Source organism: Sorangium sp. So ce726 (assembly GCF_051521405.1).
In the GTDB taxonomy this organism is placed as follows: domain Bacteria; phylum Myxococcota_A; class Polyangia; order Polyangiales; family Polyangiaceae; genus Sorangium.
This window is the reverse complement of the sequence record NZ_CP150349.1, coordinates 11,713,630-11,771,300: the sequence shown is the minus strand read 5'-3', so window position 1 is coordinate 11,771,300 and position 57,671 is coordinate 11,713,630. Positions and strand designations below refer to the sequence as shown.

Sequence of the window (57,671 nt, the reverse complement as noted above, 5' to 3'; positions counted from 1 at the left end):
CGGCACGCGCGGCGCCGCCGCGCATCGCGCCCACGACACGGAGGGACCCGATGCCGCGCGACAACAAGCTCTATAGCGGCTTCGTCAACCACGATTACATCCTCACCTTCTCGATCGCCGACGAGGCGAACCGGGCGCGTCTCGTCGCGCTCTGCGCCGGACCGTGGCAGGGCGACGAGGTCACGCCCGACACGTGGGAAGTGTCCAACACGCTGAGCCCCGATCAGATGGAGCGCGCCATCCTCGATCTGATGGGCGACGCGGATCGCGCTGCTTACTACTACCTCTCGGACAGCAAGCGGATGTTCCGCGTCCTGCTCGGCTGAGCTCGGGCGTGAGCCATGTGAGCCGCTTCGCTCCGGCGCGCCGCAGGGAGAGGGAGGGGCGTCCCCGCGGGCCGAAGGGGCCACGAGCGCCATCATTTCGCGGTATGGTCCGGTCATGAGCGAGCTGGAAGCCACGCCGCCCGGCGCCTCCGCGAGGTCTGCCGCCGACGCCCCTCCACCTCACGCGCCCACGTCGCGACCAGGGGAGGGGGACGACGAGGGCTTGCTCAGCGTGCTCCGGGACGACGGAACCCTGGATCCCGCGACCGACCCCGGCCTGAGCGACGCGCTGCTGCTGCGCGCGTACCGCGAGATCAAGCGCCTCAGGCTGCTCGACGCGCGCATGCTCCTGCTCCAGCGGCAGGGGCGGGTCGGCTTCTACGGCGCGTGCACCGGCCAGGAGGCGACGCCCATCGCCACGGCGCTCGCGGTCGAGCCCACGGACTGGATCTTCCCCGCGCTGCGCGAGAGCGTGATGATGCTGGTGCGCGGCTTCCCGCTCCGCACCTATGTGGCCCAGGTGTTCGGCAACTCGGGCGACCTCCTCCAGGGGCGCCAGATGCCGTCGCACATGAGCGGGCGGCAGGTGAACCAGGTGTCCTGGTCGAGCTGCATCGGCCCGCAGCTCCCGCAGGCGGTCGGCGCGGCGTGGGCCGCGAAGCTGCGGCGCGACAGCACCGTGGTGGTGGGGTTCATGGGCGACGGCGCGACGAGCGAGCCTGATTTCCACAGCGCGATGAACTTCGCGGCGGTCTTCAAGGCGCCGTGCGTCATGATCTGCCAGAACAACCACTGGGCCATCAGCGTGCCGACGGACCGGCAGACGGCCTCGAGGACGATCGCCATCAAGGGGCGCGCCTACGGCGTCCCGTCGGTGCGGGTCGACGGCAACGACGTCATCGCCGTCTACCGCGCCGTCTCCGAGGCGGTCGCGCGGGCTCGTGGCGGCGGCGGCCCCAGCTTCATCGAGGCGCTCACCTACCGCGTCGGCGCGCACTCCTCGAGCGACGACCCGAGCCGCTACCGGTCGCAGGAGGAGGTCGATCGCTGGACGGAGCGCGACCCGCTGCTGCGCCTCGGGCGCCACCTCGCCGGCCGCGGGCTCCTCGACGACGCCGCGGAGTCCTCCCTCGAGGCGGAGCTCAACGCCGAGATCGCCGCCGCCGTCGCCGAGGTCGAGGCGATGGGCCCGCCTGGCCGAGAGACGCTGTTCGACGACGTCTACGCGGAGCTGCCCTGGCACCTGCGCGACCAGCGCGCAGAGCTCCTGCGCTCCCCGAAAGCGCCGCCGCACGGCGGGCGCTGACCTCGGGGAGGGATTTCCCCTCGCTGCGAGGTCGTGTAAGCCCCGGGCACCCAGGGACGGCTCGCGGTTGCGGGCGCGGCCTCAGGGCTGTCGGCGAGGGGCTTGCCTGACGAACCCCGGCGCCCCTAGTTCCAGTCTTCGAAGCGCACAAAAGGACAAGGATGAAGACCTACGACGCAATCGTGATCGGAGCCGGCCCCGGCGGTTACCCCTGCGCCATCCGGCTCTCTCAGCTCAAGCAGAAGGTGCTCTGCATCGAGAAGGAGAACGTCGGCGGCGTCTGCCTCAACTGGGGGTGTATCCCCTCCAAGGCGTTGATCTCCGCCGCCCACCTCTACGAGAAGTCGCAGGCTGGCGCCGCGATGGGCATCAAGGTCAGCGGCGTCGAGCTCGACGCCAACAAGATGCAGGACTGGAAGGAAGGCATCGTCAAGAAGCTCACCGGCGGCGTCGGGTCGCTGCTCAAGGGCAACGGCGCCGACGTGGTGAACGGCACCGCCACGGTCGTTGGGCCGAAGCGCGTGGACGTGACGCGGGCGGACGGCTCGGTGGAGCAGTTCGAGGCGACCAAGGCGATCGTGATCGCGACCGGCTCGACGACCATCGAGATCCCGACGTTCAAGTTCGACGGCGACACGATCATCGGCGCGAAGGAGGCGGTCAGCCTGCGCCGCGTCCCGAAGCGGCTGATGGTGATCGGCGGCGGCGTCATCGGCCTCGAGCTCGGCATGGTCTACCAGGCGTTCGGCGCCGAGCTCATCGTCGTCGAGGCGCTGCCGGAGCTGCTCACGGGCGTCGACCCCGACTGCACCAAGATCGTCGAGCGCAAGATCCTGAAGCGCGGCGGCACGATCCACAAGAACGCCAAGGCGCTCGGGTACGAGAAGCAGAAGGACGGCTCGGTCGGGGTGAAGATCCAGTCCGACGGCAAGGAGCAGACGATCGTCGTCGACACCGTGCTCGTCGCTGTCGGCATGCGGCCGAGCAGCAAGGGGCTCGGCCTCGAGAAGGTCGGCGTGACGGTCGATCAGCGCGGGTTTGTCCCCACGGACAAGTTCTGCCGCACCAACGTGCCGTCGATCTACGCCATCGGCGACGTCAGCGGTCCGCCCCTGCTCGCGCACAAGGCGACGAAGGAGGGCGAGATCGCCGCCGAGGTCATCGCGGGGCACAAGGCCGAGAAGGACTGGGTCGCGATCCCGGGCGCGATCTTCACCGATCCGGAGATCGCCACGGTGGGGCTCACCGAGGCGGAGGCGAAGGCGAAGGGCCTCGAGGTCAGCATCGGCAAGTTCCCGTTCTCGGTGCTCGGCAAGGCCATGGCCATGAACGAGACCGAGGGCTTCGTGAAGATCGTCGCCGACAAGAAGACGAAGCAGGTGCTCGGCGTCCACATCGTCGGGCCGGAGGCCAGCACCATGATCAGCGAGGCGTCGCTCTCGCTCGAGATGGCGGCTTTCCTCGAGGATCTCTCGCTCACCATCCACCCCCACCCGACCCTCGGCGAGTCGCTGATGGAAGCCGCCGCCCACGCCATGGGTGCCGCCATCCACATCGCCAACCGTTGAGCTCGTCGCTCCAGAGCAGCGCTGGCCTGTGCCCCCACGGGGGCGCGGCCGAAGGCTGCGCGCGCTGGCCTTCCGTGTGAGCAGCTAGCGGTGTGAGCCGCTGGTGCGCGTAAGAAAAAACGCAAAGGCGCAAAGGCGCAAAGGCGCAAAAAGACGAAGGAGAGAGGGATCGCTCGTCCTTCCCTCTCTCCTTGCGCCTTTGCGCCTTTGCGCCTTTGCGTTTTCAACCCACTTCCGGGCGACCCGTCGCAGCCGTCGGAGGAGCGCTTGGATCGACGCTAGGCTACCGTCGCGTCAGTCGCGCATGAAATGGCACGTATAGCCGGCTGGGTACTTCTCCAGGTACTTCTGGTGGTACTCCTCGGCGCGCGTGAACGGCCCGGCCTCCACGATCTCGGTGACGAGCGGCGTGCGCCACTTGCCGCTCTTGTCGACGCGCGCCTTCACCTCCTCGGCGATGCGGCGCTGGTCGGGCGTCGTGACGAAGATCGCTGAGCGGTACTGCGTCCCGACGTCGTTGCCCTGGCGGTTCTGCGTCGTCGGATCGTGCATGCGGAAGAACCACTTCTCGAGCAGCTCCGCATAGGACAGCTTCGCGGGATCGAAGACGATGCGCACCGACTCGGCGTGGCCCGTCGAGCCGGTCTTCACGTCTTCATAGGTCGGCGCCTTCGTCCGGCCGCCGGCATAACCGACCTCCGTCTCGAGGACACCGGGGATCTGCCGGAGGATCTCTTCCATTCCCCAGAAGCAGCCGCCCGCCAGGACGGCCGTCTCCAGCGTCGTCTGGCACCCAGGCGCCGCCCCCGGCGCCGGCACGGCGCAGGCGTTCGCGCTCGCTTGCTCCCGAGGCGCGCCGCCGCGGCCCTCGAACAGCGCCCGATAGGCGCCATAACCCTCCGCCTCGAGGCGAGCCAGCGGGATGAACCGGAGAGACGCGGAGTTGATGCAGTAGCGCAGCCCGTCGGGCCCAGGCCCGTCCTCGAAGACGTGCCCGAGGTGCGAGTTGCCAGCCTTGGAGCGCACCTCCGTTCGGACCATCCCGTGGCTCCTGTCCGAGCGCTCCACGACGCGCTCCGGCTCGACGGGGCCCGTGAAGCTCGGCCAGCCGGTGCCCGAGTCGAACTTGTCGAGCGACGAGAAGAGCGGCTCGCCGCTCGCGACATCCACATAGAGGCCCGCCTCGTGGTTGTCCCAGAAGGCGTTGCGGAACGGCGGCTCGGTCGCGTCGCGCTGGGTCACCTCGTATGCGAGCGGCGTGAGCTGCTTTCGCAGCTCCTCATCCGACGGTTTGCGATAGCTTCTGTCCGACATCGTCACAGCCTCCTTGGACCCCGGAATCACCTTGCTCGCCCTCCCTGCATCGCCAGCGCGAAAGCACGCGAACACGGCGGCGCACGCAATGAGGACGAGCGCGAAGAGAAGACCAGCAGCGCGGAGCCGATTCATCATCCACCTGGCCTGTCGAGGGTAGCGCACCTAACCCTCCTACGCCCCGCGGCGCCGCTGGTTTCGCTCGGCGAGCGCGGCCCGCGCGGCGCCGGCCCCGACGCTACGGGCCGCCGCCCTCGAGCGAGGCGTCGCTCTCGCCGGCGCCCCGCTCGAAGCACTCGGCAGGGATCTCGCGCGCGCGGCGGACGAGGCGGGTCGCCCCGATGAACGCCGACGTGACCGGATCGTAGTAGCCGCTCGCCCCGTGCAGGCCCGGGACCGCGCGCTGGTAGTGGCGCGCGACCCGCTCCATGAGCGCCTCGCGGACGTACTTGCCCACCATCGACGCCATCGCGACGCACAGATCCGAGGCGTCGCTATCGCGGACAAACGCGATCTCGCCGAGGCCGGGGAAGCGGTAGGCGCTGCGGGCGCGGCCCTCCTCGAGCACGGCGTGCATCCTCCCTGCGAGCGGGCCGAACACGGAGCCGTACTTGCCGAAGCCACCGACCTTGCCGCACACCGCGAAGACCTCCGCGCCGGCGAGGCCGCGGAGCTCCAGGACGAGGCGCTCCATCGCGTGGAGATCGAGCACGAACCTGTTCTTCCCGGCGCGCGCCCCGTCGTTCATCCGCTTCGCGCAGAGCAGCACCGAGCGCACGGCGACGACCTCGACCCCCTTCTCCGAGAGCTTGTCGAGGTCCTTGCCGATCGCGCTGAGCAGCGCGTCGGGCGCGGTGAACGCCTCGCCCTCCGCCGACCAGCACTGCTCCTCGACGTGGCCCGGGCAGAGCGCGCGGAGCGCGGGGCGATCGTCGAGCGCGACGGCGTGGAGCAGCTCGTCCACCGACGACGCGCCGCTGGCCGTCCCCATGCGGCCGCAGCCGCGCGCGACCAGCGCGCGCGCCCAGGCCTCGCCGAGCGAGACATCCCCGTGCGCCACGAGCTGCTTCGAGTCGCCGAGCCGCTGGGCGAGGGCGCCGCGAGGGGCGCGGCCGGCGACCTGCCAGCCCGCCTCCGTGACGCGCGTGAGGACCGCCGTCACCACCATCGGGCCGAGCCGCGGGCCCAGCCCGTTCTCATCGACGCCGATGCGGTAGCGGACGGAGGGCTCGGCGGACGTCATGCCGGCCCCTCTGCCACACCATGGCGCCCGCGTCACCGCGCGGATCTCCGCCAGGCCGCCCGCCGTCCCGCTCGGGACCATTTGCCGGTTCGGCCGCAAAATTCTCAAACTTTCTCGAGCTCAAGCGCGATCCGCGGCAGCGCGCGCACCTTTTCCCCGGCTCCTGCCGGGGGCACCGCTATAGTCGACGCCTCATGCGCATCCTCCCCGTGCCCTGCCTCAGCGACAACTACGCGTACCTCGTGGCCGCGGACGGGCGGCGCGAGGCGATCGTCATCGATCCCTCGGAGGCCCAGCCGATCATCGCGGCGCTCGAGCGCGAGAAGCTCAGTCTGGTCGCCATCGTCAACACGCACCACCACCACGATCACGTCGGCGGCAACGAGGCGCTCCGCGAGCGTTACGGCGACCTCCCCGTCTATGCGCACTCGAGCGACGTCGGGCGCGTTCCCGCGCAGACGGAGCGGGTCGAGGAGGGCACGCCGGTCCAGGTCGCTGGCCTCACGCTCCAGCCGTTGCATGTCCCCGGCCACACGCTCGGCGCCGTCTCGTATTGTGTCGAGGACGTTGTGTTTACCGGAGACACGCTCTTCATCGCCGGATGTGGCCGCATGTTCGAGGGGACGCCGGAGGTGATGCACGCCTCGCTCTCCAAGCTCGCGGCGCTCCCGGCGCGCACGCGTGTCTTCTGCGGTCATGAGTACACCGTGAACAACCTCCGTTTCGCCGAGACGGTCGAGCCCGAGAACGAGGCTGTCCGCAAGAAGCTCGCGGCTGCCCGCGCGGCTCGGGAGCGCGGCGAGCCCACGGTCGGGAGCACGATGGCCGACGAGCTCGCGACGAACCCGTTCCTGCGCTGTGGCGAGCCGCGTTTGCAGGCGCGCTTCCCGGGGGCCACGCCGTCCGACGTGTTCGCCGCTGTGCGTCGCGCGAAGGACGATTACCGCTGACTTTCGACGTCGCGCGCGGCCGTATTCCGCTCGCGCCCGCCGTCCGATTTCTATACGACTAGGCCCATGGACTCCCGCGCTCCCATCTTCGGGTTCAACGACGCGCGCGACGAGATCGTGCGCACTGTGGTCGACCGGGTCGTCGGCTCCACGAGGGATCCGCTGCTCGCCATGAACGAGGCGGCGTATCAGGAGGCGAAGCGGCTCGAAGGGTCCCGGAAGCCGCACGACGTCCGCGAGCTCGCCGAATGGCAGCGGCTCGCCCGCTCGCTCGGCCGCATGCACGACGCCGAGCGCCGCCGCCGTCTGCGGGAGCTCTCGGAGGAGTACGCGTGGGACATCGCGGGGAACTTTGACCGGCGCGTCTACCAGCTGTCATCGCGGCTCCTGCCGCCGGTCGTGAGCGCGCTGCTCGCGCCGCGGAAGCTCATGACCGTGGTCCGCGACCCGCTCAAGCTCGTCAGCCTCGAGCTCCTGGCCGACCGGGTGCTCGTGGAGGGCCCGCTCGCGAAGCTCCGCTCGCTCGTGCAGCGCGGCACGGCCGTCTACGTCCCGACCCACCTGTCGAACATGGACTCGATCGTGTTCGGCTACGCCCTCGAGCGCGCCGGCCTGCCGCCGGCCACGTACGGCGCCGGCAAGAACCTCTTCACGAACCCGGTCCTCTCGTTCTTCATGCACAACCTCGGCGCCTACCGCGTCGACCGGCGCATCCGGCACAACCTCTACAAGGACGTGCTGAAGACGTACTCGGGCGTGCTCCTGGAGCGCGGCTACCACTCGCTGTTCTTCCCGGGAGGCACGCGTTCCCGCTCGGGCGGCGTGGAGCGGAGGCTCAAGCTGGGCCTGGTCGGCAGCGCGTTCGAGGCCTACACGCGGACGCTGCAGAGCGGCCGCGAGCGCCGCGTCTTCTTCGTCCCGGCCACGATCAACTACCTCATCACGCTCGAGGCCGAGACGCTGATCGCCGATTTCCTCTCCGAGGCCGGCAAGGGCCGCTTCATCATCGAGGACGACGAGTCGAGCCGCATCGGCCGGATCGCCTCGTTCCTGCGCAAGCTCCTCGCGATGAACGCCGCGGTGGTCATCCGCTTCTCCGAGCCGCTCGATCCGTTCGGCAACCGGGTCGACGAGCAGGGCCGCTCGTTCGACGCCCGCGGTCGTGAGGTCGATCCGGCGAGCTACGTGAAGGATCAGGGCGGCAAGGCGGTCATCGACGCGGCGCGCGACGCCCAGTACGCGCGCGAGCTCGGCGAGGAGATCTGCCGGGCGTACGCGCGCGACACGGTCGTGATGGCGACGCACGTCGTCGCGGCGGCGAGCTTCGCCCGGCTCCGCAGCCAGTCGCCCGCCGCGGATCTCTTCACGGTGCTCCGGCAGCGCGACGTGCTCACGGTGCCGCGCGACGACCTCGCGGCCGACGTGGTGGCCCTCTGCGATCGGCTGCGCGCGCTCGAGCAGCGGGGGTGCATCGTGCTGGGGGAGGACGTCCGGCTCGGCTCGGGCGGGGACATCGTCGAGCGCGCGATGCGCGCCTTCGCGGGCTACCACTCGTCGCCGGTGCTCGACTCGCGGCCCGACGGCATCGCGCTCTGCGACACCAACCTGCTCTTCTACTACCAGAACCGCCTCGCCGCCCACGGGGTGGCGTGGGACGTCATCGCGCCGCCCGGCGTCCCTTCCGGCCTGCAGGTCCAGCCGCCGCTCCCGCCGCTCGAGCCCGCCTCGCCGCCGCCGCCCTTGGAGGAGCCGCAGGGCTCGATCTCGTCGACCTCGTCGTCCTCATCATCCCGCGCGGGCGAGGCGGACGCGCACGTGGGCTCGATGAACGGCGCCGGGGGTGGCCAGTGAGCGCCCCGGGGAGCGCGCGTCCGACGCCCTCGGTGGGGGTCATCGGCGGTGGTTTCTGGGGCGTGGCGCTGGCGCTCGCCGCGAGCCGCACCGGGGCGGAGGTCCTCCTGTACTCCCGCCGCGAGCAGCCGCAGATCAAAGGCGGCCCGCGGATCGTGCGGGACCACGCGGAGGTCGCCCGGGCGCGGCTGCTCGTGATCGCGGTGCCGTCGAACGCGGCCCGGACGGCGCTGCGCGCGCTCGGCGATCACATGGACGGCTCGCACCTCGTGATCCACGGCGTGCGCGGCCTCGAGGGCGAGGCGCTGAAGACCGTCTCGGACCTGGTGCGTGAGGAGACCCCGGCGCGCCGGGTGGGCGCGCTGGGCGGCCCGGTGCAGGAAGACGAGCTCCGGGAGGGCCGCCCCTCGGCGATGGTGTGCGGCTCGCGCTTCCCGGAGGTCCACGCCGCGGTGACCGCGGCGTTCCAGTCGGAGGCGCTCCGCGTCTACACGACGCCGGATCTTCAGGGCCTGGAGTGGGCGTCGGCGCTTGTCGGCTGCCTCGCCATCGGCGTCGGCTTCGCCGAGCAGGCGGGCGCCGGGCCGGGGTTGCTCGCCGCGCTCATCTCGAGGGCGGTCGACAGCGCGGCCCGCGTCGCCGCCGCGGCGGGCGCGGAGGAGCGGACGATGCTGGGGCTCGGCGGCTACGGCGACCTGCTCGCCTCGATCCGGCTGGAGAGCCGCCCCGAGGTGGTGCTCGGCAAGGCGCTCGCGCGCGGGCGGACGCTCGACGAGGCGGTCGCGGAGGCCAGGCTGCGGGTGGAGGCGATCCCGCTGATCCCGCGCGTCGTGGCGTTCGCGAAGGCGCGGAAGGTGGATGCGGGGGTGTTCGAGGCGCTCGAGACAATCCTGAAGGGCGGCGCGCCGAGGGCGGTGCTCGATCGGATGTTCGCGGCGTGAGGCCAGGCGACGGCAGCGCGCTCACTCGTTCGCGAGCGCGAGGACGGCCTGGGCCACGCCGGTGACGACCTTTGCAGCGCGTGCGTAGTCGAGCGTATCCGGCGTGTCCTTGTCGGTGTGGTAACGCCGGTTGCGCAGAAACGCCGTGTCCGTGATCATGACCGCTGGATAGCCCGCATCCCAGTAGCTCCGGTGGTCGGACCAGTCCACGCCCTGAACGAGGGCCGGAGCGCTCAGGGAATAGGCAGGCAGATCGGTCGCTCCGCGCATCGCCCCCTTGATGGTGCGAACGAGCGAGAGCCCCTCCAGGTTGCCGACCACGGCCACGAAGTTCCCCTTCGTGGGATAGAGCATGGCGAGCGGCGCCAGCGGGAAGGCCTGACTGTCCTCCTCGTCGGTGAAATACCCGATCATCTCCAGGCTGATCATCGCCCGGACCTTCTCGCCTGCTGCTTGCATGGCATTCGCATGATGGGCGCTGCCCATGTGCGCAGACCGGAAATAGGGCGGCTCCTCCAGCGTGAACGCCACGAGCTCGACGTCGCCCCGGAGGGGCGCCCGGCCGAGCATCCGCCCCAGCTCGAGCAGCCCTGCCACGCCGCTCGCGTTGTCGTCGGCGCCGGGCAAGTCGTCCGCCGCGTCGTAGTGGGCGCCGACCACGACGCGCGTCGCCGAGTCCGGGCCGAACCGCGCGAGCACGTTGCGATACGTCCGTCCCTCGACATCGTAGAGCTGCTCGGTCACGCGTCCTCCGGCGGCGCTGAGCTCGTCGCGCAGGTACGCCGCGGCGCGGTCCAGCTGCGCGATCTGCCGGTGGCCCCGCGGGTGGAACTCCTCCACGAGCATCCGGACGTCACGTTCCACGCGAGCGGGGTCCGCGGAGAGCGCCGGAGCTGGCGGCGGGAGCGCCGCCACGAGGGGTTGGCTGACGCAGGCTCCGATGGCCGCGAGGCCGGACAGGAGCAGCGCCGCGGCGGCCGCGGCCCATCGACCGTAGCGGGGGCGAAGCCTTGTGATCGCGCGAGCGTCTTCCAGGGTCGTCGCTGCGCTCGTGGTCATCGAGAGGGCAGGACATCTGGCGGAGGTGCTCTGTTCCTGGCGCGGGCAGGAATCGACGGGCGACCCTCCGAGACGGCTGTCCGCGATGAGCACGCCGCAGCCGTCCCTGGGCGCGGCGTCGCTGGGATCGCGCCGCGGGCGAGCTCGCCGGGGCCTGCGGGCGCCCGAGCCTGCAGGCCCCGGGGACCTCGGCGCCGAGCCGCGCGTCGCGGCCGGCCGCGCTGTCAGCCGCCGCCGTCTCGCTGGCTCGCGTTGATCGCCTCCGGAGCGGCGGGCAGGTCGGCGCTGTCGCAGCAGCGGAATCCCGTGGAGTAGTCGTGATAGGTCGGCTCGTGGGCGATGGTGGTGAAGTAGCAGCCGGGGCCGAGCTCGCTGGTCGTGCTGAAGAAGCCGCCCATGAACACACCGTTTCCCTCGTGCCACGGCTGATCGCGGCGCTCGACGCCTTCGGTGCTCATCCGCATCACGAGCTCGTCATCGACCATGTCGCCGACCCACTCGTGCAGGTTCCCGATCATGTCGTGGACGCCGAGCTCGCTGGCGCAGCCGGCGTGCTCGCCGCTCCTCGCCAGGAAGCCTGGTTTCTGGTCGAGGTCGGGGCTGTTGAAGTGTCGCTCGTAGCTCCACCCGCCCGGCGGGTGCTCGCCGAAGACCTCCCGCAGGAGGTGGAGTTTGCCTGTGTTGCACCGCCCGCGCTCGCCGCGTGGGCCGTAGGGGTAACGGTGCGTGCCGTTGCCGCGGCAGGCGCGCTGCCATTCCCGCCGCGTGCAGAGGCGCTTGCCGGCGGCGACGCAGGCCGCCTTGGCCTCGACGCGGCTGATGTACGCCTGCGGAAAGACCCCGGCCGCGCTGCGAGCGACGTACCGGACGCCCGGCTCGGGGCGCTTGAAGTGCGGGTGGACGGCGAGCTCCCCGCCGGCGTCGATGACCAGGTGCGCCTCGTAGCGATCGATGCAGAAGCCGCTGACGAGGGCCATGTCAGCGGGGCAGGGGCCGGGGGCAGGCGGAAGCCCGGGCGGCTGTGGGGGGAGGGCGGGAGGACCGGCGCTGGCCGAGCCGAGCGGATGTGGCTTGGCGAGGGCGGCGCCCGCGCTGTCCGCAATGGGGACAGGAGCGGCGGCGGACAGGGGCGCGGCGCTGGCGATGTCCGGGAGGGCAGCGCCAGCGCCCGCGCTTCCGCCGGGCGCACGCGTGGCGTGCGCGGAAGCCGCGGCGGGAGCCCCTACCTGGGCCGTGTCCGTTGCGCGGACTGCGCCGGCCTCGCCGGTAGCGTCCGACTTGCTCGCTCGGCTGCCGCTGCCATCACCGCCGTTTGGCGCAGCGCACGCCGTGAGCCATATCACAGCACCGAGCCAGCCTGGCGCCGTGTGGCCCGACACACGGCGTCGGGAGGGTGTGGGGGTGTTCGATAGGGGAGCCCGGAGGGGATCGCGGGGCGGCGCGGTCGGCACGAGGGGGAGTGTACACGCGGCCGGCGTGCTGGCTGGAGGCTATCCGCCGTCTGCCCTTCGACCTGACGCGAGATCCAGGAGGTGAAGGAAAGCGCTCACACGGGGGGAGCCGTCGTCTAGCCTCGATGCGGACTGCTCAGTTGCACGGTGCCGCGACCGTGTCGCAGCTCTCATCGCAGCTCGTGCACGCGCAGCTATATACGGCGTCAAACTGACGCTCGGCGCCGGGGAACTGCGTGTCGCACGCGTCGAAGCAGGTGGGTTGCGGGTCGTTCTGGAAGCACCCCTGAGCGCACTGAAGCCAGCTCTGGCATGTCTCGCTGAGCGCGCAGAGGGTCAGACAGCTGTTCTCGATGGCGCAGGACCGGCACGCTGCAGCGTCAGCGTTTCCGCCCCCAGCGCCGGCGTCGCAGTCGCTGAAGCAGACCAGCAGGTCGGTGTTCGTGATGTTCAGATCTTCGCATGCTGTGTCGAGGATGCACTGTGAAGCGCACTCGTAGCCCGGCTCAGCGCAGTTAATGGAGAGGGATTCGCAGCTGAGATCGCTGCATTCCTCGACCTTCGCGCACGCCTCCTCGCACTCGGTCAGTCCCGCGCCTCCGCCCGAACCGCTCGATGCCGCCGTCGTCGACGCGGCTGTGGTCGAGCTCGTGGTCGGGCCGGTGGTCGTCGTCGTTGTGCTCGACGTCGTTGTGCTCGTCGTCCCCCCGCCGCTCCCGCCGCCCCCGCCGGGGTTCTCCGTCGTTTCCCCGGAGCACGCCGCGAACGCCGCGATACTGAACACAATAACCAAAGAAGAAGTCTTGCTGCGCATCGCCATTCTCCTTGGGCACGCCGCGGCCATTCTCCACGTCATTGCCCCAACGCGGCGCGATCGTTCGCCTGTTTCTCACCCCCGGCAACATTTTTCGCTCGCGAGCGCCCGCGCTCGCCTGCGCCGCCGCCTCCCCTCAGCCCGGCCCCGGCGACAGGGCCCCGAGCTCCGCGCCGCTGCGCTCCACGCCGAGCAGATCCCGCGCGGGCACCTCGCGCGCGTCGCCCTGCCCGATCAGCATCTTCGACGACCGCTTTGGCCTGAAATCCGGGCGGTTCGGGTTGAGCTTCCACCAGCCCCGGTCGAGGATCACCCACGGCTCCTCGCTCGCGCGCACCACCTCCGTCGCGAACCGCGCGCGCGTGATGCCCGTGATCGCCCTCGTCTCCGGGAGCGCGGCCGCGAGGCGCTTCAGCTCCTCCGGCATGCCGCCGTAGCTCACCTGGGTCACCACGTTGTGGCCGGCGTCGAACCGGTAGATGCTCGTGCTCAGCACCTCGATCGACGGCGAGGCGTCGCTCACGAGGATGTTGTTCCGCACGCGGCAACCCCAGCTCCCATTGCCGCACTGGAGCGCGGGTCGGCCCCTCGCGCTCAGCACCACGGTGTTGTTGCGGATCAGGTTGTTGCGGCAGCCCCAGAGCGGCAGCGCGTCAGGTCCGGTCACCTGCTCCGGAGCGCGCGGGCCGGGCTCCACATAGGCCCGATCGAACGGGTTCGCGTTGTCCCACTGCGCGATCCCGCTGGCGAGGTTGCCATAGATGAGGTTGTTCTGGATGACGGAGTCCGACACACCTGCGAGGTTGATCGCCCCGCCGCCGCTGCGCCCGTTGCCGTTGATGACGTTCTGCTCGATGATGAAGTTCACGCCGCGGCCGTCCGGAAACCCGTGCTCGCCGAACCGCTCCGTCGCGCGCTTCATCAGCTCCGCGGCCCAGGCGCGGGTCGGCTCCCGCCGCGGATGATCCCGGAACGACGGGTGCTCCAGCACCGCGTCGAGCGAGGCCTCGGGATCGAGGTTCGCCTGGAACCCGCTCGCGTTGTTGCCGAAGAACACGTTGCGACGAACCACGTAATTGTCCGATCCGTCGGAGAGGTAGGCGCCGTGCTCGCCCGCCGAGAAGGCGAACAGGTTGTCCTGCAGGAGGACCGTGTGGCTGTCGGTGGAGTGAACCCCCCACATCCGATGGTGATGGGCGAAGTTGCTGACGATGGCGATGTGGTGCGCGAGCCGGCTGGTCTCGCCGAAGGCGCCGTCGATCATGATCCCCGCCTTCGGCTCAGCCGCGCTCTGCCTGCCAGGCGCGCTGCTGCCAGCGAGACGGAAGCCCTCGATCACGACGTGGTGCGCTGCCTTCAGGTAAATCATCCAGTTCGGGTCGGCGGCGCACCCCCGGCTGATCACGACCTCGCCCGGGCTCCCCATCGCCTTGAAATGGATGTACCGCTCCTGGCCGGCGCTCGGCTTGTCGCCAATCGAGAAGCCCGCATACGTCCCGGGCAACACGGCGATCAGATCGCCGCCGCGCGCCGCGTCCGCCGCATCCTGGAGCGTCGCGAACGCGCGCGTGACAGGGAGGTCGCGCGGTTCGGCCGCAGCGCCCCGCGCGTTCAGATCGAGCGCGGCCACGCGGATCGTGGCGGGGGCTGCCGCGCCGACGACGAGGACGCGCTCGTACCGCGCCTGCACGTTCAGCGTCTGGCGCACCCACTCGTCGGAGTCCCGCGTGGTCACGAACGGCTCGACCGCCGCGGGCGCCTGCGGCTCTGGTGCCTCGGGGGTCTTCGCTGGCGCGGGCGGCTTCTTCGCCTGCGCCGGCGGGGGCGCCACCTCCTCGGTCGGCGGTCCCGCGACCTGGATCGTGCCGCTGCACGCGAGCGCGGCGACCGCGACGAGCCCGCCGCCGATGCGCGCGCAGCCACGGGCCAGCTGGATGACGCTTGTCGATCCTCTCATCTCGACGCTCCGGGGAAGGCCGCCCCTCCTAGGCGCGCCGCGCGTGCGGCGCTCGGCTCTGGCTACCCCGGCTTACCCCAAAGCGCGCGCTTCAGCCAGACGAGCGCGCGCCTCGGCCAGGGCCCGCGCGCGCCCCGCCCGCGCCGCGCGCGGCGCGCCGAGCGAGGTGCGACATCGCCTTCCAGCGGCGGCCGTCATGCAGCCGACACGTGCCCGTTTGCTTCCGTCGCTGCCCTTCCTTTGGTACGAAGAGCTCATGAAAGCGCTGCCCTCGCTCGTGAGCGTCGCTCTAGCCGGCGCCACCCTCCTCACGCTCGCGCCCGAAGCGCAGGCGAACATCAAGAATCCGAACGATCACCCCCGCTACTTCGCCGAGCTCGAGCCGCACGGAGACCTCGTCTTCTTGCATCGCGACTACGGCCTGCGGCGGTACGGGGCCAGGTACTACGACGGACTCGGCGACCCCGAGTTCGGCCTCGGCTTCAGGGCGAGCATCGAGCTCGCCGATCCCGCGTTCATCCCCAAGCTCAACAACACTGTCGCCATCTCGTTCGGGCTGGATTTCACCAACTGCAGGTACTGCCGCGACGACTTCACCATCTGGAGTCCGGTCACCATGCAGTGGAACTTCTTCTTCAACGATCAGTGGAGCGCGTTCGCCGATCTCGGCGCTGTCCTCCGGACCGACGGATTTTACCGCGACGTGTGGTTCGACTTCGCCACCATGGTCGGCGGCCGCTACCACTTCAATGACAACATGTCGCTGACGATGCGGATCGGGTATCCCTTCTTCAGCGTCGGCGTCTCGTTCTTCGTCGGCTGAGCCGCTCCCCGCTGGCTCTGGCCCTCTGGCGGGCTGAGCCGCTCCAGGCGCTGCCCTGCTGTCGCGCTCTCCTGGTGCATCCAGGGCCGGCGGGAGCGCACGGCCTCCGCCGCGGGCGGCATCTCGCCGGGGCGGGCGTACGGCGCGGACATCGGGCGCGTGCGGACAGGGCCCGCCCTGGTTAGACTAGCCGGAGATGGTCGGCTGGTATTTCGTAGGCATCCTCGGTCTCGCCCTGCTGATGGTGGTCCACGAGGGAGGGCACTTCCTGGCCGCGCGCGCTTACGGCATGCGCGTCTTGAAGTTCTCGATCGGCTTCGGCCCCACCTTCTTCAAGGTTGTCCCGAAGGACGGGTACTACTGGTTCACGACCGCCGCGGACAAGGTCCGCGTGCGGCTCTTTCGCCACGACCCGGTGAAGCACGGCCCCACCGTGTTCCAGGTCGCCATGATCCCCTTCCTGGCGTACGTGCAGATCGCGGGAATGAACCCCCTCGAGGAGGTCGATCCCGAGGACAAGGGCAGCTACGCGAACGCCAGCCTGATGGGCCGGATCGCCGCGATCTTCGCCGGTCCGCTCGCCAACTACCTGTTCGCGTCGGTGCTCTTCTTCGCGAGCCTGATGACGGGCGGAAAGCCCTACCGCTTGACCGACATCGGCGTGGTCGCCGGGATGCCGGCCGCGGCGGCCAACCTCAAGGACGGCGACCGCATCGTCGAGATCGATGGAACCCCGGTCCAGGACTGGGAAAAGATGGCCGAGATCATCTCCCGAAGCCCAGGCCGGCCGCTCGACATCGTCGTGGAGCGCGCCGGCGAGCGCGTCCAGGCCAAGGTCACGCCGGCGAACGAGAACGGCGCGGGCAAGATCGGCGTGATGGCCATCGGGCCGGTCCAGTCGGCGCCGGTGACCGCGAAGGAGGCGGTGGTCCTCGCCGTGACGAAGCCGCCGAAGGTCGTGCAGAGCCTGGTCGTCGGTCTGGGCCAGTACATCACGGGCAAGGTCGACGGCGAGCTCGGCGGTCCGAAGCGGATGATCGAGGAGACCGCGCACGCGGCCAAGCGCGGGTGGGCCGAGGGGCTCGAGTTCCTCGGTCTGCTCTCGGCCTACCTCGGCGCGTTCAACCTGATCCCGTTCCCGGCCCTGGACGGCGGCCGGCTGATGTTCCTGTTCTACGAGGCGGCCACGCGGCGCCGGCCGAACGCCCGCATCGAGGCGCATATCCATCTGGTCGGCGTGTTCATGCTGATCGGGCTGATGCTCTACGTCACGGCGAACGACTTCGGCCTCGGGTCGAAGTAGCGTCGAGCCAGCGCTCCACGTGACATCGAGGCCGCCCGCGCGGGTCCCGGCGTCGCTCAGGCGCCTCGCCCGCGCGGCGGCGTGGCTCTGCCTGCTCTCGGCAGCGGGCGCGGCGGAGGCCGCGTCGCCCGGTCCAGGCGCGTGGTCCGACGAGGAAGACGAGGCCGTCTTCGACGTCCCCGCGCCTCCGACGCTCCCCGGGCTCACGCTGCGCGATCCGACCTTCACCTTCGAGTACACGGCGGCCGTGATCGAGCCTGACGCGGCGAGCCGGGCGGGCGGCAAGCTCGCCTTCGCCTGGTACTCGCACGGCGAGATGGAGGTGCCGCTCGTCCCGCGCAAGTGGTTCGTCGGCGCGGTGCATGACAGCGCCGCGGCAAGCGTGCCGGGGGTCGAGCGGTCGATCCTGCTCGGGAGCCCCGAGCTGTACGGGCGCGGCGTCTGGTCGAGCGTGCGCGGGCTCGCCTCCGGCGGAGGCTTCGGCCTCGTGCTCCCGGTCCCGCGCGACGTCTCGCGCGACCAGGCCGAGGTGCTCCGGACGGCGCGCGTGGTGCGGCCGTGGGACGAGACGCGCTTCCGGGAGCTCACGCTCACGTTCCGCCCCTGGTTCGACATGCGGCACATCACCGGGCCGTTCATCTTCCAGCTCAGGCAGGGCCTCGACTGGTCGCTGGTCGTGCGCGGCCTGCGGTCCGGGGAGCGCCGCACCGACATCACGGCGCACACGGCGTTCTACTTCGGCTACCGGCTCGCGAGGCCGGTCGGGGTGGGGCTGGAGCTGTGGGAGGTCTACCAGCTGACCCAGGACCTCCCGGACGACCGGCGCGCGACGTTCGCGGTCTCGCCGAGCGTCCGCTTCATCCTGTCGAACGTGCAGCCGGCGCTGAGCGTGCTCTTGCCGGTCACGACCCCGCTGCGCGGCGACGTCGCCTCGTACTACGCCGCGCGGTTCAGCGTCGGGTTCACCTTCCCGACAGGCGCTCCACGGGCGCCCCCGTGAGCGCGGCGGGCGCGCTCGCCGGGCGCGCTTCTGGCCGAAGGCGCGGAAGGCGCGGGATCGGCTTCGAGTATGCGTGCATCCAGCGCGGGCGCTCGGTACCCTGGCCGCGTGGTCAACGCAGGATGGCTCCGGCGCGGTCTGGTTCTCGCGGCGCTACTCGGCCCAGCCGGCTGCTCGACCCAGCTCGTGAGCCTGAACGAGGGGCCCCGCGAGTACGTCGCGACGGACTACGAGAACGTGCTGCGCAGCTGGACGCGCACGGAGCACCTGTTCGCGCTCTCCGAGCTCGACAACTTCCTCACCGCCACCGCGACCTTCGAGTCGTGGGACTTCCGCTGGGCGTACGTGGTCCGCTACGCGCAGGACTACCGGCTCACGATCGAGCAGCGGCAGAAGCTGCTCGAGAAGACGCTCGAGGAGACGCGCCAGCGCCATCAGTTCTTCGTCGCGATCTTCGGGGGCGAGCGCAAGTACAACGACCTCTCGACGCCGAACAGCGCGTGGATCGTGCGGCTCATCGACGACACCGGGAACGAGACGGCGCCCGAGGAGATCGTGGCGATCGCCAAGCCGAACGCGCTCGAGCGGACCTACTTCCCGTACAACACGGTGTGGCGCCAGGCGTTCCGCATCCGTTTCCCGCGCGCGACCGCGGAGGGGAAGCCGACGATCTCGCCGAGCGCGAGGTGGTTCGGGCTCCGCTTCGCCGGGGCGCAGGGCAACAGCGAGCTCGTCTGGCAGGTCAACGAGGAAGCGGAGCCCATCGATCCCGCCGAGCTGGAGCAGGGGGCCGCGCCGCCGCTGCGGCCGAAGCGCGGCCAGCTCTAGCTCCGCGCGCCGGGATCCCGCCAGGGCTCGCTGACGCGCGGAGCCAGCCGAGCCCCGCGCGGCTTCAGCTCCGCGCGCCGCCTCAGCCGCGCTGAGCGTTCATCGAGACCGACTGCGCCAGGATGGAGAGCAGCTCGGGCGTGCTCTCGAACAGCTCGCGCAGCGTGGGGTGGTCGGCGATGAGCACGAGCGCGCCGCCCCCGGCGGCGCGAGCGATCGACGGCGCCGGCTGGCCTCCGAGCAGCTCCGAGGCGAACAGGAGCTCACCGGGCCTCGCGGTGCCTGCGATCGCCTGCGATCGCTCGGCGACGAGCTCCAGCGCGCCGGCGCCGATGATCACGAGCCCGGGGATGGGGTTGCCGGCGTGGATGAGGTGCTCGCCGGGCGCCAGGCCGCGCAGCCGGAGCCGGCCGAGGACGCGGCGCAGCAGCGTATCTTCGAGCTCGCCCAGCGGCCCCATCGTGGCGCCTGCGAGCGACTGGATCCGGTCTGCGACGGTGCGCAGCTCGTCGAGCACCCACGGGCAGCTGCGGAGCGCGTGATCGATGGTCGCCTGATCCCAGATCGCCACCCGCGCGCCGTCCGCGCCGGCGACGACGCGCAGCGGGATGCCTTCCTCGAGCGTCCCTCGGGACGGCACGAGCGTCCGCGTCGCGGCGCGCTCGGCGGGGATATCGACGATGTTCGCGCACACGGCGGCGTCCCCGCGCAGGACCAGCGCCGCCCCGCCGACGGCGAGCTCCTCGTCGGACGAGAGGTCTTCCACGCGCGCTGCGAGCGCGAGCTCGTCGTGCATCTCCTCGGGCAGGTCCGCGAACGCCTCGATCTGCTCCAGGTCGTGGCCGGTGAGGGCCGCGGCTTTGGCGGCGGCTGGCGCGGCGCTGGCCGCGCCGGGCCGCGGCAGATCTCGCGCGATCTCCGGGGCGAGGTCGAGGGCCGCGATCGCCTCCGTCTCCGGTGGCGTGTTGGGCAGCGCGTCGAGCGCCATCGCGGCGAGGTCGGCGCTCTCGCCTGCAGCCGGCCGTCGCCGCTCGACCGCGGGCACATCGACGCGCGGCGCGGCGGCGAGATCGGGGAGGGCGTCGATCGAGGCCGGCGCGCGGGCGTCGGCGCCGGACGTAGGCCGCGGCGCAGCGGCGGGCGCCTGGGCCGGGGGCTCCTCGTCGAGCGCGAGGTCCGCGTCGTCGAGCACCTCTTCCACGGGTTCCGGCGCGGGCTCGCCCGAGGCTTCATCGAGCGCGCGCGGGCGCGGCGCCTGGACCTCGGCGCCGTGGGACGCGGGCTCGCTGCGGGACGGGGTGGCCTTCGTCTGCAGGTCGTCATCCTGCTCCGCTGCCTGTGGCGCAGGCGGAAGGCTGGCGAGCCGGGATGACATCGGCGCTTCGAGGTCGCTGTCGGAGAGCTCGATGACGACCGTCCCCTCGATCGTCGACTCCGAGGGCGACGCGTCTGCGCTCGCAGGGCGCTCGATCTTCGCGCTGTCGCTCGCGGAATCTGCGGTGCCCTTCGCGGGAATCCTGTCGGCCGAGGCCCCGAGGTGTCCTGGGGGCTCGTTTCCTGTGGGCGTCGCCGGGCGGATGCGCGCCGCCGCAGGCGTCGGGGGCGCGGGAGGACGCGCGGAGATCGGCTTCCGCTTGAGCGTCAGATCGAGCGGCGCTGCCGAGGTGATGACCTCGTCTTCCTCTTCGTCGCCCGGCTGTGGCGTCGAGGGATGCCTGCGGGCCACGAGGTACGTGTCGCCGCTCGACGTGATGATCTCCTGGGGAGGCCGCGGCGGCGCGGCTGGCTCCGCGTCCTCGGACCAGGGGTCGAGGATCGGTTCGCGCGGCCTGCGTTTGGAGCTGTTCGCCCCCTGTGCGGGCGCGGCCGTGCGGGCCGGGGTGGGCGTCGGGGCTTGAGCCTCGACCAGGATCTCGCCGATGTCGTCGTTGGGCGCGTGCTCGTCGGCGGGGGCTGGAGGGCTCGGGGCCTGGTGCGACGCCGATGTCGGGAGCGAAGCCGCTGCGGCCAGAGGTGCGGCGGATACCGGTGACGATGCCGCGGCGGGCTGCGCGGGCGGCGGGACGGACGCCGGCGACGGCGCGGCGGGCGGCGGGCCGGCGGGTAATGGCGTGGCGGACGCCGAGACGGACAGCGGCGGCGCGGCGAGCGGCGGCGCGGCAGGTGCTGGCGGCGGCGCGGCGGCCCCCGAGGGCGCATCCGGAGGCGCAGCAGGCGGCGCGACCGGCATCGACGAGGCCAGCGGCGGCGCCGCGGGCGGCGGAGGCGCGAGGGGCGCCGGATGCGGCGTGGTGGTGGCCGAGAGTGACGGTGGACGCGTGGCTGGTGCCGGAGGTGCGGCCGGCGGCGGAAGCGCGCTGGGCGGCGGAAGCGCGCCGGGCGGCGGAAGCGCGCTGGGCGGCGGTGTCGCGGAGGCCAGCGTGGGCGGCGGCGGCGTCGGGGGAGGCAGAGCCTGCGGGTGTGACGGCGTGCTGGTCGGCGGCTGCAACGGCGCGAAAGACGGCGGCGACACCGGCGGGGGGAGCACCTGCGGGTGTGCAAGCACGCCAGCTGACGGCGCAGCGGGTGTCGGCACGGCAGACGGAGGCTGCGGGCGCGGAGGTTGAAAAGGCGGCGGATGCGGTACTGGCGCAGGCTGCGGGCGCGGGGGCGCAAAAGGCGGCGGGTGCGACGCGGGTGGAGACCCGAACGTGGGCGGAGGCGGCGCTGGTGGAGGCCCGAACGACGGCGGATGCGGCGCTGGCGGAGGTCCGAACGACGGCGGGTGCGACGCGGGTGGAGGCCCGAACGACGGCGGGGGCGGCGCTGGCGGAAGCCCGAACGACGGCGGAGGCGGCGCTGGCGGAGGTCTGAACGACGGCGGGCGCGACGCGGGCGCGGCGCCTCCTGGCGCCGGGGGTTGCGGCTCCGCGATGAGGCTCGGCAGCGGTGGAGCAGGTAGAGGTACCGCCGGAAGCGCCGACGAAGGTCGCGGTGCCGCGGGCGGCGGCTCGCTCATGGAGCGTGTCCCGGCGGGGCGCGGGGGCTGCAGGGGGCTCATCGCGGGGTCGGACCGGCCGCGCTCCGGCGATGGAGGCAGGGCAGACTGCAGCTCCTGCGGCGTGGGCACGGAGGCGGGGCGAGGGGGGATCGATGACGGCCGCCGTGATGCTCCCCGCGGTACGGCCGGCGGTGGTATCGGGGCGGGCGGTCGCGCGCTCGGTGTCTTCGCCTGCGCTGTCACCTGAAGCGGGTCCGTGGTGAGCTGCTGCCGGAACGACGGAACCCCCGGCGCGGGAGGCAGCGGCGGAATGGCGTTCGCCATGGGGGCAGGCAGCGGAGCCGCTGGCGGCGGCTGACTCCGGTACATCGCGCCGGCCTGGACGTTGGGCGCAGCCGTCGGCGGTGCGGAGGGCGCGGCCGACGGCGTCGGCGGTTGCGCGTGCGGTGGGTCGAGCCGCTGCGGGGTTGCGGCGGGGGGCGGCTGCGAGCGCGACACGCCAGGCGGAGCCGCCGGCGCGAAGGGCGGCGGCTGCGAGCGCGACACCGGCGGAGGCGTCGGCGCGAAGGGCGGCGGCTGCGAGCGCGACACCGGCGGAGGCGTCGGCGCGACGGGCGGCGGGGGCGGCTGAACGGGCGGAGGCGCCGGCGCGAAGGGTGGCGGCGGCTGAACGGGCGGCGCAGCCTGCGGGAAGGCACCGCCGGGAGGCTGCTGCGTCGGCCGTTGCGCCATCGGCGTGGGGGGCGATGTGCTGCCTTGCGCATGGCCGGGCGGCGCGGGGGAGAACGGCGCGATCGGTCGTGCTCCGGCGCCCTGCCCGCCCTCTGCACCCGGGCGGAGCGGCGGCGACGGCCGGGACGAGCCCGTCAGTCGCTCTGCCTCGGCCGCCAGCTCCGGCTGCGACAGCGGTTCGAACATGTCGATCTCGATCGAGGGCATCGAGGCGCGCAGCTCCTGGGTGAGCGACATGCGGCGGCGCCAGGTCTGCTCGTCCGACGGCGGCGCTTCGTCAGAGGAAGGGGGCGGCTCGTCGCTTTCGCTGTCGATGGTCTCCAGGAGATCGGGATCGCTCGGCTGCCCGACCTCCGAGGCCATGACCTCCTCGAGCGCCGTCACGCACAGCCCGAGCTCCGAGGCGCGGAACGGCTGCCCGGCCGCCCCGGCGGCGTCGGCCGCGCGTCGCAGCCACACGATAGCGTCGCGCCGCTCGCCGCGCGCCCACAGCGCGCTTGCCGTGGAGATCCCCCACACGACATCTTCATCGTCATTCGGGTGCGGTTCGGGGAGGGCGACCACGCGGTTCGCCATGAGCAACACCACCTATCACAGGCCCCACTGCGGCCGTTTACCCCATGGTACCGAGCGAGCCGACGTCCCGGATCGGGCGTCGCGCGAGCCCCGCGGCGCGGAAAGCCGCGCCACCCAGGAGCTTAGCCGCGCTCGCTACGGCACGTACAAATTACGGTACGGATGTCGCTTTTAGCGCTCGCCTCGCCATCGTTGCCCGTCAGGTGCCCGTCAGAACCCGGTGCTGGCACACATTCGCGACGCGAACGCGGGTCCGGCGCGACGCTCCGGCGTGAATCCGACGCAATCCGACGTATAAGGAGCGAACGCCGCGTGCGCTGCGTGCGTTCACAGAGCGCTCGGCCACGGGGCTCGGCCGATCCTGGTTGAGAACGGGGCACGCGCGGGGGCGTCGTCGGCCCGTGCAATGACGCCGGGTCAGGTGGAGCGCCGTCCACCGATGCGCCGCGGCCGGCAGCCCAGGACCGCCGCGCGACGGCACATCTCCTCGACGCCATCCTGCGATGCGGCCTCTCCGGGCATGCGTCTCGCGAGCCAGCCGATGAGCGTCAGCCCCGCTGCGCGGGCGTCTGCGGGCATCGTCCCGTCGTTCAGGAGGCTCGCGATCTGGGCGATCAGACGCGTGCGCGTTTCCTCGGGCGCCATCCTGGGTGCTCCATGAAGCATTCGAACGGGAAAGTCAAAAGAACCGCCATGCTGGCGCGCAGCCCCGTCGGCGGCCACCTCGACGCTGTGTGCTCCTCGACATCCCGTCTGTCCCGCTTGCCCGGGTCGGCGGCGTGCCAACACCCGCCGTGCAGTGGCGTCAAGATAAATTACATGGGGTCAAATCGGCGCGATCAGCACCTCGCGATCCTTGGCGCCGTTTGCGGGCCCGACGAGCCCGCGCTTCTCCATTGCCTCGACCAGCTTGGCCGCGCGGTTGTAGCCGACGCCGAGCTTGCGCTGCAGCCATGAGGTCGAGCAGCGCCGGGTGTCGGCCACGATGCGGACCGCGGCGTCGTACATCGGATCGGTCTCCGCGTCGGACGTGTCGGGCTCCTCGCCCTCGTCGTCTCGGGGCCGGAGGATCGCCTCGTCGTAGACGGGCTCGCCCTGGAGCCGGAGGAAGTCGGTGATCTTCTGGACCTCTTCCTCCGAGCAGAACGGGCACTGGACGCGGCGCGTATCGTTCGAGCCGTTCATCTTGATCAGCATGTCGCCGCGGCCGAGCAGGTGCTCCGCGCCCTGCTCGTCGAGGATCGTCCGGCTATCCACCTTCTGCGCGACACGGAAGGCGATGCGCGTGGGGAAGTTCGCCTTGATCATGCCGGTGATCACGTCGACGCTCGGCCGCTGCGTCGCGAGGATCACGTGCATGCCGGCGGCGCGCGCCTTCTGCGCGAGCCGGGCCACGCTCGCCTCCACGTCCTTGCCTTGCTGCATCATGAGGTCGGCGAACTCGTCGACCACGATCACGATGAACGGGATCTTCTCCGGCAGCGCCGCGTCCGATCCATCCTTCGCCGCGTCGATCTCCACCTCGAGCCCGTCGGCGCCGATGGCGCTCACCTTGGCCGGGGGCTTCGGCGGGCGCGCCTCGCCGCGCTGCACGCGCTCGACCCAGGCGTTGTAGGTCGTGATGTTCTTCGTCCCCGCGTTCGCGAAGAGCTGGTACCGGCGCTCCATCTCGTCGACGGCCCACTTGAGCGCGTTCGCCGCCTGCTTCATGTCCGTCACGACCGGCAGGAGCAGGTGCGGGATGCGGTCGAAGGGCGCGAGCTCGACGACCTTGGGATCGATCATCAGGAGCCTGAGCTCCTCCGGCGTCTTGCGGAAGAGCAGGCTCACCAGCATCACGTTGAGGCCCACGCTCTTGCCTGCGCCGGTCGCGCCCGCGACGATGACGTGCGGCATCGACGCGAGGTCGGCGAAGTACGGCGTCCCGATGATGTCGCGGCCGAGCACGCACGGCAGCGGCGCCTTCATCTCGACGAAGCGGCGATCCTCGACAAGCTCGCGCAGGTTGACGGGCAGGCGGTGCTCGTTCGGGATCTCGAAGCCGATCCGGTTCTTGCCGGGGATGGGGGCGACGATACGGACCTTCCGCGAGAGGCCGAGCGCGAGGTCGTCCGCGAGGCCTGCGACCTTCGACACCTTGGTGCCGGCGGCGGGAGAGACCTCGAACGTCGTGACGGTCGGCCCCGGGTGGATCTCCTCGACCTTCCCGCTGACGCCGTAGTCGGCGAGCGTCTTCTCGAGGAGCTGCGCGGTCGCCTTCAGCTGATCCGCGTCGAGCTGGAGGCGCCCGCCCGCGGCTGCTTCGAGCATGTCCGTCATCGGCAGGCGGAAGCCCGCCCCGGTCGCCGGGACGACCTTCACCACGGCCGGCTTCTCGCTGACGAGCGCGCGGCTCGTATCGACGATCGTCGGGTCGCGCGGCGCGACCCCGCGGGCCTGCTCCGGGCCGATGGCGGGCGGGGGCTCGCGGTGGGCCACCGCAGCGTCCGGCGCGCGCGCTGGCAGCTCGCGATGAGCCGCCGCGGTGTTCGGCTCGCGCGCTGGCAGCTCGCGATGAGCCACCGCGGCGTTCGGCTCGCGCGCGGGCAGCTCGCGATGAGCCACCGCGGCGTTCGGCTCGCGCGCGGGCAGCTCGCGATGAGCCACCGCGGCGTTCGGCTCGCGCGCGGGCAGCTCGCGGTGAGCCACCGCGGCGTGCGGCTCGCGCGCGTGCGGCTCGCGTCGTTGGCGCACGGGCAGGATGGGCGACGGTGTCGGCACGTCGACCTCGTCCGGTTCTTCGAGAGCGGTCACCATCTCGTCGTCGTCCGGATCGAGCGCCGCGAGCTCCTCCGGCTCGTCCTCGTCGAGGTTGCCCCGCTCCTCGTCGAGGTCGCCCTGCTCCTCGTCGAGGTCGCCCTGCTCCTCGTCGCTGTGCGCCTCGCCGTCGAACGGCGGCTCTTCGCTGTCCTCCTGGGCGGCGGCGCCACGCGGCGCCGCGGGAGATGCGGCGCGACGCCGTGTTGCTCGGCGCTGCGTTCCCTCGCGCGGCTCGGCAATGCGCTGCACCCGGCCGCGCGGCTCGGCGATGTGCGACACCGCCTCGCGCGGCTCGTCGTCCCGCTGCGCTGCCTCGCGCGGCTCGGCGCCGTGGGTCACCACCTCGTGCGTCTCACCGCCGTGGATCACCAGCTCGTGCGGCTCGGCGCTGTGGATCACCACCTCGTGCGCCTCCCCCCCGTGGATCTCCACCTCGCGTGGCTCGGCGTCGTGCGGCTCTGCCCCGCGCGGCTCTGCGCCCTGCTGCGCCGCTTCACGCGGCTCCTTGGCCTGCGCCTTCCGCCCGCGCCGCGGCTTCGCCGGGGCGGCCGGCTCCTGGGGGGACGCGTCGAACGGCGCGCTCTTCCAGAGATCGAGCGCCGGCGCCTCGACGGGCGCCGGTTCGACGGGCGTTGCCCTGGCGGCGGGATCGGAGGGCCGCTCGTCGGTGTCGTCGGCCAGCGCGGCGATGATCGCGTCGGGGCTCGAGTTGCGCGCGATGATCGGGGGCGCGCTCTGCGTCTTGGCCTCGGTCTGCCGCTCCAGGTCGCGCGCCGCGGCCCACGCCCCGAAGAGCGCGCGCGCCCAGCCGGCGACGCGCATGGTGATGGCGATCGCGAGCTGCTCGGCCCGGTGCGCGAGCTCGATGAACGAGAACGTCGCGCGGCCCATCAGGATGAGCGCGACGATGGTGAGCCCGATGATGTAGGACCCGATGTTCGAGAAGAGCGCGCGCAGCACCTCCCCGAACAGCTCGCCCACGGCCCCGCCGAGCGGCATCGCGCCGAACGCGACAGCGCGCGGGAACGCGACGTGCGCGAGCGCCGCGAGCACGATGACCACCACGATGTCGCCGCTCAGCCGGAACAGGCTGGCGATCGAGCGCTTCGCCCCCAGGAGCGGCATCGCGAGCAGCGCGAGCTCGAGCGGGACGAACCACGCGATGACGCCGATCGCCTCGATCGACGTCCCCGCGAGCGCAGCGCCCACGGGCCCCACCCAGTCGTCGCCGGTGACCTCCGGCCGCATCGGATCCCCGCGAAAGGAGGCGAGCGCCAGCGCGCTGTACAGGGCGGAGACCAGCAGAACCAGCGCCGCCGCATCCCGGGCGTAGCCATGGCCCGGGGGCGCAGCAGGACCCGCGATCCCTGCTGGGCTGGTCCGCGCGGCGCCGCGCGCCCCGGACCGCAAGGGCTCGCCAAGGCCGGCGGTGGGCTGGGCACGGCGAGGAGCGAACAAGGGGACGTGCATACCTACCTGTACCTACTTTGCTCACATATGCGCACTTCGCTCCGGGGGCAAGAAGTATGGGAGGGCTGCAAGAAGTGGAAGAGATCGGAAGAGGAAGGACGGACAAGGAAGAGGCGGGGCGGTGTGAACGCTGCCACGCGCCGTGCGCGCCTGAGCTCGCTGGGAGGGCGAAACGCACCCACTTCTGGGCAGCGCAGGCGAGGGGAGGGAGCCGGGAGGGGGGAGGGATCGCAGGCCGCCGGCGCTCTGGAGTTCTGGCCAGATTTCGCGCAGACTTTGGAAAGGCTCCTCCCTATTCCGGCCTTGAAATTCTTTCAAACAGAGCGCTGCGGGCGGTACCATCCCGACCCTCCTGGGACGTGCATGGAAACTGTCGAACGAGCAGGGCGGCGCGTCGGCGCTGCGGGCCTTCTTTTGCTGTGCCTCGCGACCGCGGGCGCAGGGCTCGCGACGAGCGGGTGCCGCGTCAACGAGAACGACATCCACCGGTGGGAGACCACGGCGCACGGCCCGGACAAGCTCAGGGCGGTGCTGTTTCACGATAAGTACGACAGCTCGCTCCGCATCGAGGCGGCCACCTCGCTGATCCGCATGAAGCCCCGGCAGGGCCGGCGCGTGGGCATCGGCATCGTGGTCGAGACCCTCGCGACCATGGCGCCGGAGGCCCGGCAATCGATCGTTGCGGCGCTCGTGCCGTCGATCATCGCCGAGCTGAGGAAGCCGCCGCCCGTCGCGCAGCCAGGGCAGCCGCTCCCGCAGGACACGTCGTTCCCCTACAAGGACACCGCGTACGCGATGCTCACGTCGGATCGGACCGTGATCATAGCGGACGAGGGGCTGAAGGAGGGGCTCAAGGCCGCCCTCATCGACTGGGCGATGGCGGACTTCGAGCACCGGCTCGAGGACCGCTCGCAGGCCTACGGGATGGAGCAGCTCCTGCGCTTCATCGGCCCCGCCGCGGTGGCCGGCCTGCCGAAGCTGATGACCCGCGAGGCGAAGCGGCTCGACCAGCTGGCGTCGCTCGTGGCCGAGTACGGCGACGCGCCGACGAAGGAGGCCGCCTCGGCGAACCTGGTCGCCATCGCCAGGTTCGTCACCTCCGGCGAGTGGACCACCGTCAAGAAGCCCGAGCTCCAGGCGGCGAACGCCGCGTCGAAGCTCGCGCCGACCGAGAAGCAGTTCGAGGCGCAGCTCGCGCAGTACCAGGAGGAGGAGCTGTTCCGGGTCTTCGGGTCGATGAAGAAGCTCGGCGGCCGGCCGTCGGTGGACTTCCTCCTCGGGTTCGCGGCGAACAAGGAGCAGCCGGAGAAGCGCCGCCAGGCCGCCCTCGCCGCGCTCGAAGGCCGGCTCGATCGCAACAACCCGAGCGACATCCAGCGCATCCTCGAGATCGCGACCGCGGACGCGCCCGACGCGGTGCTCGACCAGGCCTTCCGCCGCGTCGGCGAGATGCCGCGTGAGCTCGTCGTCGAGAAGCTCTACGGCCTCTTCAAGACCGACAAGTGGAAGATCCGCCGCGCCGCCGCCGCGACCATCCTGAAGATGTCGACGGTGAAGCACATCGACGAGTTCATGGGCAGGCTCCCCGACACCAAGGACAGCAAGGGGTTCGCCATGCCGGAGGCGCTCACGTACGGCGCGGCGCTCGGCGACCTGAAGGAGGGCTTGCCCGTCGAGGCGCTGAAGAAGCACTTCGCCGCGGGCTCGGCGGCGGTGCGGACGAGCGCGATCGCCTACTACTTCACGTTCGGCACGGCGGCCGATCTCCCGGCGGTCAAGCCGCTCGAGGGCGACACCACGCGCGTGCCGGTCTGCGAGGCCGACCCGGACTGCAAGTGGGCGTGCGAGGTGCAGAAAGAGGGATCGACCGAGCGCGAGCTCAGGGACGTGAAGACCGTCGGCGAGTTCGTTCAGTACTGCATCGAGCCGGCCATGCAGGACAGGAAGCCGGAGCTCGAGAAGGGCGAGAAGAAGTGACGCGCTTCTTCGTCCGCCGCGCGCGTCACGCGCGGCCCAGAGCCGTCAGTTGCTTGCAGGGAAGAGGCCGGGAGGAGGCTTCCCAGCGCAATTCATCCTCCATTATCGTTGGGTAGAGATGAGCGCGGATCCGAACAAGAAAAGCGCACGGACGTTCCAGTGTCGCGATGTCCTTTGGGAGACGTTCGAGCAGATGGCGCGCGAGCTCGAGTGCTCCATCGACTACCTCATCAATGAGTCGATGAAGCAGTACGCTCGGCAGCGAAGCTACAGCCCGCGCACGCCGTTCCCGCCGCCCGCCAGGGGCGACGCGGTGCCCCCCTCCGGGCACATGGCGGTCCCGCACGCTCATCAGGCCAGCGCGCCACCTCCCCTCGCGACGCCCCATCCGCCTGGGCTGGCGACGTCCGGCTCGGCGCCGCCCCTGGGAGGCTTGCAGCAGCAGCCGGCAGCCGGGATGCCCTACGGCGCCTCGGCGCCTGCGTATGGCGCGCCGTCGCCGCCGTACGGCGTGACGCCCGTCGGGCCGGGGCCGACGCCGGTCCCGGCGATCACGCCGCCTCCTCCGCCTCCGGGGCAGGTCCGTCCGGGCGCGCCGCCGCCGCCGCCGCCGCCCCCCGGCAGCAGCAACGCGGGCGGCAAGCGGCCTAGCCTGCCTGTGCCTCCGCCCGTTCCGGGTCGCGTCGGCGGCCCGCCGCCTCCGCCGACCAGCGTGACGCGCCTCGGCGCGCCGCCGCCGCTCCCGTCGCAGGCCACGAACCCCGGCGGGCGCCAGAGCCTCCCGGGCGCCTCGGCGAGCCGCTCGGGGCCTCCGCCTCCGCCGATGAGCAACGCCGCCGGTTACGCCTCGCCGATGGGACCGCCGGTGGCGCCGCCCCTCGCGCCCCCGCTGTCGCCGCCGCCGTATGTCGCTCCGCCGCAGGCATCCAGCAGCGTGCCGGGGCCGCCGCCGATGGCCATGGGGATGCCGAATCAGGTCCCCGTTGGCCCGACGCTCGCCGCGTTCTACGCGGGGCAGCGGTTCGTTGTGAACAAGGATCGGTTCATCATCGGGCGCGGCAAACAATCGAGCGATCTGACGATCAAGGATCCGAACGTGTCGCGCCAGCACGCCATGGTCGAGTTCCTGAACGGCCAGTACTACATGGTCGACATGGGCTCGACGAACGGCGTCGAGTACAACGGCCAGCGCATCGCCCGGAAGGCCATCGTCGAGGGCGATCTCTTCCGGATCTGCGATCACGAAGTGCGCTTCTCCTACCGCTGAACCCGCCGACCGCAGGCGCGCAGGCGGGAGTTTGGCTGGAGCGCAGGCGAAGGCTTAGGATCCCGCCGCAGGATGACGAAGCGTGGAGGCGCCGAGGCCGGCTCGCAGGAACGGCGCCGCGTCGCGCTGCGACGAGCGCGTCGCGGCGGCGCCGTGGTGGTCGGCCTCGGCGTGGCGATCTGGGGCGGGGCGGTCCTCGCTTCGCAGCTGCCGCCGTGGGTCTCCGCGGACGACACCCCGCTGCCGGCGTGGGTCAGGAGCGCGCGCGTGCTCAAGCGCGACCAGCCGCTGTTCGACGCCCCCGGCGACGGCGCGCGCCGGCGCGGCTCTGTCGATCGCAACGTGCAGCTGCCCATCTTTGCGGCCAGGCGCGCCGGCGGATGCCTCGGGCGCTGGCTCGAGGTGGGCGCCGCGGCCTGGGTCTGCGACGACGCCGTCGAGCTCTCCGCCGCGGGTCCGATCAGCCCGCTGGTGCGGACGTGGCGAGAGATGCCGGATGGGCTCCCTTACCGCTACTACTTCGTCGGCCCCGACGGGACCTTCGGCTATCGGCGGGCCGAGGCGGCCGACATCGACGCGCCGGACGCGCAGCTCGAGCCCGGCTTCGCGGTGGCGATCGTCGAGGAGCGGACCGAGGGAGGCGCCCGGTACGGCCGCACGAACAGCGGCTTCTGGTTGCCGATGCGAGATCTCGGTCCAGTGCGCGCGTTCGCGTTCCACGGGGTGGACGTCGCGCCGGGCGCTGCGCAGATCGCGACCGCGTGGGTCGTGTCGGAGCGGGCTCCGCTCTACACGCGGACGGGGGCGGGCTTCACGCGGACCGAGGAGAGCAAGGTGCGGTTCGAGGTGGTCCCCTACCTGGAGGAGGCGCAGGGCGCCTCGGGGAAGCTCGCGCGCATCGCGGAGGGCGACGTCGCGGCGTGGATCTCGATCCGCGATCTCCGGCGCCCGTCGGTGGCGCCGCCGCCCGAGGTCGACGTCGAGGCGGGTGAGCGCTGGATCGACGTCGAGCGCGCGACGCAGACGCTCGTGGCCTACGAAGGGCCCCGCCCCGTGTTCGCGACGCTCGTCTCGACCGGCAAGGGCGCGCCTGGGTCGCAGCGCGCCACGCCCGCCGGCACCTTCCGGATCTGGGCGAAGTTGCTCACCTCGGACATGGACAACCTCGAGGACGAGGCCGCCGAGCGGTACTACCGGATGGAGGACGTCCCCTACGTGCAGTACTTCTCGAAGGGGGTCGGGCTGCACGGCGCGTTCTGGCATCGCTCGTTCGGCCAGGTGCGGAGCCACGGCTGCGTGAACCTGGCTCCGCTCGATGCGCAGCGGCTCTTCTGGTGGACGTCGCCCCGGCTCCCCGCCGGCTGGACGGCCGTCCTCCCGACGGCGCACGAGCCGGGCACCGTCGTGCGTGTGAGGTAGCGGCAGGTCGAGATCTGCGGCCGGCGTGAACCAGTGGCGTGTCGGATCCGGCGCTGCTGCGAGGCGAGGCGGCAGGCGGATCGGTTCGGCGCTCGAGGTCGTGCAGGCGTGGAAGCGAGGGGATGGAGCGATGCTCGGGCGCGAGAGCGCGCGCGGGCGAGGCTCCATCGAGGAGCGCTCGACCGGGGTAGCAGGGAGAGGGAGGCGGGAAGGAGCAGCGGAGCCGGGCCCGGCGGGCGCGGCGAGCGCTGGCTCAGGGGGCGATCTTGCCCTGGAGGAAGAACGCGATGACCCAGGAGAGGAGCACGAGCGACTCGATGAGCGCCAGGCCGAGGATCATCGGGGTCTGGATCCGGGCAGCGGCGCCCGGGTTCCGGGAGATGCCCTCCAGGGCGGCGGCTGCCGCGCGCCCCTGGCCCATGGTGCCGCCGAGGGCAGCGATGCCGATCGCGAATCCGGCAGCGACGGCGAGCCACGAGTTCGCGTCGTACTTGTTCGACGCCGCGCCATCCTGCGCCAGCGCCATAGCGGGAACCAGTACCAGCGCAGTGCCGACAACGGCGGACAGCGACAGCTTGCTCTTCAGCGACATCCGAATCTGCTCCTTTCAAGCCACACAGCCCGCGGGGCTGCATGCGAAACATCTGCGTGGGTCAGGGGCCGCGGGGCGGTCCCCCATCGAGATCCGGGGATCGCTCCAGGGACCTCTGCTACTGCTCGGTAGGGGCCGCGCTTCCGCGATCCACCACCGTTGTGGGGCAACCCATCGACAGCGGGGCCCCTCTAATCCGATTTTCGAGGGCTGGCTAGCCTTCTCTTCACCTCCAGCGCCATTCTCCGCGGCGCCGGTGGGCAGCTGACCAGGCGGTCAGGCGAAGCGGTCAGTGATGGTCTGCCTTCTCGGTCGCGAGCCCGATGTAGATGCAGCTCAGCAGGCAAAACACCAGCGTCTGCACGACGATGACGATGATCGCCAGGAACATCAGCGGCACCGGGACGAACAGCGCGACGAGCCCCAGGAAGATGCTCGCCACGAGGTGATCGACGCCGATGTTGAGCATGAGCCGGATCGAGAGCGTGACCGGGCGGACGCAGGTGGAGATGACCTCGATGGGGAAGATGAGCGGCGCCAGGTACCACTTCGGCCCGGCGAGGTGAGCGATGTAGCCCAAGCCGTTCTCTTTCAGCCCGTAGTAATTGAACAGGACGAACACCACGACCGCGCACCCGATCGTGATGTTCAGGTTCGAGGTCGGCGGGTTCACTCCCGGGATGAGCGCCGACGCGTTCGAGAAGAAGATGAACGCGGCCGAGCCCCCGATGAGCGGGAAGTACCGCTTCGCGTTCGCGGGCCCCATGACGTCCCGGGCCATCCCGTAGAAGTAGCCGAAGAACGCCTCGAAGAACGTGCGCAGCGTGAGCTTGTCCTCCGGGATCACGGACTCGTTCAGGCGCCGGTACTGGCCGCGAACCTCGCTGGCGAGGAGCACGAACAGCACCATGATCAGAAGGCTCATGAAGATCGGCTCGGTCCCGCGGTAGTCCACGGTGTGGTGACCGATGAACGTCTTGCCGATGTTGCGAGCGTTCTCCCGGAGTCCGGGGAGCTGCGCCAGGAGGTACGTGAGGAACCCTGTGTGCTCAGGCATGGCTTTCGTCGTCGATGCGCTGCGCCGGCAGCCGCGCGGCTGTGCCGGCACGGCCGCGAGCGCTGGCGAGCCTTGTGGGAGTTCACCCTCGGTCGAGGGGCCTCGCCTCTACCACAACTCGTTTACGGGGGGCACCCTGCAGCGCGCCAAGCCTCCTCACGCCGCGCGGGTCGCTCCCGGAGGCGCCGGTTCCGGCGGGAGCTCAGCCGCGAGCGCCCGGCGGGCTTCCGTCCGCCGGGGGCTTCGGTCCGAACAGCGTCCCCAGGGTGATGCCGACGACGAGCGAGGCGTAGCCGACCATCAGGGCGACGCCCGAGACCATCTCGCTCTTCAGGAGGAGCCACACGCCGCCCATCAGGCCGGTGAGCTTGATCATCGCGATCAGCGTCCACGACACCGTGTGGCCCCGGCGCGAGAGGAACGCGTCGACGATGCGCGCGAAGACGTACAGGTTCACCGTCGCGATGGCGCCTCCGATGCACACGCCGAGCGCCGCGCGCGCGCCGTACGCGAGCAGCGCGGCCACGGACAGGACCGCGGCCGTGCCGGCGACCCAGCGGAGCACAGACCGCATCGTGGCGTCCCCGACGCCGGGCCGCTCCTCCGCGTCGGGCTCCTCGTGCGGCGGGTCGCTATCGGGCGCCCCTGGCCTTCGCTCAGCGCTCATCGTTCCCCTTCGCGTCCTGCAGCCCGTCGGGATCGCGGACGTCGTCGCTCGAGTCTGTCCGGCGGACGTCGTCCGGCGCGCGCTCGTCTTGCTGCGCCTTCCGGTCGTCGAACCTCGGCGCAGGGTTCCCCTGCTCGCGCTCCTCGCGCTCGGCCACAGCCTGCATTTCCTTCCACGCCCGGAAGACCGCCTTGCCGGCAGCGCCGAGCCCGAAGAAGAACCAGAGCACCGAGAGGTACGGATCGGTCCCGAGCTTCCCGTCGAGCCAGCGGCCGATGAACAGGCCGACCAGGATGCACAGCACCACCTCGAGACCGACAGTCCCGTAGCTTCCGACGGCCTTCCAGTCCTGCTTCATCAGGGGATCCGATCACCGGGCAGTACTTGGGTGCCTTCGGTCGCGATTACAAGCGGTCCCGGACGGGGTCAACCGCCGTCCGGCGTCGCCGCTTGATCGGCACCCACCGCGCTCCGCCTATCGTCCTACCGTCGCGCGAGCAGCGCCTCGAGCGAGGAACGCATCTCCCGTGCGGCCTTGCCGCGGTGGCTCACGAGGTTCTTCTCGGCCTCGTCGAGCTCGGCCATCGTCCGTCCGTAGTCCTCCACGACGAACAGCGGATCATATCCGAAGCCGCCAGCGCCCCTGGGCTGCCTGCCTATCCACCCCTCGCAGCGCCCTTCGGTCACGATGGGCTGCGCCTCGGACCGCGGATCGAGCAGCACCATCACGCAGCGGAAGCGCGCTTGGCGCCGGTCGTCTGCGACGTCAGCGAGCGCCGCGAGCAGCGCCTCATTGTTCTCCGCGTCGGTCGCGCCCTCCCTCGCGAAGCGGGCGGACCGGACGCCCGGCCGTCCGCCGAGCGCGTCCACCTCGAGCCCCGAGTCCTCGGCGAGCGTCACCATCGCCGATCGGAGCGCCCCGGCGCGCACCTTGAGGAGCGCGTTGTCCAGGAACGTCGCGCCGTCCTCGACCACCGGCGGCGCGCCCGGAAGCACGTCCGCCAGCGAGAGCACCTCGATCGGGAGGTCGGCGAGCAGCGAGCGCAGCTCCACGAGCTTTCCTCGGTTCGAGGTCGCGGCGAGCAGGCGCAGCGGCTCTCGGCTCACGCGACCCTCCAGCGATCCGTCTGGAAGAGCGCGGAGAGGTCGACGCCCGCGCTCGACAGCGCCCGGTGCTGCGCGCTCGCGAGCGACGCCACGCCCGCGAGCGCAAGGTCGGTCATGCGATCGAGCTCCGCCCGGGGGATCGCCTCGTCCTCGGCCGTCGCCTGGACCTCGACGATCGAGCCGACCGCCGTCGCCACGACGTTCATGTCGACGCGCGCCGAGCTGTCCTCGGTGTAGACGAGGTCGAGCGCGAGCCCGCCCGGCAGATGGCCCACGCTGATCGCCGCCACCTGATCGCGGAGCACCGGCGCCTCGAGCGATCCGGCCGCGCGCATCCGGTCGAGCGCCAGCGCGAGCGCCACAAAGCCGGCGGTGATCGACGCGGTCCGCGTGCCCCCGTCCGCCTCGAGGACATCGCAGTCGATCGCGATCGTCTGCTCGCCGAGCTGCTTGAGATCGATCGCCGCCCGGAGCGCGCGGCCGATGAGCCGCTGGATCTCCTGCGTGCGCCCGCTCGGGGCCTTGCCGCGCCCGTCGCGCGGCTCCCTGCGGGCTGGGCTCGATCGCGGGTGCATCTGGTACTCGGCCGTGAGCCAGCCCGCGCCTTTCCCCATCATCCAGGCGGGCACCGTGGGCTCGACCGAGGCCGTGCAGAGCACGACCGTTCTCCCGGCGCGGTAGAGGACGGAGCCCTCTGCGTTGCGGTGGAACCCGAGGATCATCTCCACGGGGCGGTGGACATCGAGGGCGCGGCCGTCAGGGCGATTCACGGGGCCGCCTTAGCACACTTCGCGCGTCGCGCGGGCTCGCCTCGCGGCGGCGCGTGGCGGGCTCGAGTCGCTACATCCCGAACCAGGGACCCGGGTCGATCACCTCGGCGCCGCGCCTCAGCTCGAAGTAGAGCTTCGCGCCGTTCGGTCCGCTCGCGACCGTGCCCACCCGCGCCCCGCCCGCGAGCTGATCGCCGGCGCGCACATCCGCGGCGCCGAGGTTCGCGTACACCGAGTAGAGCCGCTCGCCGTGATCGACGATCACGGTGAGCCCGTAATCCGCGTAGGTGTCGGCGAAGGCCACCCGCCCCGCGGCCACGCTGCGGACCGGCGCGCCGTCCAGCGCGGTGAGCTCGACGCCGGGGCCGCCGGCGCCGCGGCGCGACACCTTGCGCACCTCCGCGCGGCCGGCGATCGGGAAGGGGAGCCGCCCCATGAGCGAGCGGAAGCCGGCGCGGCGATCGAGCTCGGCGGGTCCGGTGTCCGCGCCGTAGATCGCGAGGTAGTCGGGGCGCACGCTCGTCTCGAACGCGCGCGAGAACGCGGCGCGGCGCTCTTCCTCCTGGGCCAGCGCGACCCGGGCGCGGTTCATCGCCTCGCGGTGCACCTCGAGGGGCGCGCGCTCCGCTCCGAGGTGCGTGAGCCGGTCCGCGAGCTCGGCGCTGCGTCGGGTCAGCTCCGCCTCGCGGGCGAGGTCGCGCTCGAGGGCGAGCCGGGTGCGCTCCACGCGGGCGGCGTGGTCCACCAGCGCGTCGAACCCGCCGCCCACCGGGAGGAAGCCGGCGCGGACGTGGCGGTAGTACGCGCGCCCGCGCGCGATCATCCGGCGGCGGGTGAGCTCCAGCGCGGGGCCGATCGCGTCGAGCTCCGCGCGCAGCGCCTTCTCCTCGGCGTCGAGCTTCGCGAGCAGGCGATCGAGGTCGTTCTCGGCCAGCGCGGAGCCCTGGCGCGCCGCTGGAGCCGCGGCCCTGGCCGCCGGGGCGTCGACCGCCGGCACCTCGGCGCCGCTCGTCGCGGCCCCGGTGAGGAGCGCCAGCGCCAGCGGCGCGAGCCGGATGCGGCGCCTCACACGGCCACCATCTTGCGCAGCGTGAGCAGCGCGGTCGTGGCGCCGAGCGCGGCCCCGAGGGTGACCATCCCGAACGCGACCTCCCAGGGCAGGAACGACGGCGAGACGCCGAGCAGGTTGGCGAGTTCGTGATCGAAGCGGCCGCGCACCATCATGAACAGGGCGCCCAGCACGAGCAGCGCGCCGGCCGCGCCGGCGGCGCCCTGCGTGGCGCCCTCGACGATGAACGGCCGGCGCACGAAGCCGTCGGTCGCGCCGACCAGCTTCAGCACCTCGACCTCGATCTTCCGGCGATGCAAGAGCAGGCGCATCGTCGAGCCGATGACGCTCACGACGGCGCAGAGGACGATCGCGGCGAGGCACGCGCTCGCGGCGACGCCGCCGCTGAGGAGGGACGACAGGCGCTCCGTCCAGCGCTGGTACGTCTCCACCGTGTCCACGGCCGGCAGGGCGCGCAGCTTCACCGTCATCGAGGCGAGCGCCTCGTCGGAGACCTCCTCGGTGAAGCCGACCTCGAGGGACGCGGGGAACGCGCTCGGCGGAAGCGCGGCGAGGGCCTTGTCGCCGTCGTCGTGCACCACCTCGCGGCGCGCCTCGGCGCTCGTCACGAGCCGCACCTTCTTCACGCCGTCGGTGCCCTCGAGCGCGCGGGTGAGCTCTGCGGTCTGCGCCTCGGTCGCGCTGTCGCGCAGGTAGACCGTGGCGCGGCCGGCGCGCGACCAGCGATCGCGCACCGCCATGAGGTTCGTGACCACGAGGAGGGCCGACGCGAGGCAGACGAACGCAACCGCGAGCGAGAAGATCGACAGCGCCTGCAGCCGCCAATCGCTCCTCCCTGCCCGCCAGGTGCGAAGCCATCTCCGCCGATCGTCACGCTCGCTGGTCTGCATCCGGTTCCCTCTATCCGTCTCGTGAGGCGGAGCCCTCGGCGCTACGCTGCGCCGCGCACGCCGCTGTCCATCTCGTCCTCGTCGTCGCCGTCCGCGAACTCGCCGCCAGACCCGAGGCCCTGCGGTACGTCGGTCGCCTTCCCGTCGTCGAGCACGACCACGCGCCGGGGGCGCACGTCGAGCAGCGTCCGATCGTGCGTCGCGAACAGGACGGTCGTGCCGGTCTCGTGGATGTCCTCGAATAGCCCGAGCAGATCGATCGCGAGCTGCGGGTCGAGGTTGCCCGTCGGCTCGTCCGCGAGGATCAGCGTCGGCTCTCCGACGATCGCCCGCGCGATCGAGACGCGCTGCTGCTCGCCGCCGCTCAGCACCTGCGCTCGGTCGCCGCCGCGCCCCGCCAGACCGACGCGCTCGAGCGCCTCGCCGACCCGGGTCCGGAGCAGGCGCGACGGGAGGCCGAGCACCTCCAGCGTGATGGCCACGTTGTCGAACACGGTCCAGCTCGGGACCAGCTTGAAATCCTGGAAAACAAAGCCGATGTTGCGCCGGAGCGCGGGGATCGACGTGTCGGTCAGGCGCGCGATGTCCCGGCCGAGGAACAGGATCCGGCCATCGTCGACGCGCTCGGTGCGGTGCACGAGGCGGAGGAGCGTGCTCTTGCCCGAGCCGCTCGGGCCCGTGATGAACACGAACTCGCCGCGCTCGATCGAGAGCGACATCCCGCGCAGCACCGGCTGATCGGCGCGGTACGACTTGTAGACGTCCTCGAAGACGAGGATCGGCCGGCGCGCGGCGGACGCGTCGTAGCGGTGGCCGGGCCGGAGCGCCGGACGAAATGAGCCTTGCAGAGGGGGCGCCGCCATCGGAGCCTTCACCTATCAGCCTGCTCGCACACGGAAAACTTTTCGGCCGACGCTCGGGTGAGCGCCCTCTGCGGGTCGCCTTTTTTGGCCTCCCGCTGGCGGCGTTGCTGCTTCACGGCGACGGTCACGAGATCGCCCTCGCCGCGATCAGCCGCGCCGACGCCGTGGGGCTCCGCCGGGCCCGCCGGGTCTTCGGCTCGCGCCTCCTGCTGCGTCCCGACGTCGAGCGCCCGGAGCTCGCGTCGCGCGTCGAGGCGCTCGCGCCCGATCTCCTGGTGAGCTGGTTCTGGACCACGCGCCTGCCGATGTCGCTCGTGAGGGCGGCGCGGCTCGGGGGGATCGGCGTGCACCCCTCGCTGCTCCCCCGTCATCGGGGGCCGGACCCCACCTACTGGGCGATCGCCTCGGGGGACGCCGAGAGCGGCGTCACGGCGCATCGGATCGAGGCGGAGTACGACACCGGCGACATCCTTGAACGGGAGAAGCTCCCCATCGATCCGGGGTGGACCGCGTGGCAGCTCGCCCGGGCGCTCGACCGGCCGAGCCTTCGGGTCCTGCGGCGCACGGTCGCCCGGTTCGCGCGCGGCGAGGAGGTGGCGGGCGTCGCCCAGGATCCGGCGCTCGCGACGCAGGCGCCTGCGCCTGACGACGAGGCGTGCGCCATCTGCTGGTCCTGGCCGACGGAGCGCGTCCTCCGACACGTCCGCGCCCTCGCGCCGGCTCCGGGCGCGTGGACCGAGATCGAGGGCGCGTGCGTCATCGTCCTGCGGGCCGCGCCGGCGGCGAGCTTTCCCGAAGCGCTTGCGCCCGGCGAGGCGGTGGTCGAGGGCGGGGTGGTCCTGGTGCGGACCGGCGACACGGCCGTCGCGCTGCTGGACGGGGAGATCGACGGAGAGCCGGCGTCGGTGGGTGAGCTCGCGGCCCTCGTGGAGTCGGGGGCGTCGCGCGGGTGACCGCCGGCAGGGGGCGATTGGCGGCCGGCTGCGTCGCCGGCGGGGTCGCCTGGCCGGCTCGCGGCCATCGAATCCTGAACCTATGCGCGCGCGACCGCGTAGGATGCGCCCTTCGGAGGATTCATGTCGGAACCCGCGCAGCTTGCGAAAAGCGCCCGCGAACTGCTCGCCGCGGCGCTCAATGCGCTCCAGTCGAACGGGGGGGTGTCGCCTGAGATCGAGGCGCTCGCCGAGCCGATAGCGCTGGCGATGGGCATCATGCATCGCATCGAGCGCTCCGGGGGCCAGGCCCTCGACGGCAGCGATATCGCTCTCGGCCACGTGCGCGACGTCCTGAACCGCCTGCAGAGGATCACCGTGGCCGATCCGGTGGTGGACGTGCTGATGGAGCACGTCGCCTCCTCGCTGAGCAAGGTCAACGCGCTGAGCAGGGCGCAGGCCGCCGGCGCCTCCGCGCAGGCGCGTGCGCCCGTAGCGGCGGCCGCACCTGCGCCGGTTGCGCCTGCACCGGTAGCGGTGGCCGCGCCAGCACCCGTCGTGGCGGTGGCCGCGCCAGCGCCCGTTGCGCCAGCGCCCGTCGTGGCGGTGGCCGCGCCAGCGCCCGTTGCGCCAGCGCCTGTAGCGGTGGCCGCGCCAGCGCCGGTTGCGCCTGTGCCCGTGCCAGCGCCGTTCGTGCCTGCACCTGCAGCGGTGGCCGCGCCAGCGCCGTTCGTGCCTGCACCTGCAGCGGTGGCCGCGCCAGCGCCGTTCGCGCCTGCACATGCAGCGGTGGCCTCGCCCGCCCCGGCCGCGCCCGCGCCCGTCCAGCACACGCTACCCTCGCCGCAGCAGGCGCGGCGTGCGCCGGCGCCCGCTTACCCCGCCGCATCGCACCCGGCCGCAGACCCGCGCGGCGCTGCGCAACCCCAGGCCATGCTCCAGCCCGTCGACCACCGCACGCCCGCCGCGGTCGTCGATGTCGAGCTCGGCGCTCTGACGCCGTCGAATTTTTACAAGGGACTGGCAGGCAACGACGTCATCGAGCACGGGGGCATCTTCGTCGCGACCTACAAGATCCCGCCGACGGGCTCCGTCGTGACCTTGCGTGTCCGCCTGCCGGGCAACTACGAGTTCACAGCGCAGGCCGCGGTCCGGTGGACGCGCGAGGCAGGCGGCTCGAGGGACTCGGCCGAACCAGGCTTCGGCGCCCGGATCACGCAGATCTCGGCGGAGGGCCGGCAGCTCGTGTCCCGGTTCACGCGCAACAGGGAACCGCTCTTCTACGACGACCTCTGAGGTCGCCACGCCGCCTCGATCTTGGTGAACTCTCCTCCCGCGCGCGCCGGCTCGCGAGCGAGCCGGCCGCTCCACCGCGCAGCGTTCGTCCTCTCTGCCGTCGCCCTCGCGGCGCTGCTGCTCCTCGCGCCGCGGCCGGCCTGGGCGACGGGCGACCCCGATCTCGCCTTCTGGACGTTCGAGACCGCCCACTTCCGCGTGCACCATTCGCAGGGCCTCGCGCCCATCGCGGCGCGCATCGCCTCGCTCGCCGAGACGATCTACGGGCGCGTCGAGGATGCGCTCGGCTACGCCCCGCAGGGCCGCACGGAGATCCTGATCACCGACGACTCCGAGATAGCAAACGGGTCGGCCGGCACGCTCCCCTACAACTCGATCCACCTCCTCGCATCCGGTCCGGACGACCTGTCGACGCTCGGCGACTACGACGACTGGTACCTCGATCTCCTCACGCACGAGTTCACGCACATCGCGCACATCGATAACACCTCGGGGATCCCGGCTATCCTGAACGCGATCGTGGGCAAGACGTTCTCGCCGAACCAGGTGCAGCCGCGGTGGATCATCGAGGGGCTCGCCGTGGTGAGCGAGAGCCACCACTCGAGTGGTGGCCGGATGCGCTCGAGCATGTTCGACATGTACCTGCGCGCCGACGTGCTCGAGGACAACATCGCGGGGCTCGATCAGATCTCGAGCGCCGCGTTCCGCTGGCCGCAGGGCAACCTCTGGTATCTCTACGGATCGAGGTTCCTGGGCTGGATCATCGACGTCTACGGGCCCAACACGATGCGCGCCGTCTCCGCCGACTACGGGGCGTCGCTCATCCCGTGGGGGATCAACCGCGCCATCCGCCGCGTGACCGGCAGGACCTACGTCGAGCTGTACGAGGGCTGGAAGGACCACCTCCGCCGGCTTTACCGAGAGCAGATGGCGGCCGTCGAGGCGCGCGGGCTCCGCGAGGGCGCGCGGCTCACCTACCACGGGCGCAACGTGCTCTACCCGCGGTTCGTTCCGCCCGCCGCGCGCCGGACCGCTGCAGACGAGATCGTCTACTTCCGCGACGACGGCAGGGAGCGTCCCGGTATCTACCGCGTCTCCCTCGCCGCGCCCGCGCCCGGGAGCGAGCGCCACGAAGCGCTGGTCGCGCGCACCAACGCGCCCTCGCGACCGGCGTTCACGCCGGCAGGTGACCTGGTCTTCACGGCGCTCCTGCCGTGGCGCAACCACTACTACCGAAACGATCTCGTCCTGCTCCCGCGCGGCGAGGCGGCGCCCGACGGCGACGAGCCCTCGCGGCGCCGGTTGACGCAGGGCCTCCGATCCTCGGCCCCGGACGTGAGCCCCACCGGAGAACTCGTCGCCTTCTCCCTCAACAGCAAGGGCACCCGCTACCTGGAGATCGCGCGCCTCTCCACCGATGGCGCCCTGTCCGAGCGGCGCGATCTCGTCCCGAGCGCCCGCTTCGAGCAGGCCTACTCCCCGTCGTTCTCGCCCGACGGCAAGCGCCTCGCATACAGCGTCTGGACCGCCGGCGGCTATCGCGACATCCGCGTGGTGGACGTGGCCACCGGCAGCTTCCGTCAGGTGACCCGCGATCGCGCGACCGACATGAACCCCGTCTGGTCGCCCGACGGCGAGACGCTCTATTTCACCTCCGATCGCACCGGCATCCACAACGTCTACGCCTACGAGGTCTCGTCCGGCGCGTTGCGCCAGGTCACGAACGTGAGACTCGGGGCCTTGCACCCGGCGATCAGCCCCGATGGCAAGACGCTTGTCTATGTTGGATATACCTCTCGGGGCCACGACCTCTTCGCCATGCCGCTCGATCCGGCGCGCTTCCTCCCGGCGCCGCCGCCCCCGGGCGATCGCCCCGATCCCGCCACCGAGCCTTCGGCGGCGCGGCTCGAGCGCGTTCCTTACAACCCGCTTCCCACGCTCGCGCCGCGCGCGATCACGCTCGACTACGCGCCCGGCAGTTATGGTTCGAACGCGCTCACGGTGAGCGTGACCGGCACCGACATCGTCGGTCGCCACACGATCTTCGGCGAGCTCACCGTGCAGCCGGACGCGCCGGCCCCGAACGTCCTGCTCGGGTACAACTACGGCCGGCTGCCTATCGACCTCGGCGTCCGCGCGTACCACAACATCTCGCCGCGCGGCGGCTACCGCCTCAACGGCCGAAACGTCGTCTACGACGAGCGAACGATCGGGATCTCCGCGGGCATCAGCTATCCGATCCGCGGCGAGTTCTCGCGGCATACCCTGAGCGCGTCGTTCGGCAGCGCCGCGTTCAAGGGGCAGCTCCCCATCGGCGACAAGCTCGACCCGTATGCGCCCCGCACCATCCTCCCGCCGCGGGGCACGCTGAACCTCGCGCACCTCGGCTACGGATTCTCGAACGCCGAGGGCTCGCTCGACGCCGCCGGCGCGCCGCGCGGGGTGTCACTGAACGCTGGCCTCGATTACGCCGGCCCGGAGACGGGCAGCAGCTATACGACCTACGCGTTCTCGACGGGCCTCACCGCCTACGTCGCCATGCCCTGGTCAGGCGATCACACCCTCGCGTTTCGCGTCGCCGGGGCGGTGTCTGGCGGCAACTTCCCCCGGGGCGCCAGCTATGGCGTGGGCGGGTACGATCTCGAGAACCTCACCCTCGTCGACACATTGCTCACCGGGGTCACGAATAGCTCGTTCACGCTCCGTGGCTACGCGCCGGGCGCGATGTTCGGCCGCTCCTATTTCTCGCAGACGTTCGAGTACCGCGTGCCCGTCCTGCAACCTGACCGCGGCCTCGTGACGCTGCCGATCTACCTGCGCCGCATCGACGCGAGCCTCTTCCTCGACCACGGCGGCGCATTCAACCGCTTCGAGATGGACGACCTCGCCCTCTTCACGCGGAAGAGCCTGCTCTACTCGCCCCAGCTGAACGCCTCGGTCGGCGGTGAGCTGTGGCTGAGCTTGAGCATCGGGTACGTCCTCTCCTCGCAGCTGCGCTTCGGGTACGCTTATGGCCTGAGCGATCTCGCGATCCCTGGCGGTCAGTTCTACTTCGTCGCGACGAACTCGTTCTGAGCGCCGCGCACCTGCTGGAAATTTTGCCCGCGCCGACCCCTTCGCCCAGGGTGCTCGGCATGCGCCGCGTCCTCCTCGCCCTGAGCCTCTTGCCCCTCGCCAGCTGCGGCATCGCCCCGAGCACGTCCCAGCGCCTCACCGAAGCGGCGCTCGAGATGAACACGGCTGCCCGCTTCGGCCGCATGGATGTCGCGCTCGAGCGCGTCGGCTCGGACGCTCGCCAGGATTTCATGAATCGTCACGCCGCGTGGGGCACCCGCCTCCGGGTCGTCGACGTGGAGTTCGGCGGCTTCGAGATGACCCAGCGCGAGGAAGCCGAGGTCTACCTCGACGTCCTCTGGCTGCGGAACGACGAGGCCACGGTCCGCAGCACCCGGGTGGCGCAGCGCTGGCGCGACGAACGGGGCCATTGGGAGCTTATCGGCGAGGAGCGAAGAGAGGGCGACACTGGGCTCCTCGGCGAGCCTCCGCCCAAGGAGCCCCAGCCCACGCAGAACGGGGCTGGCGATTCGGCGAGCGCGACCGAGTTGGGTCGGCAGCCCGGCCTGAGCCTCCACACGCGTGTGATTCGCGACGAGTGAGCGCCGCCGCTGACGAGGTGTGCGGCCGCGCGCCGGGGGGCGCAGCGGGCCGAGCACAACGCCGGCATGCGCGGCCTCGGTGAGCGCCGGGATCGCAGCAGCGTGGCGATGCGACGGTGGCGCGTGGCGCGCGGTCGATCGACCGCGCCTCGCACCGTCAAGCAGCCGGCGAAGGGCTCGCAGGAGCGGCGCTCTTGGGAGCGCGGGGCTTCTTGGCCTTGCCAGCGACCTCCGCCGGGGCCTTCGCCAGCTTGCTGCGCTTGGCGCGCTCCTTCTTGGCAGCCTGCGCCTTGCGGCGCCTCATCTTCATCGACTGGCGGCGATCGCGCTTGCCCATCTGCTTCAATCTCCTCACGGTCGGGGGCGCGGCATCATGACGACAGCTCGCCAGGCGAGCCCCATCCTGCACCGGTGGATGGCCTACCGCGGGGCCCCTCAAAGGGAGCGGGACTGTGCCCAAGAGCGAATGGAAGCGCAAGGGGCAATGCGCGCGGAGATGCAGTTCTCGTGCTAGACGAGTGTGCAGTGCATCGCGCTGCCGTCAGGCGTTGACCGCCGCCTTCTCGCCTCCGGCCGCGTGGTCGCATCAGGCGCGCGCTCGTTCCGAACGAGCCGCAGGCTCCGCGCCGCTTGAGCCGCACCCGGCAGGGCTCAGCCGCCGACGGCGCCGTCCAGCGCGACCTCGCGGCCGCGCACCTCGAGGCGGTACCGGGAGTTCACGGTCTCTATGTAGAAGACTTCGCGCCCAGCGAGGCGCAACACGCGCTTGACCGGCGTCGTGACATATTCATGCATTCCGTCGGAGAACTCGATGACGATGACCGAGCCTTTCCGTGGTGCACGGACGAGCCGGCCAACGACTGCGCGTGATCCCCGGCCGAGCTTGCGGAGCACAACCTGCACAACAGAGATGCTAGCACGCAGATCTCGGCCGAGCACAAGCTGCACAAGCAGCAGCTCTCGCAACTAGGTCCCACCCTGGCCCAGGGTGTCCGGCTGCATCGGAGCGGCCCGGACCTTCGCGCCGCGGACGGCGAGCCGGCGGGAGGGGCCGTCCCCGGGCGGAAAGTTTCCATGAATCGACCGCCGCCGCGGCGTGTACGAGGATCCTGCACATCTGTCGGCCACCAGGCAGGCACATCGGTTCGTTGCGCACCGCCATCGCCGGATCCTTGTGAGGGCGGAAATCACGATGAACGATTTCCGTCTTACGCAGGCCTTGTGCAGGCTGCGCGGTGGGCTGCCTGACGGGTCGACAATGCGCGTGGTCTCGTCGGCCGAGTGGACCTCGCCCGAGGGGCACGGCGCCGCGTTCAGGTGCATCTGCGCAGCGCGGCGCACTGCGATCGGCCTGGCGCGCTGCGGCTCGGCGGCTCGTCAGCTCCGCGTCAGCGGCGGAGGGCTGTCGCGCCGGTCCGGTTGTTCGGATCGCTCACGCCGGGCGCGCCCTTGTCGGCGAAGTAGGTGCGGAGCATGTCGCATGCGACGTTCGTCGCCTTCACCCGCCATTTCGCGCCGTTAGCGACCATCACGGAGATGGCGACCTCGGGCTTTCGGCTCGGCGCGAACCCGACGAACCAGGTGTAGAAGGGCCCCTCGGGCGTCGGCTTCGTGAGCGTCCCCGTCTTGCCCGCGACGCGGATATCGGGGAGGTAGGGGCGGCCGTTGCGATCATGGAACGAACGGTAGCTCGTGCCGTTATCCACCGTCGTCTCCATCATCGCGGTCACCGCGTTGGCCGTGCTCTCGTCCATCACCCGCTTGAGCACCTGGCGCTCGCTCGGGCCCTGGTAGATGTCGCCGATCTCGTCCTTGACGCTCGACACGACGTGGAGCCGGATCATCTCGCCGCCATTGGCGATAGTGGTGGCCAAGTTCGCCCCCTGGAACGGCGACAGCGTCGTGTTCCAGAAGCCCGCCGCGGTCCGCGCGAAGCCGAGGTCGTCTTCCGGGAGCGAGATCGTGCTCGTCGCGACCTTCACGTCGAACGGCGTGTCCTGACCCCAGCCGAGCTTCTCGGCCACGGCGCCGAGCTTCTCGCGGTCGAGGTTCTTCGCGGCGAGCCGCGCGAACACCGTGTTGATGCTCCGGCCCATCGCCTGCGCGAGCGTCGCGCAGTACTTGTCGCGGCGCTTGTTGTCGACCATGTCCGCCGGCCGGATCGAGTGCTCGCCGCCCGAATAACACTGCTTGGTGTTCGGGCTCAGGCCTGCCTCGACGAGGGCGGTGCCGGTCACGACCTTGAAGACGCTCGCCGACGGCGCGGTGGCCTCTGCAGCGACGTCGTGCATCGCCCCCTCGTTCACGTAGCTCGCCCAGACCAGCACCTTCCCGGTACGGATATCGGTCATGACGACCGCGCCCTCCGGGACCTGGCCTGCCCGCAGGAAGCCGAGCGCCGCCCGCTGGTACATCGGGTCGAGGGTCAGCTCCGCGACGCGGTCGCCGTGCGCTGGCGCCGTGGGCGGGGTCTTCCGGTCGTCGATGCGCGTCAGATCGAGGTCCGTGAGCGGCGGCGGCGTCACGGTCCGCGTGATCGTCGGGCCCCCGGCGGTCGTCTTCTTGGCGAGCAGCCCCCCGAGCTGGACGTCGTGCTCGCGCAGCATGGGGAGGGTCACGGCCACGAGCCCCACGGCTGCACCGACGGCGATCCACTGACGCATGTCGCGCATGGCCCGACGGGTACCCCGCCGCGCTGTCCTGGGCCAAAATTGAGGCGCGCGACCTTGCCGGCGGGGCTCCCGCGCTGCCGGCGCGCCGCGCGGAGCGCCCGCGGCGCGGATGGTTGGAGGGCAAAAGGATGAGGGGCGCGGCCGGGACGCCGGCCGCGCTGGGGCGAGGGGCGCGTCAGAACGACATGCTGATCCTGGCGCCGAGCTCGTGCAGCGCGTGCGCGTCCGGATTGGCGGGCGTCACCGTATTGCCGGGCACCCGGAGGAGGTTCTCGCTGGAGCCGCTGCCGGGCGTCAGGTAGGCGCTGTAATTCACGCCGAGCCGCACGTTTTTCGTGTACCAGTAGTTCGCGGCGAGGCCGATCTGCATGACGTTGAGGTCGGTGCCCGGCCCCCCCTCGGCGCCCGGCGTCTTCTCGTCGTACGCACCCCCGCGGGACGCGCCGTCGTACGTCGCGTTGATCCCCGCGAGGAGCGCCGCCACCTCGAGCCCCGACTTCGGCTTCTCGATCTCCTTCGACAGGTCGACCTTCGTGGGGCGCGGGCTGAACCCTGGATCGCCGCTGACGAAGGCGTCGCCGACCGGCCACGCCGAGAGCTGTACGTACCAGCCGAGCCCCTTCACCTGCCCGAGCCGTTCGGTGTTGGTGAGCTGAAAGCCCTCCACGGCCTCGCGCGTCTCGTTCGCGACGTAGTACGCCTCGGCCCGGAGCTCGACCATCTTGATGGGCAGCCGGAGCTCGCCGCCGATCGCGGCCTGCGTGGCCGACGGGATGACGTGGATCGGGCGCTTCAGCGAGTCCGTGTAGCCGGCGCCCCAGAGCGTGTAGCCCTGCGCCGTCCTGATGGGCGCATAGTCGTAGCCCACGTACTCCTGGTCGCGGTCGCCGTAGCGCGCGCTGACGCCGATCTGCGCCTTCGCGAGCAACCCCTTCTTGTCGCTGGCGAACGGGCGCGCGACCACGCGGCCGATGAAATCGAACTGGCTGTCGACGCCCGGCCGGTTCTGCCCGTCGCCGCCGACCATGCTGACGCCGTAGACGACCATCCTGTCAGCGACGTCGCCCCAGATCGTCAGGCCGATGTCCTTGCCCTCGGGGTAGGCGAAGCTCCGGGTCGCGATGTTGCGCTCCATGAACGTCGTGCTGTTGTCGCTCGTCTGGTTATCCATCGAGAAGAACGCCTGGTGCTGCCCGAACAGGAAGTTGAGCGCGGGCATGACCGAGTAGTTGATCCAGGCGTCGGCGAGCACGGCGTTCGCGGTGGTGCTCTCGACGGGCGCGAAGCGCGCGGTCTCGGCGGTCGGCGCCTGCCCGGCCGGGCCGGCGGCGTTCTCGGTCCGGCCGTTGGCGTTCCCGAGCCCCTGGCCGCCGAAGTCGACGTCGACATCAAAGGAAAACCTCTTCAGGAACTCGCCGGCCACCTCGAGCCGCGCGCGGCGGATGAAGAAGCGCGGCTTGAGCGCGCTCCCACCGCCCGTTGCCGACACGTCCGACACGCCGGCGCCGAAGCTGCTGGCGAAGTCGAAGTTCAGCCTTCCCTTCGGGTAGAGCCGGAAGTTGTCGTTCGCGTCCCGGAGGAAGAAGCCGCCGTGCCAGCCGGCGAGCGGCTGCTGCGCTTCTTTCACGACGGCGGCCTCGGCGGTCGGCGCGAACACCTGCGCAGGCGGAGGCGGCGGCGGCGCGGCGGCCGGTTCCGCTCCAGGGGGCGGCGGCAGCGGCTCTGCGGGCGCCGCGTCGGGCGGCGGTGCGGGCGTCGGGGCGGCAGCGGCAGCGGGCGGAACCGCGCCGGCAGGAGCCGCCGGGGCAGCGGCCGGAGGCGGCGCCGGGGCAGGTTGCGCTGGGCCCTGGGGTCCAGGCTGTGCTAGCGCCGAAAGGCCCGACAGCGTAACAGTCATGCCCAACAGCGCCGATGTAGCTAACCTCATGCAGTTCTCCCTGTGTGCGGCTCGCCCGCTTGCCGGATCTCGCATGCACTACAACGCGAAATTATGACCAGGACGTTACGATTCTGTGTAGGCCATACGGCGAGCGACCGCGACATTCCAGCGAGATGTGCGCCGCGTCAAGGTCCTGTTCGTCAAGGTCCTGTTCATGGAGTGGCAGCACGTGCCGGCGACGGAGCGCCGGGGCAGAGGCGGGGAAGGATCACGGGATGACGACCAGCGTGCGGATCACGGCGGATGTCGAGGTGCTCGACAACAGCACCTTGGTGGCCCTCGCCGGGCCGGGGAACGAGCATCTCAAGCTCATCGCGCGCACTCTTGGCATCGAGTCGGGCGTCCGAGGCAACACGATCCGGCTCGCGGGGGACGCCGACAAGGTCGCGCTCGCCGAGCGGTGCCTGGCAGAGGCCGCGCAGATGTTGAGGAGCGGCGCGGTCCTCGATCCCCAGGACTACGTGCGCGGAGTGCAGGCGCTCCGGGACGACCCGGGGATGACCTTGCGGGACCTGTTCGAGGACGTCGTCCTCATCTCGGCGCGCCGCCGGCCTATCTCGGCGAAGGGGCTGGCGCAGAAGCGCTACATCCAGGCGATCCGATCGCACGACATGACGTTCGGCATCGGGCCGGCGGGGACGGGCAAGACCTACCTCGCGATGGCCATGGCGGTGCACGCGCTGCTCGAGCGCCGCGTGAAGCGGATCATCCTGACCCGTCCTGCCGTCGAGGCAGGAGAGCGGCTCGGCTTCCTCCCCGGCGATCTCGCCGAGAAGGTGAATCCTTACCTGCGACCGCTCTACGACGCGCTCCATGACATGATGGATGCGGACAAGGCGCAAGGCCTCGTGACGCGCGGTCAGATCGAGGTCGCCCCGCTGGCCTTCATGCGCGGCCGCACGCTCAACGATTGCTTCGTCATCCTCGATGAGGCGCAGAACGCGACGAGCGACCAGATGCGCATGTTCCTCACCCGCCTCGGCTACGCCTCCCGCGCCGTGGTGACGGGCGACGTCACGCAGGTCGATCTCCCGCACGGCGCGCGCAGCGGCCTCGCGGAGGCGCGCGAGCTGCTCGCGGGGATCGAGGGGATTGCGATCTGCTCGTTCACCGAGGTCGATGTCGTGCGCCACCCGCTCGTGCAGCGGATCATCGTGGCGTACGAGCAACGGGACGCCGAGGTGGCCCGCCAGCGCGAGGAGCGGCGGGCGGAGGCGGGTCGCGGCGGCGCGCGCGGCGGCGCAGCGGGAGAGGCCGGGGCTGCACCGCAGGAGCCGCAGGGTCGCGCGCCAGCAGGCGAACCGGGAGGAGCCGGCGCAGCGAGCTGACGCGCGACGCAGGCGAGCGAGACGCCGGAGTCGACGTCTCGCTCGCCTGCGCTGATCATTTCTTCTTCAGCTCGATGGGGGACTCGCGCACCAGGAGGGCATCGGGCCCGGTCACCCGGATCCTGCCGTGGATGACGTTCTCCTTCAGCTCGCCGACCAGGACGCCGGTCATCGCGTTCGGCGCGCGCGGATCGTCGGGGAAGACCGATGCGCGGACCATGCCGTCCTCGACCTTTCCCACGAGCGTCGCGTCGCCGAGCGCTCCCTTCGCGGTGCCCTTCAGCTCACCGCCCGGCTCGACGGTCAGCGTCACCGTCCCAGGGCCGGTGACCTGCTTCCCGTCGTCCTTCTGGCGCGCGGCGTCCTTGACCTTCGGTGGCATCACGACGCTGCCTTTCTTGGCGTCGTAGCGCCCTTCCCATGTCCCTTGCCATGCGGGCGTGCCCTTCGGCTCGCCCGCGTCTCCCGGCGCGCCTGCGCTCGGGGGCTCTGCGGCGGCCGAGCTGGCCGCGGGCGGCGCGAGCACCGCGCTCGGCTGAGGCGGCGGGGGCGCGGGCCGCTCCGGCTCGCTCGGGCGAGGCGGGCCCTCCTCGCATGCCGCGAGGACGACGGCGAAGGACAGGAAGAGCGCGGTGGCAACGCCGCGCGCCCGGCGAGCTCGTGTTCCGGTGGCGTTCACGTGGACGCTTTTATTACGACCCGGGCTGGCCGTCGCGTCGATTTGACGTGCCCGCGCCGCGCCCCCGATCAGCGCGCGGCGCTTCGGATCAGGAGGCCCTGCGGAAGGCGAGGGTCCAGTGCCGGTCGCTCGTCACCTGCGCGCATTCGGGGGGAATCCGGAGCGAGCGCAGCATCTCACGCACCTCGTCGAGCGAGAGCGCCGCGCGCAGCGACGCATCGAAGAGAGCTCGCTGGTACGCGGTGTCGTTCGCTGTGTACGTGTCGACGAGGGCGGCGATCGACGCCTCGTCTTCGGGACGGACCAGGTCCCGCACGAACAGGAGCCCGCCAGGCTGGAGGACGCGGAGCATCTCGCGCAGCACCTGCAGCGGCTCCGGGATGTGGTGGACGATGCTGTTCGAGAGCACGGCTGAAAACGTCTCCTCCGGTTCGGGCAGCGCCTTGGCGTCCACGAGCGCGAGCGCGATGGCCTCGGTGAGCCCGGCCTGCTCGACGCGGCGGCGCCCGAGTTCGAGCATCGCCGCGGAGAGATCGATCGCCTTGATCCGCGCCGCGGGCACGCGCCTGCAAAGCTCGATGGGCAACAGGCAGGTCCCTGTGCCGACGTCGAGGGCGTATGCGAGACCGGGGTTGTGGGAGAGGAGCGCGTCGCAGAACGCCGTGTTCACGGCGGCGTGGTCCATGCTGTCGTAGGCCCGCGCGTCCTCGTCGGTATCCATGACCTCTGGCTCGAGCACGCGCACCAGCGACATGCGCGCATCCTTCTCCGCGGCCGACGCGTGCGTCAACCGATTGTCGGCGGCTGGTCAATCTCGGCCGCCGGTCGGACGCAGGTCGAGCGGGGGCGGGGTGGATCCTGAGCGTCGTAGATATGGACAGGAAGGCGTATGAAGAAGTCGAGGCGGAGCGGGCCGGCTCACCGCCGTCGTCCTCCTCTCATTGGAGCAGGCGCCAATGTCGTAGAAGACGTGCCCTCGGGGCGGACGCGCGGACTCGCGCTCGAGAGCGCGGGGGCGAAGGCTGAGCTCTCTCGGAAGGGCTCGATCGGAGAGGCCGAAGGCGACGATGAGCGCGCCTCCGCGCTCTGCCATGTAACGAGGTGTCTTGCTGCGGGATGAGCCTGTGCCGCGCGTACACACCGGTCCGCCGGACACGACGGCCTTCAGGCGCCTACCCAGCGGGAGCCGCGGGCGGCGGCCGCGCCCGTGATGTTGAGAGCGGCACTGCGCGGCCCGAGCGCGCCTCCGGCGGCGGGACCGGCGCAGAGTCGTCATTTCGAAGAGCTCGGCGGGTTGGCGCTCGATCCGGCGGCCAGAGTGAGGCCGCGCAATCCCCGGCGTGATGAGCGGATGTCGTGTAGAGAGCTCGACCCGGACTCCCGCCCCGCGGGCGCTCATAACGAAGCGTCCGTGCTGCGCCCCACCCGCCGAGCGGGGCATCCTATCACGCCTCCGCATAGGTCAGTCGTGCGCCCGGGGCGTGCAATGTAGCCACGCACCGGCCGCCTGTGTGTGGTCGCCAGGCGGTCGCACCCTGCGTGAGGCGCTTCAATGATTGGGGGCGGGGAGGCTCGCGCCGGGCCGCTGCACCTCGCGGATGTGCGCGCGCCCGCATTGCCGCCCGTGACGGCGCGGCCCCGAGGCGCGGGGTTGCTCGGTTCTCGGACGGTGCTTACCTGACCAGACCCGAGCACCCGAGACACGCAATGCCGCGGTGCATCGTCAAGGGGTCGAGAGCGGATTGGCGCGGCCACGGGGCCGTCCTGCGCGGGGGAGGGGTCTCGGCCATCAATCGACGCTGGCGGGGGTTTCATCGCTCGGCGCCTGTCGAGCAAAGCAGCCCAGCCGTTCGGGGCCGTCCCGTCCAATGAGCTCTCCGATTGAGCCCGCCCGCAGCGCCTATTGAAAGAAAAGACGGCCCTCTATCCTCAATTCGCTTGACCAGGCAAGTGGCAACGGCATAGTCGTATCCAACCGCCGAGCTGGATTCGGCGACGAGGGAGAGCACATGGCAACGGACGCCTTTTCACAGCAGATTGTAAACCTCGTGCGGAAAATGCCGGACGAGGCGATCCTCGCGCTCGTCAAGAATCAGCTGGGCGCCGTGACAGGGGAAGCGCCGTTGGTTCCTCCTGCGGCGCCGCGCCGCAGCCGCTCGCGCGCCCGCGCTGGAGCGGTCCAGTCCAAAACGTCTTCCGTCGCGGCCAAGCGCGGCGCCGCGCCGAAGCGTCGGCCTGGTCGCCCGCGCAAGTCGCCGGCCGCCTCGGCGGAGCGTCAGGAGACGCTGGATGCTGTCGAGCGCGTCGTCAAAGCGAGCTCTGGCGTCAGCGCGAGCGAGGTGTCGAAGCAGGCGGGTATCCCGCAGACCCGCGCCGCCGCCGCGCTGAAGGAGCTGAAGCTGGAGAAGCGGATTTTCCAAGGTGGCGACCGTCGCTTCGCCCGCTATGCAGGTGACGCGAAGACCGCCGAGCAGGCGAGCGCGAACGCGCGCAAGACCGCGGCTGGTCCTGCGCCTGTGAAGAAGCCGAGCGTCAAGGGGCGCAAGCGCGTCGCTCCGGCAGCCGCTCCTCCGAAGTAGGTCTGGGGACCACCGCGCACGTCAGCATCAGATGGGATGCAAGCTGTGCTGACGCGCCGCGTTTGGAATGACTATCCCGTTCGAGACGGAGCTCAGGGCGGGCTCCAGGTGAGCCCGCCATCATCGGAGGCCGCGACGTACCAGCCGCGGCGCGATGTTCCGGTGACGTCCGCTTGGAGGAGCATCAAGAGTCGATTGCCGAACGAGAGGAGGGTTCCGAGCTCGATACGGCCGCGCTCGCCCGAGCCTTCGCCGATTACCCTGGGGACGTCGTAGATCTTCCCCCCTTCCGGCGATTGCGCGATATAGAGCCCCCATCGCGCTGCCGCGCGGGAGGTCAGCACTGCGGTGACCCCTTCGCGTGTGGGCGCCAGGGCGACAGACCGTTCATGCGGCTCCAGCCAGGGGCGAAAGGGCGGTTTCTCGGCGATGACGCAGGTGCCTTGGAGGGTACACGTCGCGAGCGTGAGCTCTCCGGTTGTGGGCGTCATGACTTCGACCATGATCCGGTCGGCTGCGCAGCCGACCGCCGCTCCAGGCGCGGCTTTCGCCGGGAGCTTCAGCACGGCTGTCTGGGTAGCGGAGACGGCGACCACGGCAGTCTTGTCGGGCGGCTGAGGCACGAGCTGGATCGACCAGCCGGCGAAGTCGCACGCTGGTGTTGTGGAGAGCGCGGCGATGGCCGCTGGGTTCATCGCGAGTCCCTCGACGCTCTTCGGTGCGTCGAGCGGCTTCCCCGGCGGGGGGACGGGCCGCACGAGGAGGTTGCGTCCGCGCACCGACAGGAGCACCGGTGGGCGGCCATAAGGCACGGGCAGCGCTTGTTCCTGAGTGGGGAGCGGGACGGGAGGCACCGGCTCGGCGCCCGCCGGCCCCGCATAGACGAGGGTCGCGTGCCGAGGTTTGGGCTCCACGAGCAGCGCGGCGCTCTCGGCGGAGAGCACCGCGGGCACAGCGTTCACCAGCGGCCGCGCTCCGCGACTCAGCACGGGAAGCGTGACGGGTGAAGGCGCCGAGAGGTCGGTCGCGTCGAACGGAGCGAAGAAGAGACTCGGCGGGTCCAGCGCGGACGGCGTACCTCGATTCCCGCGTGTCTCCGTCGGGAGTGCCGGGCCGCGCGGACCGGCGGTGAGCACCGTGGCGCCGTCTCCGCCGACCGACCAGGTCGACCACCCCTCGCGGACGCGCCGCAGAGATCGCCAGGTCCGGCCTGCGTTCTCGGTCACGAGCGCGATCGCCTCGTTCTCGACCTCTCCTGTCACCACGGCTCGCCTCTCATCGAGCACGAACGCCCGTCGCCATCGGGTCGACGACGGCGCGAGCGCCGAATCGATGCCACGCGCCTGGCCAATGGCGGTGGTGAGCTCATCCGAGGACGCCGCTCCTGGGGGAGGCGGGACGGTGATGGGCGCTGCTTTTTCCTTCTTCCCGCAACCCAGCGCCAGGAGGGCCGTCAGGGCGGCAAGGGCGGTTGCAGCGGCACGGCGCCGCGTGGGCGCGCTCACTATGGAGTCGAGCATCGGCAATCTCTTCGCTGGTGTCGCCCTGGCTTGCTGCGCGGCGGTCCTGGCTTCTCCACGACTCGCACGCTCGCTCGCGCTGCGCCCGAGCCGTCTTGTCGGAGCGCCCGTCGCGTCACGGAAAGATGCGCGCGCGGCGATCGCCCTGTCTCCCCGCTGAATCGCCCCGAGCTTCGCGTTCGATTCGCGTCTGCCCTACCGCCGGCCGCACGCCGCGCGGCCAGCACTAGTCGGCCTGCTCCGGATCCATGCAGCACCGGAAGCCCGTCGAGTAGTCGTGGTAGCCGAAGGAGTGGGCGGTCGTGGCATATTTGCAGCCTTCGCCGTTGCGCGTCGTGTCCATGAAATAGCCGCCACGGAAGGTGCCGCTCGGATCATCGACCCACTCGTGGAGGTTGCCTACCATGTCGAACACGCCGTAGGCATTGGTGCATCCCGCGCGCTCGCCCGTCGGGAGCAGCGCCTGGGACAGCTGGTTGATGAGCGGGTTGTTCATCGCCGTCGTCCAGCGCTCCTCGGGCTTGATGTCGAGCAGCGCCGCGATCTCGGCGACGGGGTGAACCCGTCGCTCGTCATCGTTGCACACGCCCTGCTGGCGAAGCGCGCCGTAGGGGAAGGTCGTGTCGTCCGGCCCTCGGCAGGTGGTCACCCACTCCTCCGAGGTGCACAGGCGCTTGCCCGATGCCGCGCACGCCAGCTTGGCCTGCCGCCCGCTGATGTAGCCTTGGGGGATGACCCCCTGCCACGACACGGCGCGGACGCGGCGTTCGTTCCCGTCAATCGGATCGTAGGGCGACCAGGGGCGCTCACCGCTGGGCGTCACCTCGACCAGAGCGCCCTCCCAGCGGTCGACACACACGCGATCGTCGACGAGGGCCATCTCCGCGGGGCAGCGCGTGCTGCCCGCCGAGGAGAACATCGGGGTGGCGCCGATCTCGGACTCCATCCCCGATGCGAGCGTTGCGCTGTCCTTGACGGCAGCGAGCGCGCTCTCCTTGGCCTTGATGCGCCGTTCCGCCGGGACGGCGGCGGTCCCCTCGAGCGAGGCGCGCACCATCAGGCGCGGCGTGATCTGCTCCGCTGTCGTCGACCCCGGCGCACAGCCGGCCGACGCGACGAGCACGCCGAGCAGCGCTCCACCGCGGAATGGACGCGCCCCCGGCGATCGCGGAACGGAGCCTGCCAGGCGCGGGCGGGAGGAGTCCTTGGCCACGGAGGAGCCGAGGATCCCTTCCCGCGATCTTTTTTGCAACCGAATACCGCGCTCGGGGGCTCCCCGAACGGGCCTACAGGAGAGGGTGCGCGCGCCGGGGCGCTAAGGTGGGTGTGAGCTGGTGAGAGGCCCAGAGGTCATCTGGTGTGCGTCGAATGCCAGGGGAAAAGAACCGCGAGAGCAGAGCGCGCACGATGGGCGCGCAGGCCGTGCACCCGTGGCGGCGGCCCGGTCACTCGAAGGCCATGATCTCCTCGTAGCACGTGTCGTAAGCCTCCTGGCAGGAGACATCGGGGTTGTCGTTCATGCACGCGACGAGATCGTCCGCTGCATCTCGGTTGAGAGGGTTCATCTGAGCCGCGCACTTGGCGGGGTCGAACGTGCCGGCGTCGCAGAAGCCGGAGATGGTGTCGCAGATCTCGTCGGCCTGGTGCGGGCACGCGTTGGCGTACGTGCGGTTCATGCACGCTTGAACGGGATCCACATCACACGCCCGCTCCACACCGATGTCGCTCAGGCAGTCCACGAGGTCCGCGGCGTGACCCGGGGAGAAGACGGCGAAGCCGTGCTTGCAGAGCCCGTAGCCGATCGGGTCCTCGTCGCGGTTCGCGCCGCACTGGCTCGTCGCCCCCTGCGCAGGCGAGATGTTGAGCTCGTCACAGGCCGCGACCGTGAGGTTGCCGTCCGACGCCTCGATGCAGGCATCGCTGCCGCCGGTGCCGCCCTGGCCGCCGTCGCCGCCGGTGCCGCCCTGGCCGCCGTCGCCGCCGGTGCCGCCGTCGCCACCCTGGCCGCCGTCGCCGCCGTCGCCGCCGCTGCTCGTGGACCCGTGGGTGACGCCGGGGCCGACCGTCTGGTCCACCTCGTTGTCGGTGTCCTCCGTGGTCA

Annotated in this window: 48 protein-coding genes (1 of these 48 running past the window's edge); 21 read left to right on the top strand and 27 right to left on the bottom strand. The window is 71.3% G+C overall.

Features of this window, described 5'->3' with window-relative positions; all coding sequences use genetic code 11:
• Positions 1-50 precede the first annotated feature (50 nt).
• The 3 genes from WME79_RS43980 to lpdA all read left to right on the top strand — a co-directional run bounded on the left by WME79_RS43980 (position 51) and on the right by lpdA (position 3,200).
• Positions 51-326, top strand: a complete 276-nt coding sequence (locus WME79_RS43980) for a hypothetical protein (protein ID WP_437527890.1) — start codon at positions 51-53, stop codon at positions 324-326.
• 115 nt (positions 327-441) lie between these two features.
• Positions 442-1,632, top strand: coding sequence for a thiamine pyrophosphate-dependent dehydrogenase E1 component subunit alpha (locus WME79_RS43975; RefSeq protein WP_437527887.1), 1,191 nt, complete (start codon positions 442-444; stop codon positions 1,630-1,632).
• A gap of 161 nt (positions 1,633-1,793) precedes the next feature.
• On the top strand, positions 1,794-3,200 hold the full coding sequence (lpdA, locus tag WME79_RS43970; RefSeq protein WP_437527885.1) for a dihydrolipoyl dehydrogenase: 1,407 nt from the start codon (positions 1,794-1,796) through the stop codon (positions 3,198-3,200).
• Positions 3,201-3,494: 294 nt separating this feature from the next.
• Here lpdA and WME79_RS43965 read toward each other — a convergent pair whose 3' ends face one another.
• Positions 3,495-4,649: a bifunctional methionine sulfoxide reductase B/A protein gene (locus WME79_RS43965; RefSeq protein ID WP_437540060.1), complete on the bottom strand. Its 1,155-nt coding sequence runs from the start codon at positions 4,647-4,649 to the stop codon at positions 3,495-3,497.
• Between the two features lie 103 nt (positions 4,650-4,752).
• Positions 4,753-5,757, bottom strand: a complete 1,005-nt coding sequence (locus WME79_RS43960) for a hypothetical protein (RefSeq protein ID WP_437527883.1) — start codon at positions 5,755-5,757, stop codon at positions 4,753-4,755.
• A gap of 194 nt (positions 5,758-5,951) precedes the next feature.
• On the opposite strand from WME79_RS43960, the gene gloB reads away from it, so the two are divergent.
• The 3 genes from gloB (at position 5,952) to WME79_RS43945 (ending at position 9,499) form a co-directional block, all read left to right on the top strand.
• Positions 5,952-6,707 (top strand): hydroxyacylglutathione hydrolase, encoded by a 756-nt coding sequence (gene gloB, locus WME79_RS43955; RefSeq protein ID WP_437527880.1) that lies wholly within the window; start codon positions 5,952-5,954, stop codon positions 6,705-6,707.
• 66 nt (positions 6,708-6,773) lie between these two features.
• A complete protein-coding gene (locus WME79_RS43950) occupies positions 6,774-8,558 on the top strand; it encodes a 1-acyl-sn-glycerol-3-phosphate acyltransferase (RefSeq protein ID WP_437527877.1) in 1,785 nt (594 codons plus the stop codon).
• Positions 8,555-9,499: an NAD(P)-binding domain-containing protein gene (locus WME79_RS43945; RefSeq protein ID WP_437527875.1), complete on the top strand. Its 945-nt coding sequence runs from the start codon at positions 8,555-8,557 to the stop codon at positions 9,497-9,499. The genes WME79_RS43950 and WME79_RS43945 overlap by 4 nt, the downstream gene beginning before the upstream one ends.
• 21 nt (positions 9,500-9,520) lie before the next feature.
• Here the strand turns inward: WME79_RS43945 and WME79_RS43940 are convergent, their stop codons facing one another.
• The 4 genes from WME79_RS43940 to WME79_RS43925 form a co-directional block, all read right to left on the bottom strand.
• Positions 9,521-10,558: a M28 family peptidase gene (locus WME79_RS43940; protein WP_437527873.1), complete on the bottom strand. Its 1,038-nt coding sequence runs from the start codon at positions 10,556-10,558 to the stop codon at positions 9,521-9,523.
• 224 nt (positions 10,559-10,782) lie between these two features.
• On the bottom strand, positions 10,783-11,535 hold the full coding sequence (locus tag WME79_RS43935) for a formylglycine-generating enzyme family protein (RefSeq protein WP_437527871.1): 753 nt from the start codon (positions 11,533-11,535) through the stop codon (positions 10,783-10,785).
• A gap of 610 nt (positions 11,536-12,145) precedes the next feature.
• Positions 12,146-12,823 (bottom strand): hypothetical protein, encoded by a 678-nt coding sequence (locus WME79_RS43930; protein ID WP_437527868.1) that lies wholly within the window; start codon positions 12,821-12,823, stop codon positions 12,146-12,148.
• A gap of 136 nt (positions 12,824-12,959) precedes the next feature.
• Positions 12,960-14,780 carry a right-handed parallel beta-helix repeat-containing protein gene (locus WME79_RS43925; RefSeq protein WP_437527866.1) on the bottom strand — a complete coding sequence of 607 codons (1,821 nt, stop codon included), beginning with the start codon at positions 14,778-14,780 and terminating at the stop codon, positions 12,960-12,962.
• A gap of 256 nt (positions 14,781-15,036) precedes the next feature.
• On the opposite strand from WME79_RS43925, the gene WME79_RS43920 reads away from it, so the two are divergent.
• The 4 genes from WME79_RS43920 to WME79_RS43905 all read left to right on the top strand — a co-directional run bounded on the left by WME79_RS43920 (position 15,037) and on the right by WME79_RS43905 (position 18,734).
• A complete protein-coding gene (locus WME79_RS43920) occupies positions 15,037-15,603 on the top strand; it encodes a hypothetical protein (protein WP_437527863.1) in 567 nt (188 codons plus the stop codon).
• 196 nt (positions 15,604-15,799) lie between these two features.
• Positions 15,800-16,906, top strand: coding sequence for a M50 family metallopeptidase (locus WME79_RS43915; protein WP_437527860.1), 1,107 nt, complete (start codon positions 15,800-15,802; stop codon positions 16,904-16,906).
• 19 nt (positions 16,907-16,925) lie between these two features.
• The gene (locus WME79_RS43910; RefSeq protein WP_437527857.1) at positions 16,926-17,906 is read left to right on the top strand and encodes a hypothetical protein; all 981 of its coding nucleotides are present in this window, start codon (positions 16,926-16,928) and stop codon (positions 17,904-17,906) included.
• 69 nt (positions 17,907-17,975) lie between these two features.
• Entirely contained in the window at positions 17,976-18,734 is a 759-nt protein-coding gene (locus WME79_RS43905; protein ID WP_437527854.1) for a hypothetical protein, read from the top strand.
• A gap of 82 nt (positions 18,735-18,816) precedes the next feature.
• On the opposite strand, the gene WME79_RS43900 is transcribed toward WME79_RS43905, so the two are convergent.
• Positions 18,817-20,460: a cyclic nucleotide-binding domain-containing protein gene (locus WME79_RS43900; RefSeq protein ID WP_437527851.1), complete on the bottom strand. Its 1,644-nt coding sequence runs from the start codon at positions 20,458-20,460 to the stop codon at positions 18,817-18,819.
• Between the two features lie 193 nt (positions 20,461-20,653).
• On the opposite strand from WME79_RS43900, the gene WME79_RS43895 reads away from it, so the two are divergent.
• A complete protein-coding gene (locus WME79_RS43895) occupies positions 20,654-21,340 on the top strand; it encodes a hypothetical protein (protein WP_437527849.1) in 687 nt (228 codons plus the stop codon).
• A gap of 759 nt (positions 21,341-22,099) precedes the next feature.
• Complete coding sequence (locus tag WME79_RS43890) at positions 22,100-22,345, top strand: hypothetical protein (protein ID WP_437527847.1); 246 nt, start codon at positions 22,100-22,102, stop codon at positions 22,343-22,345.
• Positions 22,346-23,439: 1,094 nt separating this feature from the next.
• Here WME79_RS43890 and WME79_RS43885 read toward each other — a convergent pair.
• Both WME79_RS43885 and WME79_RS43880 read right to left on the bottom strand, forming a co-directional pair.
• Complete coding sequence (locus WME79_RS43885; RefSeq protein WP_437527844.1) at positions 23,440-23,667, bottom strand: hypothetical protein; 228 nt, start codon at positions 23,665-23,667, stop codon at positions 23,440-23,442.
• Between the two features lie 180 nt (positions 23,668-23,847).
• On the bottom strand, positions 23,848-27,291 hold the full coding sequence (locus WME79_RS43880; RefSeq protein ID WP_437527842.1) for a DNA translocase FtsK 4TM domain-containing protein: 3,444 nt from the start codon (positions 27,289-27,291) through the stop codon (positions 23,848-23,850).
• Between the two features lie 363 nt (positions 27,292-27,654).
• Here WME79_RS43880 and WME79_RS43875 point away from each other — a divergent pair, with 363 nt between their 5' ends.
• The 3 genes from WME79_RS43875 (at position 27,655) to WME79_RS43865 (ending at position 31,954) form a co-directional block, all read left to right on the top strand.
• Positions 27,655-29,268 carry a hypothetical protein gene (locus WME79_RS43875; RefSeq protein WP_437527840.1) on the top strand — a complete coding sequence of 538 codons (1,614 nt, stop codon included), beginning with the start codon at positions 27,655-27,657 and terminating at the stop codon, positions 29,266-29,268.
• 118 nt (positions 29,269-29,386) lie between these two features.
• Positions 29,387-30,535 (top strand): FHA domain-containing protein, encoded by a 1,149-nt coding sequence (locus WME79_RS43870; protein WP_437527838.1) that lies wholly within the window; start codon positions 29,387-29,389, stop codon positions 30,533-30,535.
• Between the two features lie 72 nt (positions 30,536-30,607).
• Positions 30,608-31,954 carry a L,D-transpeptidase gene (locus tag WME79_RS43865; RefSeq protein ID WP_437527836.1) on the top strand — a complete coding sequence of 449 codons (1,347 nt, stop codon included), beginning with the start codon at positions 30,608-30,610 and terminating at the stop codon, positions 31,952-31,954.
• 253 nt (positions 31,955-32,207) lie between these two features.
• Here WME79_RS43865 and WME79_RS43860 read toward each other — a convergent pair whose 3' ends face one another.
• From WME79_RS43860 to WME79_RS43820, 9 genes are all read right to left on the bottom strand, one after another.
• Entirely contained in the window at positions 32,208-32,546 is a 339-nt protein-coding gene (locus tag WME79_RS43860) for an ATP synthase F0 subunit C (protein WP_012240589.1), read from the bottom strand.
• Positions 32,547-32,835: 289 nt separating this feature from the next.
• Entirely contained in the window at positions 32,836-33,603 is a 768-nt protein-coding gene (atpB, locus tag WME79_RS43855) for a F0F1 ATP synthase subunit A (protein WP_437527833.1), read from the bottom strand.
• Positions 33,604-33,805: 202 nt separating this feature from the next.
• On the bottom strand, positions 33,806-34,270 hold the full coding sequence (locus tag WME79_RS43850) for an ATP synthase subunit I (protein WP_437527830.1): 465 nt from the start codon (positions 34,268-34,270) through the stop codon (positions 33,806-33,808).
• A complete protein-coding gene (locus WME79_RS43845; RefSeq protein ID WP_437527828.1) occupies positions 34,260-34,628 on the bottom strand; it encodes an AtpZ/AtpI family protein in 369 nt (122 codons plus the stop codon). The genes WME79_RS43850 and WME79_RS43845 overlap by 11 nt, the downstream gene beginning before the upstream one ends.
• 125 nt (positions 34,629-34,753) lie before the next feature.
• Positions 34,754-35,377 carry an RdgB/HAM1 family non-canonical purine NTP pyrophosphatase gene (gene rdgB, locus WME79_RS43840; RefSeq protein WP_437527825.1) on the bottom strand — a complete coding sequence of 208 codons (624 nt, stop codon included), beginning with the start codon at positions 35,375-35,377 and terminating at the stop codon, positions 34,754-34,756.
• The gene (rph, locus tag WME79_RS43835) at positions 35,374-36,147 is read right to left on the bottom strand and encodes a ribonuclease PH (RefSeq protein WP_437527822.1); all 774 of its coding nucleotides are present in this window, start codon (positions 36,145-36,147) and stop codon (positions 35,374-35,376) included. Before rph ends, rdgB begins: the two co-directional genes overlap by 4 nt.
• 70 nt (positions 36,148-36,217) lie before the next feature.
• On the bottom strand, positions 36,218-37,216 hold the full coding sequence (locus tag WME79_RS43830) for a murein hydrolase activator EnvC family protein (protein WP_437527819.1): 999 nt from the start codon (positions 37,214-37,216) through the stop codon (positions 36,218-36,220).
• Positions 37,213-38,106 carry a cell division protein FtsX gene (locus WME79_RS43825; protein WP_437527816.1) on the bottom strand — a complete coding sequence of 298 codons (894 nt, stop codon included), beginning with the start codon at positions 38,104-38,106 and terminating at the stop codon, positions 37,213-37,215. Before WME79_RS43825 ends, WME79_RS43830 begins: the two co-directional genes overlap by 4 nt.
• Positions 38,107-38,147: 41 nt before the next feature.
• Positions 38,148-38,969 carry a cell division ATP-binding protein FtsE gene (locus WME79_RS43820; RefSeq protein ID WP_437527813.1) on the bottom strand — a complete coding sequence of 274 codons (822 nt, stop codon included), beginning with the start codon at positions 38,967-38,969 and terminating at the stop codon, positions 38,148-38,150.
• A gap of 104 nt (positions 38,970-39,073) precedes the next feature.
• Here WME79_RS43820 and WME79_RS43815 point away from each other — a divergent pair, with 104 nt between their 5' ends.
• From WME79_RS43815 to WME79_RS43800, 4 genes are all read left to right on the top strand, one after another.
• Positions 39,074-39,922 carry a methionyl-tRNA formyltransferase gene (locus tag WME79_RS43815; protein WP_437527810.1) on the top strand — a complete coding sequence of 283 codons (849 nt, stop codon included), beginning with the start codon at positions 39,074-39,076 and terminating at the stop codon, positions 39,920-39,922.
• Positions 39,923-40,045: 123 nt separating this feature from the next.
• Positions 40,046-41,197, top strand: a complete 1,152-nt coding sequence (locus WME79_RS43810; protein ID WP_437527808.1) for a hypothetical protein — start codon at positions 40,046-40,048, stop codon at positions 41,195-41,197.
• Positions 41,198-41,221: 24 nt separating this feature from the next.
• Entirely contained in the window at positions 41,222-44,272 is a 3,051-nt protein-coding gene (locus WME79_RS43805) for a BamA/TamA family outer membrane protein (protein ID WP_437527805.1), read from the top strand.
• A 59-nt stretch (positions 44,273-44,331) separates the two neighbouring features.
• A complete protein-coding gene (locus WME79_RS43800) occupies positions 44,332-44,853 on the top strand; it encodes a hypothetical protein (protein ID WP_437527804.1) in 522 nt (173 codons plus the stop codon).
• Between the two features lie 157 nt (positions 44,854-45,010).
• Here WME79_RS43800 and WME79_RS43795 read toward each other — a convergent pair whose 3' ends face one another.
• From WME79_RS43795 to WME79_RS43780, 4 genes are all read right to left on the bottom strand, one after another.
• The gene (locus WME79_RS43795) at positions 45,011-45,190 is read right to left on the bottom strand and encodes a hypothetical protein (RefSeq protein WP_044967002.1); all 180 of its coding nucleotides are present in this window, start codon (positions 45,188-45,190) and stop codon (positions 45,011-45,013) included.
• Positions 45,191-45,504: 314 nt separating this feature from the next.
• Positions 45,505-45,756: a hypothetical protein gene (locus WME79_RS43790; protein WP_129354294.1), complete on the bottom strand. Its 252-nt coding sequence runs from the start codon at positions 45,754-45,756 to the stop codon at positions 45,505-45,507.
• A gap of 485 nt (positions 45,757-46,241) precedes the next feature.
• Positions 46,242-47,525 (bottom strand): penicillin-binding transpeptidase domain-containing protein, encoded by a 1,284-nt coding sequence (locus tag WME79_RS43785; protein WP_437527799.1) that lies wholly within the window; start codon positions 47,523-47,525, stop codon positions 46,242-46,244.
• 175 nt (positions 47,526-47,700) lie between these two features.
• Positions 47,701-49,152 (bottom strand): porin, encoded by a 1,452-nt coding sequence (locus WME79_RS43780; protein ID WP_437527796.1) that lies wholly within the window; start codon positions 49,150-49,152, stop codon positions 47,701-47,703.
• A 527-nt stretch (positions 49,153-49,679) separates the two neighbouring features.
• Between WME79_RS43780 and WME79_RS43775 the strand changes: the two genes are divergently transcribed.
• On the top strand, positions 49,680-50,792 hold the full coding sequence (locus tag WME79_RS43775) for a PhoH family protein (protein ID WP_437527793.1): 1,113 nt from the start codon (positions 49,680-49,682) through the stop codon (positions 50,790-50,792).
• 55 nt (positions 50,793-50,847) lie between these two features.
• Here the strand turns inward: WME79_RS43775 and WME79_RS43770 are convergent, their stop codons facing one another.
• Both WME79_RS43770 and WME79_RS43765 read right to left on the bottom strand, forming a co-directional pair.
• Positions 50,848-51,471: a hypothetical protein gene (locus WME79_RS43770; protein ID WP_437527791.1), complete on the bottom strand. Its 624-nt coding sequence runs from the start codon at positions 51,469-51,471 to the stop codon at positions 50,848-50,850.
• A gap of 88 nt (positions 51,472-51,559) precedes the next feature.
• On the bottom strand, positions 51,560-52,225 hold the full coding sequence (locus WME79_RS43765) for a class I SAM-dependent methyltransferase (RefSeq protein ID WP_437527788.1): 666 nt from the start codon (positions 52,223-52,225) through the stop codon (positions 51,560-51,562).
• A gap of 1,255 nt (positions 52,226-53,480) precedes the next feature.
• Between WME79_RS43765 and WME79_RS43760 the strand changes: the two genes are divergently transcribed.
• Positions 53,481-54,050, top strand: a complete 570-nt coding sequence (locus WME79_RS43760) for a hypothetical protein (protein ID WP_437527785.1) — start codon at positions 53,481-53,483, stop codon at positions 54,048-54,050.
• A gap of 92 nt (positions 54,051-54,142) precedes the next feature.
• On the opposite strand, the gene WME79_RS43755 is transcribed toward WME79_RS43760, so the two are convergent.
• The 3 genes from WME79_RS43755 to WME79_RS43745 all read right to left on the bottom strand — a co-directional run.
• Positions 54,143-55,576, bottom strand: coding sequence for a hypothetical protein (locus WME79_RS43755; RefSeq protein ID WP_437527783.1), 1,434 nt, complete (start codon positions 55,574-55,576; stop codon positions 54,143-54,145).
• Positions 55,577-55,796: 220 nt separating this feature from the next.
• Entirely contained in the window at positions 55,797-56,693 is an 897-nt protein-coding gene (locus WME79_RS43750) for an SUMF1/EgtB/PvdO family nonheme iron enzyme (RefSeq protein ID WP_437527780.1), read from the bottom strand.
• A gap of 322 nt (positions 56,694-57,015) precedes the next feature.
• On the bottom strand, positions 57,016-57,671 hold the 3' portion of the coding sequence (locus WME79_RS43745) for a hypothetical protein (RefSeq protein ID WP_437540058.1). It continues 73 nt past the right edge of the window; the window shows 656 of its 729 coding nt (coding positions 74-729); its start codon lies off the right edge, out of view; it ends in the stop codon at positions 57,016-57,018.

Coding starts and splice junctions, on each gene's coding strand:
- WME79_RS43980 (WP_437527890.1), top strand. CDS start 51: ATGCCGCGCGACAACAAGCTCTATAGCGGCTTCGTCAACCACGATTAC.
- WME79_RS43975 (WP_437527887.1), top strand. CDS start 442: ATGAGCGAGCTGGAAGCCACGCCGCCCGGCGCCTCCGCGAGGTCTGCC.
- lpdA (WP_437527885.1), top strand. CDS start 1,794: ATGAAGACCTACGACGCAATCGTGATCGGAGCCGGCCCCGGCGGTTAC.
- WME79_RS43965 (WP_437540060.1), bottom strand. CDS start 4,649: ATGAATCGGCTCCGCGCTGCTGGTCTTCTCTTCGCGCTCGTCCTCATT.
- WME79_RS43960 (WP_437527883.1), bottom strand. CDS start 5,757: ATGACGTCCGCCGAGCCCTCCGTCCGCTACCGCATCGGCGTCGATGAG.
- gloB (WP_437527880.1), top strand. CDS start 5,952: ATGCGCATCCTCCCCGTGCCCTGCCTCAGCGACAACTACGCGTACCTC.
- WME79_RS43950 (WP_437527877.1), top strand. CDS start 6,774: ATGGACTCCCGCGCTCCCATCTTCGGGTTCAACGACGCGCGCGACGAG.
- WME79_RS43940 (WP_437527873.1), bottom strand. CDS start 10,558: ATGACCACGAGCGCAGCGACGACCCTGGAAGACGCTCGCGCGATCACA.
- WME79_RS43935 (WP_437527871.1), bottom strand. CDS start 11,535: ATGGCCCTCGTCAGCGGCTTCTGCATCGATCGCTACGAGGCGCACCTG.
- WME79_RS43930 (WP_437527868.1), bottom strand. CDS start 12,823: ATGCGCAGCAAGACTTCTTCTTTGGTTATTGTGTTCAGTATCGCGGCG.
- WME79_RS43925 (WP_437527866.1), bottom strand. CDS start 14,780: ATGAGAGGATCGACAAGCGTCATCCAGCTGGCCCGTGGCTGCGCGCGC.
- WME79_RS43920 (WP_437527863.1), top strand. CDS start 15,037: ATGAAAGCGCTGCCCTCGCTCGTGAGCGTCGCTCTAGCCGGCGCCACC.
- WME79_RS43915 (WP_437527860.1), top strand. CDS start 15,800: ATGGTCGGCTGGTATTTCGTAGGCATCCTCGGTCTCGCCCTGCTGATG.
- WME79_RS43905 (WP_437527854.1), top strand. CDS start 17,976: ATGCGTGCATCCAGCGCGGGCGCTCGGTACCCTGGCCGCGTGGTCAAC.
- WME79_RS43895 (WP_437527849.1), top strand. CDS start 20,654: ATGTCGTCGTTGGGCGCGTGCTCGTCGGCGGGGGCTGGAGGGCTCGGG.
- WME79_RS43885 (WP_437527844.1), bottom strand. CDS start 23,667: ATGGCGCCCGAGGAAACGCGCACGCGTCTGATCGCCCAGATCGCGAGC.
- WME79_RS43880 (WP_437527842.1), bottom strand. CDS start 27,291: ATGCACGTCCCCTTGTTCGCTCCTCGCCGTGCCCAGCCCACCGCCGGC.
- WME79_RS43875 (WP_437527840.1), top strand. CDS start 27,655: ATGGAAACTGTCGAACGAGCAGGGCGGCGCGTCGGCGCTGCGGGCCTT.
- WME79_RS43870 (WP_437527838.1), top strand. CDS start 29,387: ATGAGCGCGGATCCGAACAAGAAAAGCGCACGGACGTTCCAGTGTCGC.
- WME79_RS43865 (WP_437527836.1), top strand. CDS start 30,608: ATGACGAAGCGTGGAGGCGCCGAGGCCGGCTCGCAGGAACGGCGCCGC.
- WME79_RS43860 (WP_012240589.1), bottom strand. CDS start 32,546: ATGTCGCTGAAGAGCAAGCTGTCGCTGTCCGCCGTTGTCGGCACTGCG.
- atpB (WP_437527833.1), bottom strand. CDS start 33,603: ATGCCTGAGCACACAGGGTTCCTCACGTACCTCCTGGCGCAGCTCCCC.
- WME79_RS43850 (WP_437527830.1), bottom strand. CDS start 34,270: ATGAGCGCTGAGCGAAGGCCAGGGGCGCCCGATAGCGACCCGCCGCAC.
- WME79_RS43845 (WP_437527828.1), bottom strand. CDS start 34,628: ATGAAGCAGGACTGGAAGGCCGTCGGAAGCTACGGGACTGTCGGTCTC.
- WME79_RS43825 (WP_437527816.1), bottom strand. CDS start 38,106: ATGCAGACCAGCGAGCGTGACGATCGGCGGAGATGGCTTCGCACCTGG.
- WME79_RS43820 (WP_437527813.1), bottom strand. CDS start 38,969: ATGGCGGCGCCCCCTCTGCAAGGCTCATTTCGTCCGGCGCTCCGGCCC.
- WME79_RS43810 (WP_437527808.1), top strand. CDS start 40,046: ATGTCGGAACCCGCGCAGCTTGCGAAAAGCGCCCGCGAACTGCTCGCC.
- WME79_RS43800 (WP_437527804.1), top strand. CDS start 44,332: ATGCGCCGCGTCCTCCTCGCCCTGAGCCTCTTGCCCCTCGCCAGCTGC.
- WME79_RS43795 (WP_044967002.1), bottom strand. CDS start 45,190: ATGGGCAAGCGCGATCGCCGCCAGTCGATGAAGATGAGGCGCCGCAAG.
- WME79_RS43785 (WP_437527799.1), bottom strand. CDS start 47,525: ATGCGCGACATGCGTCAGTGGATCGCCGTCGGTGCAGCCGTGGGGCTC.
- WME79_RS43775 (WP_437527793.1), top strand. CDS start 49,680: ATGACGACCAGCGTGCGGATCACGGCGGATGTCGAGGTGCTCGACAAC.
- WME79_RS43765 (WP_437527788.1), bottom strand. CDS start 52,225: ATGTCGCTGGTGCGCGTGCTCGAGCCAGAGGTCATGGATACCGACGAG.
- WME79_RS43760 (WP_437527785.1), top strand. CDS start 53,481: ATGGCAACGGACGCCTTTTCACAGCAGATTGTAAACCTCGTGCGGAAA.